Below are 56,254 nucleotides of genomic sequence, written 5' to 3'. Positions count from 1 at the left end.
GGTCGCCGCCGGCACCAGCGGCCATCTCCTGGGCGGTGCGCTGGCGGCGATCCTCGTCGGGCCGTACACGGGTGTGCTCTGTATATCCGTGGTGCTGCTGATGCAGGGCGTGCTGTTCGCCGACGGCGGGCTGACGGCGCTCGGCGTCAACATCAGCGACATGGCCGTGGTCACCACGGTCGTCGCCTACGCCGTCTTCCGGCTGCTGGTGAAGGTGCTACCGCGCCGGCGCTCGTCGGTGACGGCCGCGTCCTTCGTGGCCGCGCTGCTGTCCGTACCGGCCGCCGCCTGCGCCTTCACGCTGATCTACGCCCTCGGCGGGACGACGGACGTGCCGATCGGCAAGGTCTTCACGGCCATGGCCGGCGTCCATGTCCTGATCGGTCTGGGCGAGGCGGCGATCACTGCCTTCACCGTGGGCGCGGTGATCGCCGTACGGCCGGACCTGGTCCACGGCGCCCGCGGGCTGACCAAGCCGCTCCAGCTGCGCACCGCCGACGGCTCCACGGTCTCCGTGCCGGCCGCCGAACCCGCCCCGGCCGCCGCCCGCTCCACGCGCCGGGTCCGCCTCGCGGGCCTCGTCACCGCCCTCGCGCTCGCCGGCTTCGTCAGCTACTACGCCTCGACGAGCCCGGACGGCCTGGAGAAGGTCGCCCACGACAAGGGCATCGACAGCAAGGAGAAGGAGCACGCCGCCAAGGACTCCCCGCTCGCCGACTACCAGGTCGAGGACGTCTCGGACGCCCGGATCTCCGGCGGTCTGGCGGGCGTGATCGGCGTCGGCGCGACGCTGGCCGTGGGCACGGGCGTCTTCGTCGTCCTCCGCCGCCGCTCGCGCGGCACCGAAGCGGGCTGACCGTGGGAGCAGGCCACGCGCACAAGCTCTACCGGCACGGGCACTCCCCCGTGCACGCCCTGCCCCCGCACTGCAAGATCGCGGCGGCCTTCTGCTTCGTCCTCGTCGTCGTCTCGACCCCGCGCGAGGCGATGTGGGCCTTCGGCCTGTACGCGCTGCTGATCGCGGCGGTCGCGGGCGCGGCCCGGATCCCGGCGGGGTTCCTGCTGCGGCGGCTGCTGATCGAGGTGCCGTTCGTGGCCTTCGCCCTGCTGATGCCGTTCGTCGCGCAGGGCCCGCGGGTGGACGTGCTGGGCCTCTCGCTCAGCGGGTCCGGCCTGTGGGGCGCCTGGAACATCCTGGCCAAGGGCACGCTCGGCGTCGCCTGCTCGGTGCTGCTGGCCTCGACCACCGAGCTGCGGTCCCTGCTGCTCGGCCTCCAGCGGCTGCGGATGCCGCCGCTGCTCGTCCAGATCGCCTCCTTCATGATCCGCTACGGGGACGTGATCACCGACGAGATGCGGCGCATGCGCGTCGCCCGCGAGTCCCGCGGCTTCACCGCCCGCGGAGTGCGGCACTGGGGGGTGCTGGCCAAGTCCGCCGGGGCGCTGTTCATCCGCTCGTACGAGCGCGGCGAACGCGTCCACCTGGCGATGGTCAGCCGGGGGTACACGGGCACGATGCCCGTGATCGACGAGGTGACCGCGACCCGTGCGCAGTGGGCGTACGCGGGCGCGCTGCCGCTGGCCGCCCTGGCGGTCTGCCTGACGGGATGGACGCTGACGTGACTGACCCCTCTCCCTCGCTGGAAGTCTCCGGCCTGGCCTTCGCCTATCCCGACGGCCATCAGGCGCTCTTCGGCGTCGACCTGGCCGTCGGCCGCGGCGAGCGCGTGGCAATGCTGGGCCCGAACGGGGCGGGCAAGACCACGCTCGTCCTGCATCTCAACGGCATCCTCGGCGGCGGCGTCGGCACCGTGCGGGTGGCCGGGCTGCCCGTCGAGAAGCGCAACCTCGCGGAGATCCGGCGCCGGGTCGGCATCGTCTTCCAGGATCCGGACGACCAGCTCTTCATGCCGACCGTCCGCGAGGACGTCGCCTTCGGGCCGGCGGCGGCCGGGCTGCGCGGCGCCGAACTGGAGGAGTGCGTGCGCCGGGCCCTGGCCCGCGTCGGCATGGAGGCGTACGCGGACCGGCCCCCGCACCATCTGTCCTTCGGGCAGCGGCGGCGGGTGGCGGTGGCCACGGTGCTCGCCATGGAGCCGGAGATCCTCGTCCTCGACGAGCCCTCCTCCAACCTGGACCCGGCCTCGCGCCGTGAGCTCGCCGACATCCTGCGCTCCCTCGACGTGACCGTACTCATGGTCACCCACGACCTGCCGTACGCCCTGGAGCTGTGCGAACGGTCCGTCGTGCTGAGCGACGGCGTCATCGCGGCGGACGGGCCGACCGGCGAGCTGCTGTGCGACGAGGAGCTGATGCGGGCCCACCGCCTGGAGCTGCCGTTCGGCTTCGACCCGCGCTCGGTGACCCCGGCGCGCTGACGGGGGCGGGGTCAGACGGGCTCCTCCCCGTATTTCTGGCCCAGGTCGCTCGCCTCGAAGGCCGCCTTGTCGTTGATGCCGATGACATAGCCGTCGGGGTCGCGGAAGTAGAACATGCGCTGGCCCGTGTGGTCGTCCTCGGTGTCCTTGACGATCTCGGCGTGCCGGCCGATGTGCTCGCGGACGGCCTCGAAGTCGTCCACGCCCAGGTAGAACATGCCCGCGAAGCCGATGGGCGTGTCCGCGAGCACGGGCAGCCACCGCTTCAGATCGGCGTTGCTGTAGAGCATCGCGCAGAACTCGCCCTGGTGGAGCAGCATGTGGATGTCGTCGCCGGGCCGGGCGGTGCTGGAGTCGGCGTCGAAGCCGAGCTTCTTGTAGAAGGCGATGGACGCGGCGGTGTCCGCGACGCTCAGACAGGGTGCGAACGGCATGCCTCATTTCTCACCCGCGCGGCGCGGCCCCGCATCCGGGGCGCGCCGCGCGGGTGACGCCGCTCAGCCGCGGGCGCTGACGCAGAAGGGCAGGCCGGACGGGTCCAGCAGGACCGTCCAGCGGTCACCGCCCGGCTGGTGGTCGGGCTTGGTCGCGCCGAGCCCGGTCAGGCGCTCCACCGCGGCGGCGACGTCGTCGGTGCCCAGCTCGAAGTGGAAGGCGAGCTCGTCGGCGGGCCAGTCGGGGGCGCGGAAATCGCGTGCCGTGTAGAAGACGTGGCTCGTCGTGCCGTCGCTGATCATCGCCGCCGCGTCGCCGAAGGTCTGGGTGACCTCCCAGCCGAGCGCGGCGGCCCAGAAGGAGGCGAGGGCCTTGCCGTCGTGGCCGCCGAAGCCGGCGCCGAGCAGACGGATGGAGGGTGTGTTCGCGGTAGCCATGGGACGACGCTAGAGGTCGTTTAGGTCGCTGGGCGTCCTATATCCCCCGCGACCGGGGGCCCCGCCGGGGCCGGGTGGGCCGTCGTGCACCATGGGGGGTGGTTTGTCTCGAACGATCGTGGGAGCGGAACGACAGTGGTGGACGTCCAGGGCACGGTGGCGGACGGTTTTGAACCGGTCCGGGACGCCTTCGCGGACAACTTCGCCCGGCGTGGGGAGCGCGGCGCCGCCGTCGTGGTCTACCGCCACGGGCGCAAGGTCGCCGACCTGTGGGGCGGCCTCCGGGACGCCGACGGCGACGGCGACGGCGGGGCACCGTGGGTGCGCGGCACCGCGCAGGTGGTCCGCTCGGCCACGAAGGGCGTCGCGGCGGCGGTCCTGCTGCTGCTGCACCAGCGCGGCCAGGTCGACCTGGACGCGCCCGTGGGCACGTACTGGCCGGAGTTCAAGACGAACGGCAAGGAACGCGTCCTCGTCCGGCACCTGCTCTCGCACCGCGCGGGGCTGCCCGCGCTGGACGTGCCGCTGACTCCCGCGCAGGCCCTCGACGGCGTGAGCGGCCCGCGCGCGGTCGCGGCGCAGGCGCCGCACTGGGAGCCGGGCACCGCCCACGGCTACCACGCCCAGACCTACAGCTGGCTGCTCGGCGAGCTGGTCCGGCGCGTGACCGGCCGGTCCCTCGGGCGCTGGGTCGCCGAGGAGATCGCCGGGCCGCTGGGCCTGGACCTGTGGATCGGCCTACCGGACGCCGAGCGGGAGCGGGTCGGCCGCATCGCCGACGTCGAGGCTCCGGCCGCGCCCGCGTCGGCGGGGCTGCGGGTCCGCCCCAAGCGGACGGTCGCCGACGCGTACCGCGACCCGTCCTCGCTCACCCGGCGCGCCTTCCAGGCCATCGACCCGATGGCGGACGAGAACGACCCCGCGTACCGGGCCGCCGAGCTCCCCGCCTCGGCGGGCATCGCCACGGCGGACGCGCTGGCCCGCTTCTACGCGTCCCTGATCGGCGATCTCGACGGCAGCGCCCGGCGCCTCTTCGCGCCGGCCACCCTGACGGTGGCCCGCACGGAGGAGTCCGCCGGCCCGGACCGCGTCCTCGTCGTCAACACCCGCTTCGGCCTCGGCTACATGCTCCACGGCCCGGCCTCCCCCATGCTGGCCCCCGGCTCCTTCGGCCACCCGGGCCGCGGCGGCTCCCTGGCCTTCGCCGACCCGGAGTCGGGGGTGGCGTTCGGCTACGTCACGAACGGCATGCAGAAGAATGTGACGGCGGACCCACGGGCACAGGCCCTGGTCCGAGCACTGTCGACGGCGCTGGCGGCCTGTCCCTGACGTTGACCGGGCCGAGCGCGGTCAAACACGGTACGGTGGTGGGCGCGACGTCCGACCGCCGGGCAGCGGGTGGACGTGGCGAAGCCCCACCGCCGCGGGCACGGCGGCAGGGCTTCTGGGAAGGATGCCGGCTGCACCCCTCGCCAGCTTTTGTGGCGAGGGTTACAGCCGGTGGGTCACCTCCAGCCACCACCGGAGTGCTGCCACGGCCATGGCACCGAGCATCGGCGCCGACCATCGGTAGATCCGGTAGAGCTGGGCCCGCAGGCGGCTCCGGTCCTTCTTTTTGCGATGGCGCACGTGCTGCGCCTTTCTCCCGGGGTGGGCAGTCGCCCACCGGTCATCCCTCTCGACGGAGGGCTGACCATGGGCGCGGCCACCCGGAGACTCCCGGGGGCCGCGCCCCAAACAGCCCCCCGTACGGGTGACTGACCGTTGCGGGCGCCCCGGAGAGACCGGCACGTCACGTCGTCATCACGCGGGAGCATAGCCGTGATCCACGCCACCCGGTGACGGAACGCGTCAAGTACGCGACCATGAGCCGTTCCTGTCGTCCGGTCAGGCATGACACCCACCGTTCTCGCGTCACGGCGGGGCTCAAGGGGCGCCGTTCCTCCTGGCATTGCCCGGCGAGGGCTGGGGTAGGGAGTGGCGCATGATGCGCTTCGACGGTTACGCCGTCCTCCTCACCGGCGCAGGACGCGGCATCGGCGAGGCCACCGCCCGCCGGCTCGCCGCGGAGGGCGCTCGCGTCCTCGTCACCGATCTGGACGGCCCGCGCGCGGAGAGCGCGGCGGCCGGCATCCGCGAGGCCGGGTTCCGGGCCGAGGCGCTCGCCTGCGACGTCGCCGACCGGGCCGCCGTGGAGGCGGCGGTGGCCTACGCGGTCGAGCGGTTCGGCCGGCTGGATGTGCTCGTCAACAACGCCTTCTCCTGCCACCCCGACCCGCCGCTGGCCGAGGACCTCCCGGACGACGAGTGGGCACGGGACCTCGACATCACCCTGACCGGTGCCCTCCGCTGCGTCCGGGCCGCCATGCCGCACCTCGCCGCGGCGGACGGCCGCGGCGCGATCGTCAACATCGGCTCGGTCAACGGCGAGCAGGACTTCGGGAACCACGCCTACAGCGCGGCCAAGGCCGGCCTCGCGAGCCTCACCCGTACCCTGGCCGGCCAGTGCGCGGCGCGCGGCGTGCGCGTCAACCTCATCGCGCCCGGCACCGTGCACACCCCGAACTGGTCCGGCCGCGAGGCCGCCCTGTCGAAGGCGGCGTCGCTCTACCCCCTGGGCCGGGTCGGCCTGCCGGAGGACATCGCGGCGGCGGTGGCCTTCCTCGCGTCGCAGGACGCGAGCTGGGTCACGGGCGTCACGCTGCCGGTGGACGGCGGGATCCTCATCGGGAACGTGGCACTGCGCGGCGTGCTGAAGCGGGCGTGGCGGGGCGGCGAGGGCTGAGCGGCGGAGGCTGAGCGCCTAGCGTTCCGGCTTCTTGCGCGTGGTGACCGTCTGCGCCATGCCCGGCAGGAAGTCCGTGAACAGCTCGTGCACCTCGTGCACCAGCGGCCGCAGGACGCGGAAGCGGGACAGGGCCACGCCCCGCGTGGTCAGCCGCGCGCCGCGGTCGGCGAGCCGGCGGCTGCGCTCGCGGTCCGGGGAGCGGTCGAAGACCCAGTACAGGACGAGGCCCATCTGGGACAGCCACATCAACTCGGGGAGGATGCCGGCGAGCTCGGCCGGCACCTTGGCCTTCGAGCCCGCCAGCACCTCGCGGTGGACGGCGATGGCCGCCTCCCGCGCGTGCTCGGACTCGGCCGAGAAGGGGCTGAGGGGGCTGTCCGGGTCGGCGGCGTTCTTGAAGAACTGGGCCGCGAACTCGTGGTACGGCTCGGCGAGGTCGAGCCATGCCCGGAGCACGCCGGCCAGGCGCGCCTCCAGGTCCGTCTCCCGGTCCAGCACGGCGCGGACCGCCGCCTGGTGCTCGGCGGCGATCCGGTCGTAGAAGCCCTGGATCAGGTGCTCCTTGCCGGCGAAGTAGTAGTACGCGTTACCGACGGAGACCCCGGCCTCCTTGGCGATGACCCGCATCGTGGTCTTGTCGTAGCCCCGCTCCTGGAAGAGCCGCATCGCGGTCTCCAGGATGAGGGCGCGGGTCTGCTCGCTCTTGGCCGGTCGGGGTTCGTTCTCTGCTGGCACGTTCCGAGCCTAGGCCCTGGCCGGGCGGGGCACGGGGGCACCTGGTGCGCAGCCGCCGTCGTCGCAGCCGGCCGGCCCGGCGTACACCCAGCCCACCGCCGGGTCGTACGCCCACTCGTCCGCCGTGCGGTGGCCGCCGGGGCGCGGCCGCCACCGGGCCCCGCGGTACTTGGCCGCGGCGAGCACCGCGCCGCGCGCGAGGCGCATCCCGGACGGGGTGCTGAGCCGGTGGGCGAGCGGCCGGTGCTCGGCCAGCGCCCACAGGCACACCACCCACGCCCCGGCCCCCCGGTACACCTGCCCGCCGTCCCCGACCACGGTGATCTCGTCCAGCGTCGCCGCGTGGTCGAGTCCGGGGATGCGCCGCCGGGCCTCTTCCGACCCGGCCGGCACCAGATCGAGCGGCACCAGCTGCCGCTGCCGCGCGAGCCAGTCGCGGAGGAAGACGCAGAGCGAGCACTGCGCGTCGTACAGCACGGTGAGCCGTCGGACCGGGACACCCGCGTCGCCCCGGCCCGCGGCGGCGTCCGCCGCCATCGCGCTCAGTGCCCGCCGGCCGGTGCGGCCCATCCCTGCGGCGGCACCGGCGGGACCTGCTCCCGCTCCATCATTCCGCGCCGGCGGAACTTGTTGAGCGCGTAGACGTTGCCGAGGTGCATCACGCCGAGCACCAGCAGCACGACGCCGAGCTTCTGCGAGAGGGCCTCGAACACGCCCCGCGCGTTGGCTATCTCCGCGTCGTCCTGGAGATAGAGGGCCACGAAGCCCAGGTTCACCAGGTAGAAGCCGACCACCAGCAGATGGTTCACGGCGTCCGCCAGCTTCTCGTTCCCGTGCAGCACGTCGGCGAGGAAGACTCGCCCGTTCCGGCTGAGCGTACGGGCCACCCAGACGGTGAGACCCACGCTGATCAGCAGGTAGATGACGTACGCGACGACTGTGAGGTCCACTTCCCCACCCCTTCTTGAACGCGTTCAAAACGCTGTCGGTATGACTGTAGACCTGTTTTTGAACGCGTTCAACCAGTGGCCGTCCCACACCTGAGTCACTGTCATGCCCCTGCCGCTAGCTAGGCTGTTCGAGCTACTGAGGGGGGAATCGATGGACATCAACGTCAAAACGGACTTGGTGCGCCAGGGCGCCGGCGGCACCCGCACGGCAGCCGAAACGGCGGTGGACAACCTCCGCAGGTCGCTCGACTCCAGCGACACGGCCGCCGACAGCGACCACGGCTGGGCCTCGGCCGCCGCCCTGAAGCGCTGCGCGACCGCCTGGGAGGACCACATGGTCGACCTGGCGAAGCAGATGGGCACCATGGCGGACCATCTCCGGACCGCGGGCAACGCCTACGACACCACGGACCGCCAGGGCAGGGACGCGCTCAGCAGACTCCAGCACGGCCTCGCCGACTTCGGGGGGAAGTGACCGTGGTCTCCTACCACGATCTCTACAACTGCCGCGTCGAGCAGTGGAAGAAGGCGGCCGACGACTGGGTCGCCCTCTCCCGGCGCTCCGAGGCCGCCGCCGAGGACATCCGCGCGCAGGGCAAGAAGCCGATCGACGAGAACTGGGCCGACGCCACCGGCAAGCAGGCAGGCGCGCGCCTGGAGGACCTCGCCGACCGCCTGGAGTCCGGCGGCGACATCACCAAGGGCGTGGCCATGGTCCTCGACGGCCTGGCCTACTCGATGGAATGGTCCCAGCGCACGCTGTTCCACGCGGTGGAGCTGGCGAACGGGTACGGCCTGCACATCCAGGACGGCCGCGCACTCGGCGCGTACTCGGGGGCGGCACCCACGGGCCCCAATGTCCCGCAGAACGTGCGGGACGACTACGCGAAGGAGTCGGCGTACCTGGCCGAGGTCAACGGGCTGATAGAGGAGGCCCTGCGGCAGGCCACCCAGGCGGACACGAAGGCCTCGGCCGAACTGGCGAAGCTGGCGGGGACCATCAACGTCTCCAACACCAGCACGGCGCACAACGAGCTGGAGGTCGAGGCCGCGCATGTCGAATTCGACATCATCAGGGGCAGCATCCCGGCCGGGAAGGACCCGCACCTCGTCCGCGCGTGGTGGGGCGGGCTCACGGCCGAGCAGCAGAAGGCGCTGATGCGGTCGGATCCGGTGACCATCCACGACCTCAACGGCCTACCGAACGGTGTCTACGAAGAGCTCCGGGGGCGCGACGGGAAGATCGACCGGGTGGAGATGGTGCGGTTCGCGCTGGACCACTGGGACAAGGACGACGACCTGAAATACGACGACGGCCAGGGAAACTGCACCAATTTCGTGTCGGAAGCCCTGGAAGCCGGCGGCATGGAGGAGAAAATCGATTCCTGGTGGTGGGGCCTTCAGGGCGACAACACATGGGGCCGCGAGAAAGATGGCACCGGATGGACTGCGCTGGACGCGAAGATCTTCCACTCCGACTCGTGGGCACGAGCCGAGGCCCTGCAAAATTTCCTGCTGCGCAACGGCGGTGAGGAGATCCCGAGGTCAGAAGCACGTCCCGGCGACATCATCTTTTACGAGCAGGTGGCTCCCGGAACCAAGACGGCTCAGGGCGAGACCCACCACGCTGCTGTGGTCACCTCGGTAACCCCCGACGGCGACATCAAATTGACCCAGCACACCAGCAACTTCCAGAACGTGAGCCTGGAGAGCCGGGAGCACATCGCCAACACGAACAACGGGGAACAGCGCATCCGCATCGTCCGACCGAAGCCGAATTGGTACTGATGGCTACTTCCCCTGCTTCCGAAACGCTCGCGACCGCCCCGCAGAAACATCCGGTTACGCTCCGCATGGCGATCGCGGCCCTGTCGGTACCTGTCATGACCGTTGCCGGTGTGGTCACTTCCTGGCACGCACAGGACATCCAGAGAGCCTGGCACGGACGGCAAGAACTCGAACACCGGCACCTGCCCTTTCCCGTGACGGAGTACGCGGCCGTGTGGCTAGGGGTGGCCTTCGGAGTGGCAGCCGTGGTCGCCTGCGTGCTCGTCGGCAAGCGGATTCACCGTCGGGACAACGTCCCGCTCTGGCAGAGATGGCCAGGGCTGGTGGCCTTCGTCTGCGTGTGGCCAAACATGCTGACCCTTCCGATCGAGCTGATCATGCTGTACGACGCGTACTCCGTGGCCACGTCGGGCGTGTACCTGGGGGACTTCTGAGAATGTCGATGACCACTCCCCCTACCGCCGCACCCGATGCGGCCACCCCGCAGAAGCGCCCTGTCCCGCCCGGCATGGCGATCGCGGCCCTGTCGCTACCCGTCATGACCGTCGCCGGTGTGGTCGGTTCCCAGCACGCGCGGGACGTCCTGAACGACTGGTCCTGGCAGGAACACCTCGAACACAGCCACATGCCCTTCTCGCTGAAGGAATTCGTAGCCGGGTCGCTATGGGGGACCCTCGGCGTGGCAGCCGTGGTCGTCTGCTTGCTCGTGGGCGTGTGGATCCACCGCCGGGACGGGGTCCCGCCCTGGCGGAGATGGCCGGGCGTGGTGGCCCTCGTTCTGGTGTGGCCCAACATCGCGACGACTCTGATGGAGCTGCTCACGCTGCACGACGCGTACTCATGGGGTGCGTTCATGGCGGACCACTGAGCCGTCCTCGGGGTGGCCGGCGCGTGGGCGGGCGGCGACTGCGGCTGCGCGCCTCCCCGAGGTGCCGGCCCGTTGCTACGCTGCGACGGTGACCCTGCCGACGGTCCAGCAGATCCGCGCACTGCACGAGAAGTACGCGCCGACCCGGGCGGCCTTCGAGCTCGTGCACACCCACTGCGAGATCGTCTCCCGCATCGCGGAGCAGCTTCTCGCCCGCGCCGCCGGCACGCTCGACGCCGACCTCGTGCGCACCGGCGCCCTGCTCCACGACATCGGCGTCTACCGGCTCAACGGCGCCGGTTACATCCGCCACGGCATCCTCGGCCACGAGATCCTCCGCGACGAGGGATTCCCCGAGCGCCTGGGCCGCTTCTGCTCCTGTCATGTGGGCGTCGGCCTGACCCGGCACGACGTTCTCAGCGGCAAGCTGGACGTGCCGGTGGCCGACTATCTGGCGGAGACCGCCGAGGAGCAGCTGGTGATGTACGCCGACAAGTTCCACACCAAGAGCTCGCCGCCGGCGTTCCTGTCCGTGGAGTCCTACGAGGCGTTCCTGGCAATGCGGTTCGGCCCGGAGAAGGTACGCGCGTTCCACGCCTTGCGTGAGCGGTTCGGCGTGCCCGACCTCACCGCTCTCCGGGCGGAATACGGCCACACCCAGGCCGTTTCGGTCACATTGCGGGCCACGCCGCACTGAAAACGGAACGCACCCCGGGTCCACGGCGCCGAGCGTGTGAGCTGCACAACGCACAAGCTCCTTGTTGCAAACGGTCGTTGTCGTCGGCGGTGGCTGCGGCTGGCCGAATCACCCCCGCCCGGGTCGACGTGTCACGCGTGGTCTCCCTAGCTTGCTGGTGGCCGGATCGCATCGTGAGGGTCCGGCAACGGAAGTACACGGCAGTCACCGCAAGGGGAACCATGCGTAAGGTGAATGCACGCCGGTATGCCGTCGCCTCGGCGGCTCTCGGCCTCGCGGCCGGGCTGTTCGCAGCGGGGCCGGCATCCGCGATGACAGCGGCGCCCTCGGCCCAGGGCTCGTCCGGAGACGTGGAGTTCTCCGTCTTCGACAACGGATCCGGAATTCCCAGAAACACCTCGTTCCGGCTGGCCGATCTCGGCCGGCACGGGATTCCGGATTCCGCGGTGAGGGAACTCGGCGCCGGGAAGGCGCCCCGTCCCGCCGCCACCCAGAGCGCGACGCTCAGCGGCCCCGACGACCTGGTGGGGCAGTGGAAGGACCGTGACGGCTGGACCGTCTACATGCGGCGGGGGTACTACGACCCCGTCAAGGACAAGGGCTTCGGGCTCACCAAGATAGAGCAGAAGCACAACCTCACCATGAAGGCCGTCCGGGCCACCACGCAGTACCCGCGCCCGGGAGCCGCGGGGAAGCAGAAGTTCGCCGGGTATCCGGACACCTGGAACTACTTCACCGACGTACTGCACGTGAAGTGCAGCGGCTGGTGGATCTTCCGGACCTGCCGCGTCGACAAGGTCCAGGCCGTGCGCGCGGGAGTAGACTTCAGCGTCAAAATCCCGCAGCTGCCCAAGGGCGTCATCACCGCCTACTGCGAGGGCGTGCAGGGGCGTTGCCCCGACTGGGTGAAGAACGCCATCAACATCTGATCGCCATCCGATCCGCTCCAGGCCAGGAGGGTCCTCCCGATGAGCCGACATCCGGTCCGGCCGTCCCGCGCACTCCCCGCGGCCGAGTGGTGGGCGCCGTTGCTCGTCGACCTGGGTGCGGTTCAGCGCGGGAGTGCCGGGCTCGGGCTGTGCGTCCGGGACGTCGACCTCACGTCCGGCCGCGCACAGGTGACCGTGCAGTGGCCCGGCGTCCCCGCAACCACCCTCCTGCCCGACCCCGAGGCCGGCCGCGACGCGCTCCTGCGGGCGATCGCCGCGGCCGGCCCCGCCCGGCTCGCCGGCGAGGAGCCGGCGGACTCCCCGTCCTCGCCGCTCGCCGGCCACGGCTGGCTGCTCGACGAAATCGGCCGGCGAAGCGACGCCTGGTACGCGTATCTCGCCGAACCGGTCGAGCTGCTCCGGGTGGTGACCGACGGCCGCCGGACCACGGACGTCGCCGTGGGGCGCACCTCGCGCGGGGACGTGGTGGAGGTCCGTGTCCCCCTGGCCGGGCTGGGGGCCGGCGGCATGGACGCCGGCCTCACCTACACCATCGTCGAGCGCGCCGTGACCGTCGCGGCACACGACCTCCGGCCGGCCGGCCCGGTGCGGGGCCGGCCCACCTTCGCCACCGGCCTTCCGGGCGAGGACCCGGACGGGCCCCAGGAGCCCTAGAGTCGCTTCTCCAGCAGCGTCACCGCGTAGGTACCGCCGAGCCCGCCGTCCTTCGACGGCTGCTCGCCGACGACCGTGTAGCCCGCCCCCTCGTAGTACTCCCGCAGGCGGGCGTTGCCGGACAGACAGTCGAGCCGGCACAGGCCACGGCCGGAGGCGGCGATACGGCGTTCCGCCTCGGCGAGCATCAGCCGCCCGGTGCCCGGGGGCGCGACTCGGCGGTCGGTCATGAGCCGGTGGACGTAACCGGCGTCGGGGCCCTGCGGCCCCCAGGCGGCCGGGTCGTCCCACCACAGCTCCCACGCCCCGGCGACGGGGCCGTCCGGCCCCATCGTGGCGATCCACACCTCCCCGTCCCGCAGGCGCGCCCGGAAGTGGTCCTCACCGAGCTCACCCGGCTTCCACTGGTCGATCCCCCCGGCGAGCTGCCGGCGCGCCGCGTCGTCGCGGAGCCGGACGAGTTCGGTGACGTCGCCTTCGCCGGCCCGCCGGAAGGCCAACGCGGCGTGGCGTAGCGCGACATGCGTCCAGCGGACGCCCGCCCGCCCGTGCGCGTCCTCGCGTTCCGCGAGGTGGACGACCTCCAGCCCGCAGCGGCGGGCGAGCGCGACGGTCTCCTCGGCCGCGACGGGGAACATCCGCCGGCCCTCGGGAACGGGCCCGTGCCGCAGCGAGAGCACCACCTGCCCGCCCACGTCCAGCAGCCCGGCCAGGCGTTCCATCGCGGCCGCCCGCTGCCGCTCGTCCAGGTGCATCCAGACGGCGGTCAGGAGAATCAGGTCGAAGCGGCGCCCGTCGAGGCCGGCGAGCCCGGGCAGCGCGTCGTCGACCCACTCGATCTCCTGGCCGCCGTGAATGCGCCGGGCCAGGGCCCGCAGCTCGGCGGTGGGTTCGACGGCCACGACCCGATGCCCCCGCGCGGCCAGCGCCGCCGCGTCACGCCCGCTGCCCGCGCCGATGTCCAGCACGGAAGCGGGTCGCGAGGGAAACAGGTGCAGCACCTCGCGGTGCACCTCGTCGAAGGACACGCTCTCGTACTGCTCGGCGAGCGCGTCGGCGGCTTCGCCGTAACCGGCGTTGGTGGGCGTGGAGTGCAGCCGGTCGACGGCTGTGTCGGTGTTCACGGGGCGGCAGCGTAGGCGCGTGCGCGCCGGCGTACCGCGACGTGGATCACTGGCCGCCGACCGGCACGGCGGCAACCCGCCTCGCTCACCGGTGGGTGCTGGGAATGTGCGGGTAGCACTCGCGACGCGTGATCGTCGTGTCGCCCGTCAGGTTGTCCAGAATGCTGTTGCCCGTGCGCGGCCCCACGATGCCGTCGTCCTCCAGGCCGGACGCGCGCTGGAACTTAAGCAGCCAGCGGTAGGTCTCGTCGCCGTACTGGCCGTCCACGTTGATCCAGGCGTTCTGCTTCGTCCGGACGATCCAGTCCAGGATCCCCTCCTGGACACAGGTGACCCCGTAGTGGTTCCTACTGCCCGGGTGGATGTTCGGGACGTTGGGCGCGGCGCCGGCCGGCACGGCCACCGCCGTCGTCACGGCCAGGGCGGCGCCGATGACGCCCGTCACCGCGGCGAACTTCCTCGGCTTCATCACGTCTCCCCCTACACGCACGCGCGGTCAAGCAGCCCGGCCCAGGTCCGCGGGCCGACCAGCCCGTCGACCTCGTTGCCGCGGTAGCCGCACGCGTACTGGAACTCCTTCACCGACTTGGTCGTCTTCCGGCCGAAGACGCCGTCGGCATCGGTCCTGATCCCGGTGTCGGTCAGCTTCTGCTGGAGGAACCGCACGCACGTCCCCCGGTCCCCCTCCGAGAGGAACGGCCGTGTCTGCGCGCACCCGCGCGCGCTCACGGCGGTGTCCGCGGCCTGCGCCGTGGCGACCGCCCCACCACCCCCCAGCGTCACCGCGCCGACCAGCGCCACCAGCAGTAACCGTGCCCGCTTCATCAGGTCTCCCCTGCGTCCGTCCTGTGCTCTCGGACCGCCACGATAGGAAGCGGGGCGCCCCCGGGGCGTCCCGCACACGGTTGACTTCCCGTCTGCGACTACGGCGGTAGGTGAGGCGGAGCCTCCACCGGGCGCGGCAGCGGGTCCGGCCCCCGGTGACTACTTCGCCGCCCGGCTCCCCGTGCTCACCGGAGCCGTCGCGTGTGCCGCGCTGCGGGCCGCCTCCGCCACCTGGCCGGCGGTCAGGGCGTAGCCCGTCTCCGCGTTGGCCGTCGAGCGGGCGAACACCACGCCGTAGACCTTGCCCGTCGGCGTGAGGAGGGGGCCGCCCGAGTTGCCCGGGCGGACCGTGGAGCGCAGGGAGTAGACCGTGCGCGTCGTCACGCCGTCGCCGTAGATGTCCTGGCCCTTGGCGCGGACCTCGTTGGCGACCGTGGCGGCGCGCAGGTCGAGGCCGCCGTTCTCGGGGTAGCCGGCGACGACGGCCGCGTCGCCGCGCTTGGCGGTCTTGTCGAAGGGGAGGACGGGCGCGTCCAGGCCCGGTACGTCCAGCACGGCCACGTCCGTGCGCGGGTCGAAGAGGACCACGCGCGCCGCGTACGCGCGGCCCACGCCGCCGACCCGGACCGTCGGTTCGGTCACGCCGGCGACGACGTGCGCGTTGGTCATGACGTGCTCGTTGGCGTAGACGAAGCCGCTGCCCTCCTGGCCCCGGCGGCCGTCGCCGACCTCGGCGACGCCCTCGATCTTGACGACGCTGTCGCGGGCCGCCTGCGTGGCGGCGACGGTGACCGCGTCGCCGGAGGGCTTGGCGACCCCGGTCGCCGGTTCGTTCTCGAAGGGGTTGAACACCTGCGGGAAGCCCGCGCCCGCGAGCGCGTCCGTGGTGCGGCTGAACCACGTCGGCGCCTGCTCCGGCATGGCCCGCTGCACGGCGTTCAGCAGGGCGGAGTCCTTGATCTGCTGGGTGAGCGGGGCGGAGTTCGCGGAGACGAGGACGCTGGCGGCGACCCAGCCGACGAGGAGGACGGCCAGCGAGTTGACGGCCGCGCCGCCGGCGCCGTCCAGGCCGCGTACGGGGGCCCAGGTCAGACGGGCGCGCAGCTTCCAGGCCAGGCGGCCGGCGAGGGCGTGGCCGAGGCCGGCGGGTATGAGGACGGCGAGGACCGCGACGACGGCGGCCGTGGTGGTCCCGGCCTCGAACGGCCGGAGGATGAACGGCAGGGCCCACACGCCGAGGACGGCTCCGCCGAGGAAGCCGGCCAGGAGGATCACACTGGCGACGAGGCCCCGGCGGTAGCCGGACACGGCGTAGCCGAGGACGATCAGCATCAGCAGAAGGTCGAGCAGGTTCACAACGCGAGCCCCTATTCGTGCGGCGCGCCCCCGATCGCGTCCACGGTCCGTGGACTGGTTAAAACGTGTGTTTCCGCTCCGCGGTTCCACGGCGTGGGCTTTGCCACATGGCGCGTGCGGCGCCGTGGGGGCGTGCGCCGAAACGCACCCGCCCACCCGTTGCCCGGAAAGGTTCCGGGTGCCGGGTGGGCGGGTGGGAGAAACGGGTGGGAGAAACCGGTCAGACCGCGCTCAGCTCGCGCTCCGGCGCGTCCGGCGCGTCCGGCGCCATCCGCTTCTGCAGGGCCTCGCCCTCCACGTCCACGTTCGGCAAGAACCTCGCGAGCCACCCCGGCAGCCACCACGCCGCGCGGCCCAGCAGGGCCAGGACGGCCGGGACGATGGCCATGCGGACGACGAACGCGTCGAAGAACACGGCGATCGCGAGCCCGAAGCCGATCATCTTGATCATCTGCTCGGAGGAGCCGATGAAGCCCGCGAAGACGCTGATCATGATGACGGCGGCGGCGGTCACCACGCGCGCGCCGTGGCGGAAGCCGGTGACGACGGCCTCGCCGGGGCGCTCGCCGTGGACGTAGGCCTCGCGCATGCGGGTCACGAGGAAGACCTCGTAGTCCATGGCGAGGCCGAAGACGACGCCCACCATGAAGATCGGCATCATGGACATGATCGGGCCGGTCTCCTCGACGCCGAAGAGTCCGCCGAGCCAGCCCCACTGGAAGACGGCGACGACGGCGCCGAGCGCGGCGACGACGGAGAGCAGGAAGCCGAGGGCGGCCTTCAGCGGCACGAGGACGGACCGGAAGACGACCATGAGCAGCAGGAAGGCGAGGCCGACGACCAGGCCCAGGTAGGGCAGGAGGGCGTCGTTGAGCTTCTGCGAGACGTCGATGTTCATCGCCGTGGAGCCGGAGACGAGCACCTTGGCGCCGGTGTCGGCGCGGAAGGAGCCGGCCTTGTCACGGATGGCGTGGACGAGGTCCTCGGTCTCGGAGCCGCTCGGCTTGGACTTGGGGACGACGGTGATGGTGGCGGTGTCGCCGGCCTTGTTGAAGGCGGCGGGGGACACCATGGCGACGTCGTCCATGCCCTTGATGCTGTCGGTGACGGTCTGGGCGGCGGCCTTGGGGGCCTTCGCGCCGGCCGTGTCGAGGACGAGCATCAGCGGGCCGTTGAAGCCGGGGCCGAAGCCCTCGGAGAGCAGGTCGTAGGCCTTGCGCTGGGTGGTGTTCTCCGGCTGGGAGCCGTCGTCGGGCAGGCCGAGGACGAGCGAGCCGGCGGGGACGGCGATCGCGCCGAGGCCGAGGACGCCCGCGAGCAGCACCATGACGGGGCGGCGCAGAACGAAGCGGGCCCAGCGGGTGCCCATGTTGGGCTTGTCCGCGGTGGAGGCGCCGGTGCCCTTGCGGACCTTGCGCGCGAGGACCTTGCGGCCGGCGAAGCCGATGAGGGCCGGGATGAGGGTGAGCGCGATGAGAACGGCGATGGCGACCGTGCCGGCGGCGGCGAGACCCATCTTGGTCAGCATCGGGATGTTGACGACGGCGAGCCCGGCGAGGGCGATGACGACGGTCAGACCGGCGAAGACGACGGCGGAGCCGGCGGTGCCGACGGCGCGGCCGGCCGCCTCCTCGCGCTCGCGGCCCTCGGCGATCTCCGCGCGGTAGCGGGAGACGATGAAGAGGGCGTAGTCGATGCCGACGGCGAGGCCGATCATCATGGCGAGCGTGGAGGTGTTGCCGGACAGGTCCAGCGCGGAGGCCAGTGCGGCGATCGAGGAGACGCCGATGCCGACGCCGATGATCGCGGTGAGCAGCGGCAGTCCGGCCGCGACGAGCGAGCCGAAGGTGATCACGAGAACGACGGCGGACACGATGAGGCCGATGACCTCGGTGTTGCCGCCCTCGGGCATGGACTGCAGGGCGCTGCCGCCCATCTCGACGGTCAGTCCGGCGTCCCGCCCGTGCTGGGCGGCCTGCTTCAGGTCGTCGCGGGACTCCTCGGTGACCTCGCTGGACTTCACCTTGTAGGAGACCGAGGAGTAGGTGATCGTGCCGTCGCCGGAGACGGTCGGCCCGGGCTTGGCCAGGAAGGGGTCGGCGGCCTTGTCGACCTGCGGGCCCTTCAGCTCGGCGACGACCTTCTCGACCGCGGCCTTGTTCTTCGGGTCGGTGATCTTCTGGCCCTCGGGGGCCTTGAAGACGAGGCGGGCGGTGGCGCCGTCGGCCTTCTGGCCGGGGTTGCGGTGCTCCAGCAGGTCGAAGGCGGCCTGCGCCTCGGTGCCGGGGATGGAGAAGCTGTTGTTGGTCGACTTGGAGGCGGTGGCGGCGCCGAAGCCGGCGAGCGCCAGCAGCATCACCCATATCAGGGCGACGTACCAGCGGCGCCGGAAGGCGGTCCGCCCGAGCCGGTAGAGGAAGGTGGCCACGAGGTGCTGTGCTCCCGTCGGGTCGAGGGTCAGGTCATCTGGGTGTGGGAAACCAGCCCGACGACGAGAGCGGCGCGTCAGGTGGTGCGGTGGTGCTCTGCGGTTGTGGTGTGGGGGGTGTGGGGGTCCGTCAGCGGTCGGCGAGGCCGAGGGCGGGGAGGACCACGGCGTCGACGTAACGGGCGAGGTAGTCGGGGCTCACCGGCCGGTCCTCGATGAGGGGCCGGGCGATGAAGGCGCCGATCATCATGTGCGCCACATAGCCGAGGGCGGGGTTGCCGGGGGCGAGTTCGCCCCGGTCGACCCCGCGCCGGATCATGGCGTCGAGCGCGGCCGCCTCGGGCTCGATGAGGAGCTCGCGCAGCGCGCGGTGCAGGTCCGGGTTGGCGTGGATGGCGGACCCCAGGCCCCGCATGAGGGCGGCGTCGCGCTCCATCTCCGCCTCGTCGGCGTTGCACAGCATCGCGTGGAGGTCGCCACGCACCGACCCGGTGTCGATGTCGGCCAGGCTGACCGGCTTCTTGCGGCGCAGCGCGGTCGCGACCAGCTCGGGCTTGCCCTTCCACTGGCGGTAGAGGGTGGCCTTGCTGGACCGCGTGCGGGCGGCGACGGCGTCCATGGTCAGGGCGTCGTAGCCGACCTCGCGCAGAAGGGCGAGGACCGCGTCGAAGAGCTCGGCCTCGCGCTCGGGCGTCAGCCGGGTGCGGCGCACCGAGGGGGTGGGTGAGTCCGCCGGCATTCCGCGTCTCCCTTCGACGACAGTCCTTGCGCGGATGCGTACGAAACGGTTTCGTACCGTACGAGCGTACGACGGCCGAAAGCGAAACGGGACCGTTTCGATGGTGTGATGCGTCACGGACCGAGTTGCCGGTGATTACTCCGCTCGGAACGATGGAGGGGTGACCGATGCCTACCTCCGGTACCCGCATCTCCACGACGATCTCCTCTGCTTCACCGCCGAGGACGATCTCTGGCTGGCCCCTCTCCCGGACGCCTCGGGGGGCGCCGGGCGGGCGTGGCGGCTGACCGTCGACCGGACGAGGGTGGGGCACCCCCGCTTCTCGCCCGACGGCCGGCACATCGCCTTCACCAGCTGGCGCACCCTCGATCCCGAGGTCCACCTCGTCCCGGTCGAGGGCGGCAGCGCCCGCCGGCTCACCTACTGGGGCAGCACCGACACCCGGGTCTGCGGCTGGGCCCCGTCCGACCGGAACGGGGGGCACGACATCCTCGCCGTCTCCTCGCACGGCCAGCCGTTCTCGTACTTCTCGTGGGCCTACCGGCTGCCGGTCGACGGCAGCCCGGGGCTGCGGCTGCCCTGGGGCCCGGTGTCCGACATCGCGATGGGCGACGTCGACGGCGAGCACCGCACGCTGCTGCTGGCCGGCAAGCCGCCGCACGAGCCGGCGTCCTGGAAGCGCTACCGGGGCGGGGCGACGGGCAGGCTGTGGCTGCACGGCACGCGGCTGGTGCCGGAGCTGAAGGGCCATCTGGACTCGGTGATGTTCGCCCGCGGCCGGATCGCCTTCCTCTCCGACCACGAGGGCGTCGGCAACCTCTACTCCTGCCTGCCCGACGGCTCGGACCTGCGCCGGCATACGGACCACGACGACTTCTACGCCCGGCACGCCGCCACCGACGGCCGGCGGGTGGTCTACCAGTGCGCGGGGGCGGTGTGGCTGGTGGAGGACTTCGGTCCGGACGCGGTGCCGCGCCGGCTGGACGTGCGGCTGGGCGGGCCGCGTGCGGGGCGCCGCTCGTACCAGGTGCAGGCGGCGAACAACGTCGACGCGCTGGCCGTGGACACCACCGGCCGCGCGAGCGCGGTCGGGGTGCGCGGCAGCCTGTACTGGCTCACGCACCGCGACGGCCCGGCGCGGGCCATCCACGACACCCCGGGCGTCCGGGTGCGGCTGCCGGAGATGCTCGGCTCGACCGGGCGGGTGGCGTATGTGACGGACGCGGAGGGCGAGGACGCCATCGAGATCGCCCAACTGCCGCGCGTCACCGAGCCGTCGGAGCCGCGCCGGCTGGCCGCCGGGCGGATCGGGCGGGTGCAGGAGCTGGTCGCCTCGCCGGACGGCGAACGGCTCGCCGTCGCCGCGCACGACGGGCGGTTGCTGCTGGTGGACGCCTCGGCCGAGGGCGACGGGGACGTCGGCGAGCTGGTCCGGTCCGACAACGGGCCCGTCGGCGACCTCGCCTTCTCCCCCGACTCGGCCTGGCTGACCTGGTCGCACCCCGGCATCGGCCGCTCGCTGCGGCAGATCAAGATTGCCCGGCTCTCGGACCGGACGGTCGTGGACGTCACCAGCGGCCGCTTCGAGGACGAGAAGCCGGTCTTCACCCGCGACGGCCGCTACCTGGCCTTTCTCTCCTGGCGCGGCTTCGACCCGGTGTACGACGTGCACACCGGCGATCTGTCCTTCCCGCTCGGCTGCCGCCCGTACCTGGTACCGCTGTCGTCGGCGACGCCCTCGCCGTTCGCGCTGTCGGCCGAGGGCCGGCCGGCGGCGGGCGGGCTCGACCTGGACGAGGGCGAGCGCGGGAACGGGGAGGGCGCGGTGCTGGTGGAGGTGGAGGGGCTGGAGAGCCGGGTGACGCAGTTCCCGGTCGCCGCCTCGAAGTACTCCCATCTCTACCCCGTCAGCGGCGGCGGGCTGGTGTGGCTGCGCTGGCCCATCTCCGGCGCGCTCGGCGAGACCTTCGCCAACCCGGCGGAGACCTCGGGCCGGCCCACGCTGGAACACTTCGACCTGCACAAGGCCAAGCGGACCGAACTGACCGGCTCGCTCGACTGGTTCGCGGTCAGCGGCGACGGCACCCGGCTCGTCGTCAACGACGAGGGCGACCTGCGCGCCGTGCCCGCCACGGACACGCCCGACCCCGACAGCACGGTCTACATCGACATGCGGCGCATCATGCACCAGGTCGACCCGCCGTCCGAGTGGCGGCAGGCGTACGCGGAGGCGGGCCGGATCGTCCGCGCCTACTTCTGGGAGCCGGGCATGTGCGGCGTCGACTGGGACGGCGTGCTGGAGCAGTACCGGCCGCTGGTCGAACGCGTCGCCTCCCCCGACGAGTTCGCCGACCTGCTGCGCGAGGTCCTCGGCGAGCTGGGCACCTCGCACGCGTACGTCACCCCGGCGCGCCGCAACGAGGGCCCGCCGCACTACCAGCGGGCGATCGGGCTGCTCGGCGCCAACTTCGTGCACGGCAAGGACGGCTCCTGGGCAGTGCGGCGCATCCTGCCCGGCGAGTCCTCCGACTCCAAGGCCCGCTCCCCGCTGGCCGGTTCGGGGATCCGCGACGGCGCGGTGCTCACGCACGTCGACGGCCGCCCGGTCGATCCCGTCACCGGCCCGTTCCCGCTGCTGGCCGGGGCCGGCGGGACGACCGTCGAGCTGACCTTCCGGCCGCCGGAGGGCGACGGCCCGCCGCGCCGGGTCGCGGTGGTGCCGCTGGTGGACGAGCGGCCGCTGCGCTACCAGGACTGGGTGGCCAAGCGCCGCGCGGTCGTCCGCGAGCTGAGCGACGACAAGTGCGGCTACCTCCACATCCCCGACATGGGCGGCTCCGGCTGGGCCCAGTTCAACCGGGACCTGCGCAAGGAGATGTCGTTCCCCGCGCTCATCGTGGACGTGCGGGGCAACGCGGGCGGCAACATCAGCGAGCTGGTGGTCGAGAAGCTGACCCGCACGATCATCGGCTGGGACCTGACCCGCGACGCCCGGCCCGTCTCCTACGCGAGCAACGCACCGCGCGGCCCGGTCGTCGCCATCGCGGACGAGATGACCTCCTCCGACGGCGACATGATCACGGCGGCGTTCCGGCTCCAGGGCATCGGCCCGGTCGTCGGCCTGCGCACCTGGGGCGGGGTGGTCGGCATGACCGGCCGGCACCGGCTGATCGACGGCACGCACATCACCGTGCCGATGAACGCGGCCTGGTTCGACGACTACGGCTGGAGCGTCGAGAACCACGGCGTCGAGCCGGACCTCGAGGTCGACCGCACCCCGCTGGACTGGGCCGAGGGCCGGCACAAGCAGCTCGACGACGCGGTGCGCGTCGCGCTGGACCTGCTGCGGCAGCAGGGGTCGAAGACCCCGCCGGACTACTCCGGGGTGCCGGACCTGCGCCGGCCGAAACTGCCGCCGCGCGCCTGAGCACACGCGCCGGAGCACGCCGGAGGCCAGGGCAGTCACGAGGGGCGCACCTGTGGCGGGTGCGCCCCTCGTGTCATGCGGTGCGCGTCACAGGACGCGCGGACCGGCCGTCGCGTCAGATGTCGTCGCGCAGGTCGTCCTGGATGTCGTCGAAGGCCTGCTGGCTCTTCTGCTGGCCCTGCTGGGCCTGCTGCTGCCCCTTCTGTTGCTGCTGCTGGCCCTTCTGCTGGCCCTTCTGCTGGGCCTTCTGCTTGGCGTCCTGCATCTTCTGCTTGGCCTGCTGGCCCTTCTGCTGGGCCTGGTCCTTCATTCCCATGCCGGTTTCTCACTTTCCTGGATCATTCGGGAGGATCCCGGAACCACCGTGACATGACCGGACGCAGGCCGCATATCGTACGGTTACCCTCCGCTACCCCCGGGCGTGAGCCTGCTCGTCGGCCGCGCCGCCCGCGCCCACCAGCCCGGTGCGCACACCGGCCAGCCGGGGCTCGACGCGCCGCATCTCGCGCGGCCCGGCCGCCCCGACGACGAACGGGAGCAGGCCCCGGACGCCCTGCATGCCGCGCAGCCACCGCTGGGCGTAGACGTGCGCCGAGCGGCGCTCGATGCCGTCCACGAGCCGGTCGACGGCCGGGCCGAGCGGGTAGGTGCGGTTGGCGGGCCAGGGCAGCCGGCGGCGCAGTTCGCGCAGCGCGTCGTTCTCGTCGGCCCCGCGCACCATGTCGGTGTCGGTCCAGCTCAGATAGGCCACGCCGACGCCCACACCGCGGTGGGCGACCTCGGCGCGCAGACTGTGCGCGTACGCCTCCACGCCCGCCTTCGACGCGCAGTACGCGCTCATCAGCGGCGCCGGCGCGATGGCCGCGAGCGAGGCGATCTGCAACAGGTAGCCGCGGCTCGCGGTGAGCGCGGGCAGGAACGCCCAGCCTGTGACCGCGCTGCCGATGAGGTTGACCTCCACGACGCGGCGCCACGCGTCCGGGTCGGCGTCGGCGAGCGGGCCGCCCGTGGCGACCCCGGCGTTGGCGACGACGACATCGACCCGGCCGTAGCGGCCCGCCACCTCCTCGGCCGCCCGCCGCATCGCCTCGTGGTCGGTGACGTCGGCGTGCCAGTACCCGGCGTCGGCCTCCGGGCGCAGGGACGCGGCGACCCGCCGCAGCTCCCCGGGCTCCAGCCCGACCAGCGCGAGGCGCATCCCGCGCGCGGCCAGCTTGCGCGCCAGCAGCTCCCCGACACCGCGTGCGGCCCCGGTGACGACGGCGACCCGCCCGGCCAGCGGTGCGCGGCCGCTCATCGGGCCGCCTCCGCGGCCGCCGCGGCCCGGCGCACCCGGGGGCCCCTTCGCACCTGGTACTCGGCGAGGTCCACCCGGCGGGTGACCTTGCGGAACTCCGCGGTCGTGCCGGGCCAGACGGTGGTGTTGCGGCCGCCGGCGTCCAGGTACCAGCTGTCGCAGCCGGTGTTCCACACGGTCGACGCCATGCGCTTCTGCAGCTTGCGGTTCCAGTCGCGCACGGCCGAGGGACGGGCGTCGAGGGCGGCCCGGCCGCCGAGGGTGCGCAGCTGGCGGAGGAAGTCGGCCATGTAGTTCAGCTGGGACTCGATGATCAGGATCATCGAGTTGTTCCCGAGGCCGGTGTTGGGGCCGATGACCATGAGGAAGTTGGGGAAGCCGGCGACGCTGGCCCCGCGCAGGGCCGCCATGCCGTCCTTCCACTCCTCGGCGAGCGTACGGCCCTCGGCGCCGGTGACGCGCTGGGCGATGGGCATGTCGGTCACCCGGAAGCCGGTGCCGAAGACGATCGCGTCGGCCTCCGCCTGGGTGCCGTCCGCCGCGACGAGCGTCGAACCGCGCACCTCGGCCAGGCCGGAGGCGACGAGGTCGACATTGGGACGGGTGAGGGCCGGGTAGTAGTCGTCGGACAGCAGGATGCGCTTGCAGCCGATGCGGTAGTCGGGGCGCAGCTTGGCCCGCAGCTCCGGGTCGGCGACGGCCTTGGTCATGTGCCGGGTGGCGTAGCCCTCCAGCAGGCCCAGCTCGTCGGGCCACTTGGTGAACAGGCCGGTCTGCAGCTCCCGGATGCCCCACAGCACGCCGCGCCGCACGGTCCCGGTGCCGGGCAGCCGGTCGTGCAGCCACCGCTCGGCCGCCGTGATCCGCCGGTCCCTGCGCGGCAGCACCCAGGGCGGGGTGCGCTGGAAGAGGGTCAGCCGTTCGACCTCCGGCTGGATGCTCGGCACGATCTGGATCGCGGAGGCGCCGGTGCCGATCACCGCGACGCGTTTGCCGCGCAGGTCGTAGTCGTGGTCCCAGCGGGCGGAGTGGAAGACCGGGCCGGGGAAGTCCGCGAGCCCCGGCACGTCGGGGATCCTCGGGTCGGAGAGCGGCCCGGTGGCGGAGACGACCACGTCGGCGGTGTAGCTCTCGCCGGTGGTGTCGACCTCCCAGTGCAGCTGCCCGGCGTCCCAGCGCAGGGCCGTCACCTCGGAGTGCAGGCGGATGTGCGGCCGCAGCCCGAAGGTGTCGGCGACGTGCTCCAGGTACGCCCGGATGTGCCGCTGCCCGGAGAAGCTGTGCGGCCAGGCGGGATTGGGGGCGAAGGAGAAGGAGTAGAGGTGGGAGGGCACGTCGCAGGCGCAGCCGGGGTAGGTGTTGTCCCGCCAGGTGCCGCCGATCGCGCCGGCCCGTTCCAGGACCACGAAGTCGGTGATCCCCTCCCGGCGCAGCCGCACCGCCGCGCCGAGCCCCCCGAACCCGGAGCCGATCACCGCTACCCGTACGTGCTCGACCATGCCGCCGCCTCCCCGCAGCCGCCCGACCGCGCCAGCGATCGCTGGCACAGTCGGGAGCGTAAGACAGGGCCCAGCACGGCGGTAGGGGTCCGAGGAAAGGAAGTTACCGGCGGTCACTCCCCTCCGGGTTCGGTCATGCCCCGAAGACGGCCGTCACCGGCGCGTGGTCGCTCCACCGCTCGGCGTGGGTGGCGGCGCGCTCGACCCGGGCCTTGAGCGCGCGCCCGGCCAGGCCCGGCGTCGCGACCAGGTAGTCGATGCGCCAGCCGGAGTCGTTGTCGAAGGCCCGGCCCCGGTAGGACCACCACGAGTACGGCCCGTCGACGCCCGGGTGCAGGGCGCGGACCACGTCCGTGTACTCCGCGAAGACCTTGGTCAGCCAGTCGCGCTCCTCCGGGAGGAAGCCGGCGCTCTTGCGGTTGGCCTTCCAGTTCTTGAGGTCGGCCTCGGTGTGCGCGATGTTCCAGTCGCCGCACACCAGCACCTCGCGGCCCTCGGCAGCCGCGCGGGCCTTCAGGCCCACCAGGTACGGGAGGAACTCCGCCATGAAGCGTTCCTTCTCGTCCTGGCGCTCCGTGCCGACCTCACCGGAGGGCAGATAGAGGCTGGCCACCGTGACGCCCGGCAGGTCGACCTCCAGATAGCGGCCGCTGCCGTCGAACTCGGCCGAGCCGAAGCCCACCCGCACCGCGTCCGGCTCCCGCCGCGAGTACACCGACACCCCGGCCCGGCCCTTGGCGGCCGCCGGCGCGTGGAAGGCGTACCAGCCGGCGGGCTCGCGCACCTCGTCCGGCAGCTGGTGCGGCTCGGCGCGCACTTCCTGGAGACAGACGACGTCGGCCTCGGTGGCCGCGAGCCAGTCGACGAAGCCCTTCTTGGCGGCGGCGCGGAGGCCGTTCACATTGACGGTGGTGACGGTGAGCATTCCGGCACGATACCGATTTCCGTACCATTCCCCGAATGGAGATCGTGTCCGTCGCGTACGACCATCCCGACGCGGTGAGGCTGCAGGACGAGGTCCAACTCGAGTACGTCGAGCGGTACGGGGACGGTGATCTCACCCCGCTCGAAGCGTCCCATTTCGCCCCGCCGCGTGGCCTGTATCTCATCGCCTACGACCCCGTCGGCCGCCCCGTCGCCACCGGCGCCTGGCGCGCCCGCGACCACGACGAGGAGGGCTACGCGGACGGCGACGCGGAACTGAAGCGGATGTACGTCGTACCGGCCGCGCGGGGCCGCGGGCTGGCCCGTCTCCTCCTGGCCCGCCTGGAGGAGGACGCACGGGCGGCGGGCCGCGTACGGATGGTCCTGGAGACGGGCCTGAAACAGCCGGAGGCCCTCGCGCTCTACCGCTCCGCGGGGTACGCGCCGGCCACCCCGAAGTTCGGCATCTACCGCCACCACCAGGACAGCCGCTGCTTCGCAAAGCGGCTCCGGCCCTGATCCCGGGGGCTCCGGCCCTGATCCCGGGGGCTCCGCCCCCGTTACTGCTCCCCCGTGCGAACCGCTCCCGTCAGGTCGAGGGTCGCCACCGCGCCTCCCGCCTCCTCGTTGGCGAACGCAAGGTCCGCCCCCAGCACCCTCGCCTGGCCCACCGCTATCGTCAGCCCCAGCCCGAGCCCCACGCCGCCCCCCGAGGCCGTGCGGAAGCGCTGGGGCCCGTGGGCCAGGAGATCGGCCGGGAAGCCCGGCCCCCGGTCGCGGACGCGTATGACACCGCCGTCGACCTCGACCGTCACCGGCGCCGCGCCGTGCCGGAACGCGTTGGTGACGAGGTTGGCCAGGACCCGCTCCACGCGCCGGGCGTCGGTCTCGACGAGGCAGTCGCGCTCGACGCGTATCGCCACCTCACCCGGCGCGGACGCGCCCCGTACCGCGCGCCGCACGAGCGCGCCCAGCTCGCGCACGTCCGTGTCGGCCCGCTCCGTGTCGCCGTCGAGGCGGGCCACCTCCAGCACGTCCTCCATCAGCTCGTGCACCCGCCGGGCCCGCTCCTGGACCATCTCCGCCGGCCGGCCCGGCGGCAGCAGCGCCGCGGCGGCGACCAGGCCGGCGACCGGCGTACGCAGCTCGTGCGCGATATTGGCGGTGACCTCGCGCTCCGCGGTGAGACGGGCCGCGAGCGCGTCGGCCATGCTGTTGACGGCCATGGTCAGCCGGGCGATCTCGTCGCGCCCGCCACGCGGCCGCAGCCGGGCCGTGAGGTCTCCCTCGGCGATGCGCTCGGCGATCCGGGCCGAGGCGTTGAGCCGGCGCCCGGCGACGGTGGCGAGCGCCACGCCGACGACCCCGGCGAAGGCGGTGCCGAGCCCCCCGGCGAGGATCAGCACCTCGTCGAGCCGGCGGAGGTTGCGCAGCTCGCGGACGTAGGGATGACGCAGGGCGACGACGTCCCGGCCCGCCGGGCCGGCGGCCCACAGCATCGGCCGGTCGCCGGAGAGGTCGAGGTAGACGCACCGCTTGCCGTGCTCCACGGCCCGCCGCACCGGCGCCGGCAGCCGGTCGGGGTTGACCATCGTCTTCGGCCGGTGGAGGCCGGCGAGGTGGTCCTCGACGGCCGTGGCCAGCCGCGAGTCGAGCGTGTCGCGGGCCGTCTCCAGCTGGGTCACGGCGGTGCGGTGGTGCACCACCACGCCGATGATGACGGAGACCAGGGCGGCGGTGAGCGTGATGGCCACGCCGATCTTCGTGCGCAGTCCCATGCGTTCCGGCTCCTCGACGGCTAGCGGCCGGCCCGGCGGCCGTGGCCGAAGAAACGATCCTGCCGTATGGCGCCGCCGGCCACGAAGGACGCCGGACGGCGTGGCGGCAGTTGCGTCCGCCTTCCGCGCCGGGGCCCGGCCTTAGCAGGCCGGCGCCGTCTCATGGGGCCATTCGGGCCAAATGTAACCGGCGTGGCTGGTTCGACACCCGCGCCCCTGCCCCGCCGGCGCCGGCGGCTCGTAGGATCACCGCGCTCCCGCCGCCCGTACGCCCCCCGTAGTGCCACGGTGGAGGTCACCATGCACATCGCCCGTCGTACGCTCCTCGGCGCCCTCGCCGGATCCGCCGCGTTCGGCGCGGCGGGCGTGCCCTCGGGGACGGCGGGTGCGGTGGAACGGGCCGGCGACGGTCCGCCCGGCGGCGCGGCCGCCGCCGCGCTGGCCCGGCTGCTGCCCCGGCACCACCGGCAGGTCGCCTTCCGCACGGTCGCCCGCGCCGGCGGCACGGACGCCTTCCGGGTCTCCGGGCAGCCCGGCCGGATCACGGTGGAGGGCACGACACCCGCCGTCCAGCTGGCCGGCTTCCACCGCTACCTGCGGGACGTGGCCCGCGCCCACATCTCCTGGAACGGCGAACAGACCGCCCTCCCCGACCGCCTGCCCGCCGTCCGCACCCCGCTGACCGGCACCGCCAACGCCGTCCACCGCTTCGCGTTCAACGACACCAACGACGCCTACACCGGCCCGTACCGCGGCTGGGACTACTGGGAGCGCGAGATCGACGTCCTCGCGCTGCACGGCTTCAACGAGGTCCTCGTCTACGCGGGCGCCGACACCGTCTACCTCCGCACCTTCCTGGAGCACGGCTACACCGAGGCGGAGCTGCTGCGCTGGATCCCCGGCCCGGCGCACCAGCCGTGGTGGCTGGTGCAGAACCTGTCCGCCTTCGGCGGCCCCGTCTCCCGCCCGCTGCTCGACCGGCGCCTCGCGCTCGCCCAGCGGATCGTGCGGCGGCTGCGCGAGCTGGGCATGACGCCCGTCCTGCCGGGCTGGTTCGGCACGGTGCCGCCCGACTTCGTCCGGCGCAACCAGGGCGCCCGCGTCGTGCCGCAGGGCGACTGGGGCGGCTTCCACCGGCCCGACTGGCTCGACCCGCGCCTCCCGCACTTCGCACGCGTCGCCCGCACCTACTACCGGGTGCAGCGGGAGCTGTTCGGCGCCACCACCATGTACAAGATGGACCTGCTGCACGAGGGCGGCACCGCCGGCGACGTCCCCATCGGCGACGCCGCGCGGGCCGTGGAGAAGGCCCTGCGCACCGCCCATCCGGACGCCGTCTGGGCCATCCTGGGCTGGCAGACCAATCCGCGCCGCGAGATCCTCGACGCGGTCGACCGCTCCCGCATGCTCGTCCTCGACGGCCTCTCCGACCGCAACACGAAGGTCACCGACCGGGAGGCGGACTGGGGCGGCACGCCGTACGCCTTCGGCTCGATCTGGAACTTCGGCGGCCACACGGCGATGGGCGCCAACGCGCCGGACTGGGTGCGGCTGTACGACCAGTGGCGGAGGAAGCCCGGCAGCGCGCTGCGCGGCATCGCGCTGATGCCCGAGGCCGCCGACAACAACCCGGCCGCGCTCGCCCTCTTCTCCGACCTCGCCTGGACGGACCGGCCGATCGACCTCGACACCTGGTTCGCCCGCTGGCCCGGGTACCGGTACGGCGGGGCCGACCCGAACGCGGAGCGCGCGTGGCGCATCCTGCGCCGCACCGCCTACGGCACCACCCGTGCCGACGGCTGGAGCGAGTCCGCCGACGGTCTCTTCGGCGCCCGCCCGGACCTGGCCGTCAACCGGGCGGCGTCCTGGTCGCCGCGCCAGGAGCGGTACGACGTCGCCGAGTTCGCGAAGGCCCTGCCCGCGCTGCTGGCGGTCGCACCGGAACTGCGGCGGAGCTCCGCCTACCGCTACGACCTCCTGGACGTCGCCCGCCAGGCCGTCTCGCACCGGGCCCGGCTGCTGCTGCCGCGCGTCAAGGCCGCGTACGAGGCGGGGGACCGGCGCCGTTTCGGCGACCTCACGCGGCAGTGGCTGGACTGGATGGCCCTGCTCGAGGACGTCGTCGCCACGGACGACCGCCATCTGCTGGGCCGCTGGATCGCGGACGCCCGCGCCTGGGGCGGCACGGCGGCCGAGCGCGACCGCCTCGAGGACGACGCCGTGTCCCTGCTGACGGTCTGGGGCCCGCGCGACTCGGCCAACGCGGGCAAGCTCCACGACTACGCCAACCGCGAGTGGTCGGGCCTGGTGGGCGGCCTCTACCGGCTGCGCTGGAGCACGTACTTCACCGAACTCGACGCGGCACTGACGGAGCGCCGCAAGCCGCGCCCGATCGACTGGTACACCCTGGAGGAGCGCTGGCTCCGCGCCCACGGTGCCCTCGCGACGACCGCAAGGGGCGACGTGGTCCGCCTGGCCCGCACGGTGGCGTCACGACTGTGAACGAGCCTTTGCCCTGACGGGGCCTGGGGGCACGGGCTGGGACCGTGACCATTCCGCCGGACCCTCACCGCCTCGGCCGATCGCCGTCGCGGCGGAAAATGAAAGGGGGCGGGGGGATCAGGATCCCCCGCGCCCCGGTCGTCAGTGCGCCCGCTTCGTGGGCGTGCGGCTGACCGTGCCTTCGCCGCCCGCGAGCTTCCATTCCTTGTTGTACGGGCCCAGCGGGATCCGCTTCTCGAAGATCGGGGTGCCGAAGATCTTCAGATGGGTGCTCAGCGCCCCCGAAAGGTCGATGCCCCCGTACGCCGCCCAGCGGCCGGTCGCCGACGCGTTGCCGTCGCTGGAAGCGGACGCGCTGCCCGCGACCTCCGCGCGCAGGTACGGGGCGACGCTGGCGCTGACGCCCGCCACGCCGTACAGGCCGACGCTGGCCTCCGCGCCGAGCGCGGCCTTGACGTGGCCCTCGGCCGAGGCCGTGGCCCGCACCGGGGTGCTGTTCATGTTCGACTGGGCGATCGAGGACCAGCCCTTGCCGCGCTGGTACGCGCCGCCGACCTTGAAGTCGCCCTTGAGGTCCTGGCGGACGTCGACGCTCACCTTGCCGTCGGCGTCGACCTGGAGGTAGCAGGTCAGGTCGAGGTTGACGACGACCGGCACCGGGCCGACCTGGATGACCGGGTCCGCGTGCAGCTTGGCGAACGGCACCCGCAGCGGGTTGGCCTCCGTGGAGGCGGCCGCCTGGCCCTTGAGCTCCCACTGGGAGGACCAGTCGCCGGACAGCGTCAGGGAGGCGCTGGCGACGCCGGGCCCGCTGCCGTCGTAGGCGAAGTCGACCTCGGGCGCGAGCTGGACGAAGCCCGCGGCCGACGCCTCGGCCGAGACGGGGCCGCCCTTGGGCGTCGGCAGGGACGCGCCGACGTCCAGCCGCAGGCTGCCCAGCGGCAGCTTGGCGCCCTCGGGGCCGACGTGCAGGTCGCCGGTCTTCGCCCAGGAGACGTTGACCTTGGGGGCGATGGGCTCGACCTTGACGGTGGACGGGTCGACGGGGACCTTGCCCTTCGCCGTCGAGTGGCCCAGCAGGGCGTTGATCGTGGCCGGGGCGGTCTTGACCTCGGTGCCCTGGTCGGTCTTGCCGACGACCTCGGTGACCTTGGCCAGGACACCCTCGGGCGCGCCGGGCGCGGGCGCGCTGGCGATGACGTCGCCGACGGCGACATCGGCCTTGCCGGCGGCACCCGGGTCGTCCGGGGACACGGCGGAGGGTGCCTTGGAAGGTGCCTTGGACGGCGCCTTGGAGGGGGACTGCTTCGCGGGGGCGGCAGCCCCCTTCGTTATGACGGCCCGTCCGGTGCTGCGGTCGAAGGAGGCGACCTTCAGGGCGGACTTCTCCGCCTTCCGGTCGTCGCCACCGTCCGGCCGCGCCACCGCACTCGGCACGCCCGCCCCGTCGGGGGCGGCGGCCTTCACGGCGAGTTGCGGAGAGGTGTTGGAGCCGGCGGCGGCCACCGGCTCCGTGCCGCCGTCCGCCCGGGCGTCGGCGGGGCCGGACGCCGCGGAGGAGCAACCGGCGACGAGGAGGGAGGCGGCGGACAGCGCCGGAAGAACGGCAAACCTGATGGATCTGCGCAAGATTGGGTCCTCGGAGGGATGAGGTGGGGGGAGACCGAGGGGTGGTCGATCCCCCGGCCGCGCCGCTGCGCGCGTGACCGCGCGGAGCGATCCGCAAGATCGTGCCATGTGACATTGCGTCCACAGAACCGATTCACCGTCAGAAAGTGAATGATCTGGATCACATCTGGGAGATATGTGTTTGAAACCGATAACATCCGGGCCGTTCTTCTTTGCTGCACAAGGGAGATGAGAGGGGCGCCGGATGGCGGACGAAGGCGGACGGCCACTACGGGTGCCGGTCGGCGAGGACGCGGCGCGCTGGGTCACGCGAAGCCGCTGCCGGCGCGTGCTGCTCGTCGTGCACAACGTGACGTCCGCGACCCGGCTGCTGGACGTAATCCCCTTGCTGGGCGGCGACTTGCGCGTGCAGCTGCTGGCGACGTGCACCGGCTCGTCGCCCTTCCTGGCCGGCGTGCCGGAGCTGCTGGCGGAGGCGGGGCTGCCGGTGCTGCCGTGGGAGCAGGCGAAGGCGACGCCGGTCGACCTCGCGATATCGGCGAGTTACGGCGGTGAACTGCACCTGATTCAGGGGAAGTTGATCGTCCTGTCGCATGGAATTGGATACAATAAGAGACTCGGGCAGCCCGGAGCCCGGAGCCCGGAGCCCGGAGCCCGGAGCCCGGAGCCCGGAGCCCGGAGCCCGTCTTCGGCCTCGCGCCCGACTGGCTGCTGCACGAGGGGCGCCCCCTCGCCACCGCGACGGTCCTCTCCCACCCCGAGCAGCTCCAACGCCTCGCCGCCGCCTGCCCGGAGGCCGCCCCGACCGCCGTGCTCGCCGGGGATCCCTGCTACGACCGCATCCTCGCCGCCCTGCCCCACCGTGACCGCTTCCGCCGGGCCCTGGGCGTCGCGCCCGGCCAGCGTCTGATCGTCCTCAACTCCACCTGGTCGGCGCGCTCCCTCCTCGGTGACGCGGGCGGCGCCACGGGTACCGACGACCCGGCCTCCTGGCTGCTCCCCCGCCTGCTCTCCGAACTCCCCGCCGACGAGTACCGCACCGTCGCCGTCCTGCACCCCAACATCTGGTACGGGCACGGGCCCGGCCAGGTGCGGGCCTGGCTCGACCGGGCCCGGCGGGCCGGGCTCACGCTCGTGCACCCCCTCGACGCCTGGCGGCAGGCGCTGATCGCCGCGGACTGCCTCATCGGCGACCACGGCAGCGTCACCTACTACGCCGCCGCCGTCGGCACGCCCGTACTGCTCGCCGCCTTCCCCCACGACGCCCTCGACCCGCACTCGCCCGTCGCCGCCCTGGGCCGCACCGCGCCGCGGCTGCGCCCCGGCGACGACCCGCGGCGGCGGATCGAGGACGTCATCGCGGCCCACGACCCCCGCGACCACGCCGCCCTGGCCGAGCAGACGAGTTCCTCCCCCGGCCGGTCCGCCGCGCTCCTGCGCCGCCTCTGCTACGACCTCATCGGCATCCCCGAGCCCGCCGACCGCCCCGCCCTGCTGGACCGGCTGCCGCTGCCCGCGTTCGAACCCGTCGAGCGCACCGCGCCCGTGCGCGTCCTGTCCCGGCTGGTCAGCGGCGACCCGCCCGAGGTCGCCGTCACCCGCTACCCGGACGCCGCGCACGAGCCGGAGGGCCCGGACGCCGACGGCGCCCACACGCTCGTGCACGAGGACACCCGGGACACCGGCCGGCTGGACGTCGCCGACGTCATCGTCCGCTACGGCGCGGCCGACGACCCCCGCACGGGCCCGCCCGCCGCGTGGACGGCCGAGGTGCTCGAACGCCACCCGTACTGCGGGCTCGCCGCGTATGTCACCGGGCCGGACCGCTGCACGGTCCGCACCCGCGCCGGCGATCTGCTTGTCCTCTCCGCCGCGCCCGGCCCCGACGGCCGGCCGGACCTGTGCGACCCGGCGGCCTACGCGTCCGCGCTCCACGCGTGGCTGGCCGCCGGCAAGGCACTGCCGGAGACCGGCGACGGCATGACGGTCGTCACCGGGACGTCCCGGCACCGGATCACGGTCACCCCGGCCGCGACGCCATAGCGCCTGCCCGGCGGATCCGCATCCGCGAACACGGCGACCGGCGCCTCGGCCACGACCCGCCGGAGGAGGCCACAGCGCGTCAGTCCCCGGCGAGTTCGGCGAGCTGGGCGTCCACCCGGGCCACGCCCGACCACACCTCCGACTCCTCGTAGAGCGAGCGGGCCTCGCGCAGCCACCGCTCCTCCTCCGCCGCGTCGCCGAGCGCGCGTGCGCAGCGGGCGCACATCTCGGCGGCGTCCGCCTGCAGCAGCCCGGCACCGCCCGCGCGCATGGCGGTGAAGGCGTCGGCGAGGGACGCGCGGGCCGCGCCCGGGTCGCCGGCGCGCAGCCGCATCTCGCCGAGGTTCATGTGGACGCGGCCCTCGTTGTGGGGGTCGGCGCCGGGCAGGGCGCGGATCCGTATCAGAGCCCGGTCGAACTGCGCCTCGGCCGCCGCGTACCGGTCCTGTCCGGCGAGGGCGCGGGCGATGTGCCGTTCCAGCAGGGCGAGGGCGCGCGGCACGTCCTCCGCGCCGTCCTCGTCCGGCTCGATCTCCCGGAGGACGTCCTGGGCGGTGCGGAAGCAGTCCTCGGCCTCGGCGTAGCGCCACTGCCGGAGCCGTACGAGGCCGAGGGTCTCGACGGCGGTGGCCCGGCCCCGGCGGTGACCGGCGCTCTCGTCCGCCGCGGCCGCCTCGGCCAGCGCCTCCTCGGCCTCGGCGTACTGCCCGAGCCCGAGGTGGGCGAAGGCGAGCTGGACCAGCGTCCGGGCCTCGGGCCGGCGGTCGCCCGTCCGGGCGGCCTCGCGGCGGGCGGCGGCGACGCCGCGGCGGTGGGTGTCCACCCACTGCTGGTGGAAGCCGAGCATCAGGTGCAGGGCCCACATCGCCTCGCACAACTGCCAGACGAGGTCGTCGAAGCCGTACTCCCCGGCGGCCCGGACGGCCTCGGCGAGGTTCTCGCGCTCGCGCCGCAGCTCGGCCAGGGCCCGGCGGGCGTGCGCGGGCGTCCAGTCGGCCGGGCGGCTCAGCTCCCGGTAGGCGGGGCCGAGGCGCCAGCGCAGCGGCATGGCGAGGAAGTCGGCGGCGGCCGCGGCGTCCAGCTGCCGTTCGACCGTGCGGCGCACGGCGTCCGCGATCGCGGCGTGGCCGTCCTCGGCGCGGGCGCGCAGGCGGGCGTGGCGGCGTACGGCGTCGTGGACGCGGTAGCGGTCGTCGCCCGCCTCCCGCAGCAGACCGGCGGCGGCGAGTTCGCGCAGGCGGGCGCGGGCCTCGTCGTTCGCGATGCCGGCCGCCGCGGCGGCGTGCGCGACGGTGACGGCCGTGCGGCGCACGCCCAGCAGCCGGTAGAGGCGGGCGGTCGCGGGGGCGAGGGCGCGGTAGGCGAGGTCGGTGGTCCGCTCGACGGGGCCGTCCGTCTCCTGTTCCCGTCGGCTCGCGGCGAGTTCGCCGGCGACCGTCTCCAGCCCGGCGCCGTCCTCGCGGAGGGCGGCGAGGGCCGCCACCTCGGCGAGCGCGAGCGGGACCCCGCCGCAGCGTTCGACGACGGCCTCGGCGCTCGTCCGCCGCCGGGCGACGCGGTCGGCGCCGGCGATCCGGGCGAGCAGCCGGAGCGAGTCCGCGGTGGACAGCGGGCCGACGCGCAGGGGCAGGGCGCCGTGCCTGTGCACGAGTTCGGGGATCGGCCGGCGGCTGGTGACGATGACGAGCGAGTCGGTGCCGCCGGCCAGCAGCGGGGCGATCTGGGGGTAGCCGTGGGCGTTGTCGAGGACGACGACCGTCCGCAGGCCGGCCGTGCGGGAACGGTAGAGCGCCGTCTGCCGCTCCCGTGTGGGCGGGATGTCAGCGCCGGGGACGCCGAGCCAGCCGAGGAACTCGGTGAGCACGGCGGAGGGCCCGGCGGCGTCCTGGGAGGAGTCGCCCGCGAGGTCGATGTACAACTGGGCGTCCGGGAAGCGCTCCTTGAGCGTGTGCGCGCAGTGCGCCGCCGTCTCGCTCTTGCCGATGCCGGCCGGGCCGTGCAGCAGGGCGATCGCCGGTGCGCCGGCGGGGCGGTCCGCCGTGAGCAGTGCGGTGATCTCTGCCAGGATGCTCTCGCGGTCGGTGAAGGCGGCGGTCACCGGCGGCAGCAGCCTCGGGCGGGAGGCCGCGGGCGCCACGGCCTGCGGGGCGTGCGGCCCGAGCCGGCCGGTCTCGCGCAGCCATCCGGCCAGTTCGCGGGCGAAGCCGGGCTCGCGGCGGGCGTGCTCCACGAGCCGTTCGGCCAGGGCGCGCCGCTCGTCCTCGCCGACGGGCGCTGCGGGTTCGCCGACTGCCGCCGGCTCGCCCGCTTCCGCGTCGCGGCCCCGCATCCGCCGGAGGAACCCGGCCAGCGCCTCCGCGCTGCGCCGTCCCATCTCCTGCGCGGCCCCCGACAGCGCGCCCGTGGTCGCGGTGTCGACTGCCGCCAGCACCGCCGAGGTGGTGAACGGATCCACAGGCTGCTCCCCCCTGATGCCGTTTCCGCGTAACGCTAGCGGGAAGATCGCGGCCGAGACAGGTCCGGAACGGCCGCGCCCGGCCGAAAACCGATCCCTTCGCGCCGCCGTCATGCCGCCTCCCCGGGGAGGGCGAACGCCTCGGGCACGGCGCGGGAGAGGTGCTCGTAGCCGATGAGGAGCACCCGGGCGAAGGCGGCGGGGTCGGTGAGGGCGAGGATGTGCGGTCCGTCCACGTGGAACAGCCGGACGTACGGCGAGGCCCTGCCCGCCGCCCGCAGGAACGCCCGCTCCTGGGAGCGGAAGAGCCGGTCGTCCCGGCCGTTGACCAGCAGCAGGGGAGCCCGGCAGCGGGCGGCCACGGCCAGGAAGTCGCGGCGGGTCAGGTCCCGCACGACGTCCGTGACGGACCGCAGGGCCATGCCGCCCGCCATGACCGCCCGATGGCTCTCCGGGGGCAGCCGGTGCCGCAGGACCCAGGCGTTGAAGCGGTCGGCGCGCTCGGGCCCGAGCGCGGCGGTGGCGCGGGCGGCCGTCCGGTAGACCGCCCTGGTGAGCCGGTCGGGGCGGCTGGTCGCGCCGTTGACCAGCAGGGCGGCGACGCGCTCGGGGTGCTCGGCGCCGTAGGCGAGCGCCACGTACCCGCCCAGGGAGGTGCCGGCGAGCAGGGGCCTGCGGCCGGTGGCGGCCGTGGCCTCGGCGACCGCCGCGTCGACCCGCTCGACCGCCTCCTCCAGGCTGAAGCGCCGCTCGCTCAGCGCGCCGTGGCCCGGCAGATCGGGAGCGGTGACCCGGAACCGGGGAGCCAGCCGGGCCACATGCGGGCCCCACATGCGGGCGGAGAGGCGGATGCCGTGCACCAGGACCAGGGGGACGCCGTCATCGGGCCCCGCCCGCCAGACCCCGGCCTCCCCCGCGTCCGGCACGAGCTCGTACGCCTGCTGATGCCGATGCTGAACCATCGCTCCCCCGTCCCCCCACATCCAGCGAATGCAACGCAACGTTGCGTTGCATTCTACGCCCGCCCGCGAGAATCTGGAAGACCGCGCGGGCGACCCGCGCGGGAACGGAGAGGAGAGACGGCGATGGCAACCAAGCGGTCCACCGGCGAGGGCGGGCCGAGGCGCAAGGCGGAGATCTTCGCGGCGACCCTCGACCTGCTGGCCGGCCACGGCTACGACGGGCTGACGATCGAGGGCGTGGCCCAGGCGTCCGGCGTCAACAAGACGACCATCTACCGCTGGTGGCCCTCGAAGTCCGAGCTGCTGCGCGACGCCCTGCTGCACTCGCGGACCCTGCACTTCGAGATCGCCGACACCGGGAACCTCCGCGGCGACCTCGCGGATCTGGCCGCCCGGGTGCAGGCGCTGCTGACCGAGGACCGCAGCCGGACGGTCGTGGAGGCCGCGCTGGTCGGCGCGGTGCGCCATGAGGCGATGCGCGAGATGGTGATCTCGTTCCTCGACGACCGGTTCGGCCGGCACCAGCCGATCTTCGAGCGGGCCGTGCGGCGCGGCGAGCTGCCCGCGGAGTTCGACCCGGCGCCGCTGGTCGACGCGATGGCCGGAGCGCTGTGGATACGGGCGCTGGTGCGGCGCGGGCCGATGGCCGGGGACTTCGCCGGGCATCTCGTGTCGCTGCTGATGGAAGGGGTCGACCAGGCGGCGCGCCGGTCCGCCCCACCCGCCCGGTGACCGCAACTACCGCTCGCGGACGTACGTCCTGACGATCACTCCGTTGCCGAAGGCCCGCAGCCCGTCCAGCGAGAACTCCGTGACCGCGAAGTCCGCGCCGAACATCGGCATGCCCGAGCCGTAGACCAGCGGGTAGGTCTTGATGACCAGCTCGTCGACCTCGTCCAGCAACTCGCCCGCGAGCTGCGAGCCGCCGCACAGCCAGATGCCGAGCTCGCTGTCCTCCGCCTTCAGCGCGCGCACCGCGCCGACCACGTCCTCGCCGATCAGCGTGACGTTCGGATCGGGCGACGCGCCCAGGCTCCGCGTCGCGACGTATTCGCGCAGGTGTGCGTACGGGCTGGTGATGCTGACGTCCAGGGCGAGCTGGTAGCTGCCCCGGCCCTGGACGACCGTGTCGAAGCGGCGGTTCTCCAGGTCCGTCAGACCGAGCGCGGTCCGGCCCTCGGCGGAGATCGTCTCGGGGTACTCCGAGGCAAGGAAGCCGATGAACTCCTCGTCCGCGAAGCGGAACATGGATGTCGCGTCACCCTGCGGGTCGCCGATGAAGCCGTCGATCGAGCAGGCGACGAAGTAGGTGAGCTTGCGCAAGAGGATCCTCGTTTCCGTAGACGGCCGTTGGCGACCGCGGGCAGCCGGTCAACCACTTCATCTATAGTGCTTCAACCGTAGTGGTTGCACACCCTTTTCGTGGAGGACAGACGGATGGCCAGAAACCCGGAACGCAGAACGGCGCTCGTCGACGCCGCCATCGAGGTGCTCGCGCGCGAGGGGGCCCGCGGGCTCACCTTCCGCGCCGTGGACACCCAGGCGGGCGTCCCGGTCGGCACGGCCTCCAACTACTTCGCCAGCCGCGACGACCTCTTCACCCAGGCGGGCGCCCGGATCCACGTCCGCATGACCCCCGACCCCGCCCGCGTCGGCGAGGCGATGCGGCCGGCGCCCTCCCGCGAGCTGGTCACCGATCTCATGCGCTGGCTCGTCCGCCGCATGGCCGCCGAACGCACCGGCTATCTCGCCATGCTGGAACTCCGCCTGGAGGCCACCCGCCGCCCGGCCCTCCAGGCGGAACTCAACCGCGCCGTCCGCGCCGAACTCGAGGCGAGCGTCCACTTCCACCTGGAGGCCGGACTGCCCGGCGACGCGGACACGGTGCTCGTCCTCTATCTCGCCATGACCGGCCTGCTGCTGGAGCACTTCACGCTGCCTGAGGTGCTGTCCGACACCGAGCTCGACCGGCTGGTGGAGACGGTGGTCACCCGCATCGTCCCGGAGCGGTGAGCCGGGCCCCGCGAACCGGGGCGCCCGCAAGGAAGGTTGGCGCGCGACAGGAAAAAGAAAGATCCCGCCCGACCCATAAGGATCGGACGGGATCTCATTGCTGTGGACCTGAGGGGATTTGAACCCCTGACCCCCTCGATGCGAACGAGGTGCGCTACCGGACTGCGCCACAGGCCCTTGCAACGAGTGAAACTCTAGCACCTCCGTCCGGGTGCTCGGAAATCCGGTTCGCCGCTGGTCAGTGCGGGCGTGGCCCAGGTCACTCGTTGGCGGCGCGGGGGCGGTCCTCGTCGGCGTACTGGTCGAAGAGCGGGGTGTGGCCGCGCTCCCGGGAACGCCGGCGGGGGCGGCGGCGATCGGCCGCCGGCTCGGCCGGGCTGGAGCGGGCGGCGCTCCAGGCATCCGCGCCGCCGATACCGGCCGAGCCGCCGCCACGCGGGGCGACCGGGGCGGAGACGTACGTCGGCAGCGGGACGGGCACGGGCTCCCAGCCCTCGCCCGCGCCGCGGTCGCGCTGCTGGTCGACCCACTCGGCGTGATCGGTCTGCTCGACGAGCGCGCGGCGCTCCGCGCTCTGCGCCGAGGGCGGCGGAGTCGGGGCGGGGTGGATGACGGTGTCAGCGGCGGCCGGGTCGTCGGACGCCGCCTGGTGAGGGCGGCCGCGGCCCTCGCGCAGCCGCTGGGCGGCCAGTTCGGCGCGGCGCTGGTCCATGGTGAAGGCGAACCGGCGCCGCTCCTGGAGCCGCAGGTAGACGATGTACGCGCTGAGCAGCACCGCCGGGACGGCCGGGGCCCAGAGGAACTCCAGGCCGCCGACGCCGGCGACGATCGCGCCGACGGTGAAGGCGAGGAAGAGCAGCACGGTGGTGCGCCGGCGGCGGGCGAGGACCTTCGAGCGCCGGGCGCGCTCGGCGGCCGTCTGCGCGGCCGCGGAGGACGCGGGCGCGCCGGAGGGCCGGGCGGCGACCTTATCGGTCACCGCGTCCGGCTCGGACGCGCGGAACTCCGGTTCCGCGACGCCGTCGGGGGCCGCCGCCTCGGCCGTCTCGCCGCCGGAGGCACGCCCGCCCAGGTCCTTCCCGAGGTCCTTCTCGAGATCCCGCGCGTAACGACGCTCCATGCCCGCCCGTCCGGACAGCAACCGGATGGCCGTGCTGAAGCGTTCCGTCGGACGGGCCTCGTTGAGCTCGTCCTGCCTACGGAGCCACATCGGCACCAAGTAGGCGGCCCAGGCTCCGACGATGACTGCGTAGATCAGGCCGCTGCTGCTCACCTTCACACCGTAGAGGGGTACGCGCAGCGGATTCCGCCAATTGGCGCGGTGTGTCGCACGATCCGGCTGATATCTCGAACTTTTTTTGTGATTGTTGGCTCGGGAACTGTCGGATTACCGTCAATTGACAGTTGATTTCGAACGTTTATTTTATTTCGAGGTCCGGCGCACGGCGTGCCAGCGGGCCAGCATGCCCTCGGGCACCTCCTCCGCGGTCAGCGCGTAGACCAGGTGGTCGCGCCACGCACCGTCGATGTGCAGATAGCGGGGGCGCAGCCCCTCCTCGCGGAATCCGAGCTTCTCCACGACACGGCGGCTGGGCGCGTTCTCCGGCCGGATGCACACCTCGACGCGGTGCAGTCCGACCGTGCGGAAGCAGTGGTCGGTCGCGAGGGCCACGGCGGTCGGCATGACGCCCCGGCCGGCGACGGCCTCGTCCACCCAGTAGCCGATGTGGGCGGAGCACATCGAGCCCCAGGTGATCCCCGCGACGGTCAGCTGGCCGGCCAGCCGGCCCTGGTACTCGATCACGAACGGCAGCATCCGGCCGGCGTGCGCCTCGGCGCGCAGATGGCGGACCATCTGCCGGTACGTGGGCCGCTGGGTGACGGGGCCGCCGGGCGGCGGCGGGGGGATGGTGGCCTCCCACGGGCGCAGCCAGTCGCGGTTGCGCCGGTTGACCTCCCGCCAGGCGCGCTGGTCGCGCAGCCTTATGGGGCGCAGGGCGACATCGCCGTCCGCCAGCTCGACCGGCCACGTGGCGTTCAGCGCGCGCCTCCCCCGCTGCCGGCCTCCGGGCTTCCCCCGGCATCCGGTCCCGGATGGTCACCGCCGCGCAGCTGGTCGACGGCGTGCGCCAGCAGCCGCTCCAGGACGGCGAGCCCGTCCCGGACGCCGCCGGTGGAACCCGGCAGGTTCACGATCAGCGTGCGGCCGGCCACCCCCGCGAGCCCCCGGGAGAGCGCGGCGGTGGGCACCTTGGCGAGGCCCTCCGCGCGGATGGCCTCCGCGATGCCGGGGACCTCGCGGTCGATCACGCGGCGCGTGGCCTCGGGGGTCCGGTCGGTGGGCGAGATGCCCGTGCCACCGGTGGTGACGACGACGTCGTACTCCTCCGTGACGGCCCGGCGCAGGGCCGCCTCCACGGGGTCGCCGTCGGGGACCACGCGCGGCCCGTCGACGGCGAAGCCGAGGGCTTCCAGCCCGGCGACGATCAGGGGGCCGCCCTTGTCCGCGTAGACGCCGGCGGCGGCGCGGTTGGAGGCGGTGACGACGAGGACGCGCCCGGCCGGCTTCATGAGCGGCTCCAGGGTCCCGACTTGCCCCCGGTCTTCTCCTCGACCCGGATGCCGGTGATCACCGCGCCCTTGTCGACGGCCTTGATCATGTCGACGACGGTCAGCGCGGCGGCGCTCACGGCCGTCAGGGCCTCCATCTCGACGCCGGTGCGGTCGTTCGTCCGGACGGTCGCGACGATCTCGACGGCGTCGTCGGCGACGGCGAGGTCGACCGTGACGCCCGAGAGCGCCAGCGGGTGGCACAGCGGGATCAGGTCGGGCGTGCGCTTGGCGGCCATGATCCCGGCGATGCGGGCGGTGGCGAGGACGTCGCCCTTGGGGACTCCCTCGCCGCGCAGCAGCTCCACCACGCGCGGGCTGACGAGTACCCGCCCCGCGGCGCGGGCGGTGCGGGTGGTGACGTCCTTGGCGGAGACGTCGACCATGCGGGCCGCGCCCGCGTCGTCGAGGTGGGTGAGACGGCCCTGGGGGGCCTGCGGGTCGTGGGCGGCGCTGCTCATCGTTCTCCCGGTCCGGTCCTGTGGGCAGACACCGTACCGGCCCGCCCCGGCGGCCGGTCGGACAGGACCGGCCGGAGGAGGCCGGATGGCGGCCGGACGGGGGCCGGCCGCACCGGTCAGCCGAGCAGGACGACGTCCACCTCGGTGCCGGCCGGCACGGCGGTGGTGTCCTCGGGGACGACGATCAGCGCGTTGGCGTCGGCCAGGGCCTTGACCAGGTGGGAGCCCGCGCCGCCGACCGTGCGGACCTCGCCGGTCCCCGGGTCGTGGCTGCCGCGCAGGAACTGGCGGCGGCCCTTGGGGGACGAGGCGATGGCGTCGGCGCACACCGCGCGGACCGTCGGCCGGTCCACCGGCTCCAGGCCCATCAGCGCGCGCAGGGCGGGCCGGACGAAGAGCTCGAAGGAGACGTAGGCGCTGACCGGGTTGCCGGGCAGGGCGAAGAGGGGGACGCGGTCGCGGCCGAGGCGGCCGAAGCCCTGGGGCTTGCCCGGCTGCATGGCCAGCCGACGGAAGTCGACACTGCCCTCGGCCCCGCTGAGCCCGGAGAGCGCCTCCTTGACCACGTCGTACGCGCCGACGCTGACGCCGCCGCTGGTGACCAGGACGTCGGCGCGCACCAGCTGGTCCTCCAGGGTGGCGCGCAGCTCGGCGGCGTCGTCCCCGACGGCGCCGACGCGGTAGGCGAGGGCTCCGGCGTCGCGGGCGCAGGCGGTGAGCATGAAGCTGTTGGAGTCGTGGATGAGCCCGGGGCCGAGGGCCTCGCCGGGCGGGACGAGCTCGGCGCCGGTGGAGACGACGACCACGCGCGGGCGCGGGCGGACGGTGACGGAGGGACGGCCGATGGCGGCCAGCAGCCCGATGTGGGCGGGGCCCAGCACGGTGCCGGCGGCCAGGGCCAGCTCGCCGGCGGCGACGTCGCTGCCGCGGGCGCGGACGTGCTCGCGGGCGGAGACGGGGCGGTGGATCCGGACCTCGCCGGTGGCGCCGGTCGCGGTGGCGGTGGCGGTGGCGGTGGCGCTGGCGGCCATGGTGGTGGCCGGGCCGCCGCCCAGCCCGCCGTCGGTCCACTCGACGGGCACGACGGCCTCGGCACCCGGCGGCAGGGGCGCGCCCGTCATGATCCGGACGGCCTGACCGGGGCCGACGGCCGGCAGCTCGCCGCTGCCCGCCGCGGCCTCGCCGACCACCTCGAGCACGGCCGGGAACTTCGGGCCGGCCCCCTCCACATCGGCCACGCGCACCGCGTAGCCGTCCATGGAGCTGTTGTCGAAGGGCGGAAGGGCCGCGGGAACCGTGACGTCCTCGACCAGCACGCAGCCCTGGGCGTCGAGGAGTTGCAGCTCGATGGGGTCCAGCGGGCGGATCTGCCCGAGGATGTCGGACACGTGCTCGTCCACGCTCCACAGCCGGTCGGCGGCAAGGTCCGGGCCGGCACCCGCGGCGGAGGCCGCGGCGCTGCTCAAGGGCGTCAAGGCGCTACATCTCCTCGGTGACGTAACTGCGGAGCCAGGCCCGGAAGTCGGGTCCCAGGTCCTCACGTTCGCATGCCAGTCTGACAATGGCACGCAGATAGTCACCGCGGTCCCCGGTGTCGTACCGGCGGCCCGTGAAGACCACGCCGTGCACCGGGCCGCCGAGGGCGGGCTCGGCCGCGAGCGCCTGGAGGGCGTCGGTCAGCTGGATCTCGCCGCCCCGGCCGGGCTCGGTCTCGCGCAGCACGTCGAAGATCGCCGGGTCGAGGACATAGCGGCCGATCACCGCGTAGTTGCTGGGCGCCTCGGCGGGCTCGGGCTTCTCGACCAGGCCGGTGACCTGGACGACACCCTCGGTCTCGGTGGGCTTGACGGCCGCGCAGCCGTACAGCCCGACCTGGGAGGGGTCGACCTCCATCAGCGCGATCACGCTGCCGCCGTGCAGCCGCTGGATGTCGACCATGCGGGAGAGCAGCGGATCGCGCTCGTCGATCAGGTCGTCGCCGAGCAGCACCGCGAAGGGCTCGTCGCCCACGTGCGGGGCGGCGCACAGCACGGCGTGCCCGAGGCCGCGCGGGTCGCCCTGGCGCACGTAGTGCATGGTGGCCAGGTCACTGGACTCCTGGACCTTGGCCAGCCGGGACTCGTCGCCCTTGCGCCGGAGGGCCTCCTCCAGCTCGTAGTTGCGGTCGAAGTGGTCCTCGAGGGGCCGCTTGTTCCGCCCGGTGATCATCAGGACGTCGGACAGCCCCGCGTGCACCGCCTCCTCCACCACGTATTGGATCGCCGGCTTGTCGACGACCGGCAGCATCTCCTTGGGCGTGGCCTTGGTGGCCGGGAGGAAACGGGTGCCGAGCCCCGCGGCGGGGATGACAGCCTTGGTGATCCGAGGGCGCGCTTGAGTCATGGGCCGAACACTATCCGTTGAGTTTGATCGGAAGATGAGGCTCCGCCGATTATGACCCCATACAAGGAGTTTCTCCGAACAATGATCACATATGACGATGGAAAACCGGAATTGCGGCGATCCCTCCTGGCGATGAGATCGGCGTTGACCTCGGACGAAATCCAGAAGTACGAGGCCGCGCTCGGGCACCGGGCCCTTGATCTCCCCGAGCTGGCGAAGGCCCGGACGGTGGCCGCGTACGTCTCCGTGGGGCGCGAGCCGGGTACGCGCGCGCTCCTTGACGCGCTGCGCGCGCGGGGCGTGCGGGTCCTGCTGCCGGTACTGCTTTCCGACAATGATCTCGACTGGGGCCTCTACCGGGGCCCCGACCACCTCGTACGGGCCTCCCGGGGCCTGCTGGAGCCCGACGGCGAGCGGCTCGGCCCCGAGGCGGTGACCGGCGCGGACGTCGTCCTGCTGCCGGGCCTGGCCGTGGACGCCCGCGGCACGCGCCTGGGCCGCGGCGGCGGCTCCTACGACCGCGTCCTCGCCCGCCTGGGCCGCGCAGGGGCGGACCCGGCGCTCGTGGTCCTCCTCTACGACAACGAGCTGCTCCCGCGGCTCCCGAAGGAACCCCATGACCACCCGGTCCAGGCGGCGATCACCCCGACGGCCGTCCACCGCTTCGGCTGCGCCTAGGCCCACCGCCCGCTCCCGCCGCCGCGACGGCGAGCGGCCACCGCGGCGCAGCCCGGCGGTACCGGACCGGGCCCGGCCCGGACCACAACCACCGGCGCCCCCGCCGGAACGGCACCGCCGGACACCCCGCCGATGGCCGATCACCGTCGCGGCGGAGAAGGAGTGCCCGGCATGCGTCACGCCGCAACAGCACCGGGCCCGGCCCGGACCGCAACCACCGGCACCCCGCCGGTGACCGATCGCCGTCGCGGCGCAGAAGAAGTGCCCGGCATGCGTCATGCCGGGCACTTCTCGGTTGTCGTCGGGGCCGCGCGGAGCGCTACGGCTTCAGGGTCAGCTCATCCCCCGTAGCCTTCTTCACCGCATTCGGGCTGAAAGCCCACGGCAGGAGCTCCCCCTTCGCCCACAGGTCCGTCTGGTCGTAGTAGTGCGCGGCGTACGCGTGGCCCGAGGCGCCCGTGAGGTTGATCCAGCGGGACTTGTCGAGGTCGCCGAGGTTGACGACCATCCGCATCGACGGCACCCAGACCACGTCGTAGCCGCCCGCCGCGTTCCAGCCGGCCGCGTTGACCGCCGCCTCGCCGCCGGCGAGGTTCCAGGGGCCGCGGTTGAGCATCCACTGGACGATGCCGGGGCCCTCCTTGCCGAGGGTCTGGTTCTTCAGCGTCAGCTGGTGCAGCCGGCCCCAGCTCCAGGAGTTGACGTCCTTGCCGAGCTTGGAGGTCAGCTCCCAGCGCGCGTCCTTCATGGCGCGGGCCAGCAGCTCGTCGCGGTTGGCGGCGCCGGGGTTGGCGCGGGTGCCGGTGGTCTTCCACCACTCGCTGTCGGGCTTGTTCAGGATGGAGCGGACCACCTCGGACCAGCGGTCGCCGCCGTCCGGCTGGGCCGCGTCCGCGTCGCGCTCGCCGCACTCCATGACGAGGCGGGTGTTGCCGTTGAGGTCCTCCTGCGGGCCGGAGCTGTCGGCCGGGCGGACCCGCAGGCACTGGCCCTTGACGCGCAGCTCCTTGGGCAGCTTGTTGCCGAAGGCCAGCTTGAGGGTGTTGCGCCAGACCGCGTTGAAGTACGCGGCGGCCGGGGAGTCGGCCTCCTGGGTGTAGTCCCAGTCCTTCAGCAGGTTCTGGGCCTCGCGCAGGTACTTGGTCTCGCGCTCGTTCGGACCCTTGAGGTCGATCTTGAGCAGGTAGGGCGTCAGCAGCTTGCCGATCTCGCTGCTGTTGTCCATCTGCATCTTCTGCATGTCGTCCGTCGAGATCTTGCCGCCGTCCTTGATCTTCGACTGGATCAGCTCGTTGATGCGCTGGCTGCGGGTGCCGTAGCCCCAGTCGTCGGTCAGCAGGTCGGGGTAGTTCTTGTCGGCGACGGCCTGGTTGGCGGTGACGATGTAGCCGCGCTTGGGGTTGTAGTCCCAGGGCAGCTCGGACTGCGGGATCCAGCTCTTCCACTGGTAGGCCGGGTCCCAGCCGGGTGCCGGGTAGCGGCCGTCGCCCTTGCCCCGGACCGGGATCATGCCGGGCGCCTGGTAGCCGATGTTGCCCTTGGTGTCGGCGTAGATCAGGTTCTGCGAGGGCACCTCGAACTGCGCGGCGGCCTTGCGGAAGGACGCGAAGTCGGTCGCCTGGTCCAGCGCGAAGACGGCGTCCATGGTCTTGCCCGGCATCAGGGCCGTCCAGCGCAGGGAGACGGCGTAGCCGTCACCGCGGTCCGGCGCCGGGTCCTTGACCGGGGCCTTCTCGCCGACCTTGACGAGCTCGTCGTTGCGGTCGGAGACGATCGGGCCGTTGTTGGTCTCGCGGATGGTGAACTCGCGGCTGGAGCCGCCCGCGACCTTGATGGTCTCCTTGCGGGTGGTGAAGGGGACCTGCTTGCCGTCGTAGAGGTAGCCGTCGGCGGTGACCTTCTCCAGGTACAGGTCGGAGACGTCGGCGCCCAGGTTGGTCATGCCCCAGGCGATGTCCTGGTTGTGGCCGATGACCACGCCCGGCATGCCGGCGAAGGAGTAGCCGGCCACGTCGAACGGGCACTGCGGGCCGACCTGGTTGCAGTGCAGGCCCATCTGGTACCAGAGCGAGGGCATCTGCGGCGCGAGGTGCGGGTCGTTGGCGAGCAGCGGCTTGCCGGTGGTCGTGTACTGGCCGGAGACGACCCAGGAGTTGGAGCCGATGCCGTTGCCGCTCGGGCCCATCAGCGCGGGCACCTTCTCGATGCTGCTGGAGAGGGCCGAGAGGCCGGTGCGCAGCCCGGTGGCGGCGGAGGCGCCGCCGGCCGTGGCGGCCGCGCCCGTGCCCGGCTTGCGCTCGCTCGGCGTGCCCTTGGGGTCGAAGGTCTTGCCGGTCGCGTCGACGGCGCCGCCCTCGACGATCGGCTTGTTCCGTTCGTACGGGTACGGCGGGTAGAGCTGCTCGATCTGAGCGGGGCTCAGCCGGGTCGAGGCGAGCGAGCGGTCGATCTCGTCCCGCATGTTGCCGCGCAGGTCCCAGGCCATGGCCTTGAGCCAGGCCACGGAGTCGACCGGGGTCCACTTCTCGGGCTTGTAGTCGTTCTCGAAGGCCAGGGCCGCGTACTCGACGGACAGCGACTTGCCCTGGTGGTCGGCGAGGTAGGCGTTGACGCCGTCGGCGTACGCCTGGAGGTACTTCTTGGTGGTCGCCGACAGCTTGGTGTCGTACTCCTGCTGCGCGACGCGGCGCCAGCCCAGGGTGCGCAGGAAGGCGTCGGTCTCGACCTGGCCGTCACCGAACATCTCGGAGAGCCGGCCGGCCGTCACGTGCCGGCGCACGTCCATCTCCCAGAAGCGGTCCTGGGCCTGGACGAAGCCCTGCGCGCGGAAGAGGTCCTCGGGGTTGTCCGCGTAGACCTGCGGGATGCCGTGGTCGTCGCGCGCCACCTTCACGGGACCTGACAGACCCTTGAGCTTCAGGCTGCCGCTCGTCTGCGGGAAGGAGGCCCGTACGGTGCTCACGCTCCAGTACGCGCCGAAGGCGACACCCGCCACCAGCAGCAGCACGAAGCCGATCACGAGCAGGCGGGCGCGTCGCCCCTTCTTCTTGCCGGGGCCGGATTTGTTGGCGGGCATCGCTGTCCTTAGAGGGGCAGGGTGGTCCTGGAGTGCTGAAGCAACCATAGGCGCAGGGCCACCGGGGCCCGGACGCGGCCGTCGATGAAGGGCCGGGCGTCAAGAACCCGTAAAATATTAGATGAGGAAATGAACTAACCGCCGGTATCAGTACCGGCGGGTACGAGAGACCGACGAACCGACCGTGGCACCACCTCGTGAAGGGACCGGCCCCTGACTGTCCAGCACCTCAACGAACTCCTGCTCGTCTGCTCGCTCGTCCTGCTCGTCGCGGTGGCGGCGGTGCGCGTCTCGTCGCGCAGCGGGCTGCCGAGCCTGCTCGTCTATCTCGGCATCGGCGTCGCCATCGGCCAGGACGGCATCGGCGTCTCCTTCAACGACGTCGGTCTCACCCAGGTCATCGGGTACGCGGCCCTGGTCGTGATCCTGGCCGAGGGTGGTCTCGGCACCAAGTGGCAGGAGATCAAACCCGCCCTGCCCAGCGCCGCCGTGCTCTCCACGGTCGGTGTCGCCGTGAGCGTGGGCGTCACCGCGGCGGCGGCGCACTACCTGGCGGGCATCGACTGGCGGCAGTCCCTGATCATCGGCGCGGTGGTGTCCTCGACGGACGCGGCGGCGGTCTTCTCCGTGCTGCGAAACGTTCCGCTGCCCTCCCGGCTCACCGGTGTGCTGGAGGCCGAGTCCGGGTTCAACGACGCCCCCGTCGTCATCCTGGTCGTCGCCTTCTCGGCCGCCGGTCCCGTCGAGCACTGGTACCTGCTGCTCGGCGAGATCGCCCTGGAGCTGGCCATCGGCGCGGCCGTCGGCCTGACCATCGGCGCGCTGGGCGCGCTGACGCTGCGGCACGTGGCGCTGCCGGCCTCCGGTCTCTACCCGATCGCCGTGATGGCCATCGCGACCGTCGCCTACGCGGGCGGCGCGCTCGCCCACGGCTCGGGCTTCCTGGCCGTCTATCTGGCCGCGCTGATCCTCGGCAACGCCAAGCTGCCGCACTGGCCGGCCACCCGGGGCTTCGCGGAGGGGCTGGGCTGGATCGCCCAGATCGGGCTGTTCATCCTGCTGGGCCTGCTGGTCACCCCGCACGAGCTGGGCGGCGACATCCTGCCCGCGCTGGTCGTGGGCCTGGTGCTGACGGTCGTGGCCCGGCCGCTGTCCGTGCTGGTGTCGACGGCGCCGTTCCGCACGCCCTGGCGGGAGAAGACGCTGCTGTCCTGGGCGGGGCTGCGCGGCGCGGTGCCCATCGTGCTGGCCACCATCCCGATGGTCTCGGGCGTGACCGACAGCCGCCGGATCTTCAACATCGTCTTCGTGCTGGTGATCGTCTACACGCTGGTGCAGGGGCCGACCCTGCCCTGGCTCGCCGGCCGGCTGGACCTGGGTGACAACGAGGCGGAGGACCTGGGCATCGAGTCCGCCCCGCTGGAGCGGCTGCGCGGGCATCTGCTGTCGGTCTCCATCCCGGAGGGCTCACGGATGCACGGCGTGGAGGTCTCCGAGCTCCGGCTGCCGGCCGGGGCCGCGGTCACCCTGGTCGTCCGGGACGGCACGAGCTTCGTGCCCGGGCCCTCGACCGTGCTGCGGCACGGCGACGAGCTGCTGGTCGTCGCCACGGACCCGGTGCGGGACGCGGCGGAGCGGCGGCTGCGGGCGGTCGGCGAGGGCGGCAAGCTGGCGGGCTGGCTGGGCACTCCGCACGCGGTGCCGCGCGGGATTGGCGGGCCGGATGTGACCAAGGCGACAGCGTGGGCGAAAGCGACCGGTATGATAAGGAGGAAGTAAGCCGGGTCATCGACCGGCTTGCGATCCATTTTCATCCTGTAATCGAACCAACTCTGCCTGATGCAGGGCTGGCGCGACCGCACGGCGGCCGCGGCCGCACGAGGCGGCCGGAACGGTATCTACCACGGTCCTGCGCGAGAGGACAGCTCTCGGCGCGCTCCGTGCGTACGTACGCGTAGGGGGCGTTGCTACCAGGCGGCGGAAAGGCCCAGGCCGTGGCGGAGACCCACCACGACCCCGCCGGGGCACGACCCGGATACGGCAGCCTGCTGCGTACCCGCGGCGCATGGACGTTCCTGCTCCCCGGCTTCCTTGCCCGGCAGCCCTTCGCGATGCTGACGATCGGCATCCTGCTGCTGGTCAACGACACCACCGGCTCGTACGGCACCGCGGGCACCGTCTCGGCGACCGCGGGTGTGGCCATGGCCCTGTTCGCCCCGCTGAGCGGCAAGCTCGCGGACCGCTTCGGACAGGCCGCCGTGCTCATGCCCGGCGTTGTCGTGCACGCGGCCGCGATCTCGCTGCTGACGACGCTCGCGCTGTCGCACGCGCCCCTGTGGGCGCTGCTCGCGGCGGCCGTGCCGGCCGGTGCGTCGACCCCGCAGATCGGCCCGATGGTCCGGGCCCGCTGGGCGGCCAGGCTGGACGGCTCGCCGCTGATGCCGACGGCGGCCGCCTTCGAGTCGGTCACCGACGAGTTCACGTTCGTGATCGGCCCGGTGCTGGCCACCGCGCTGTGCACCGGGGTCCACCCGGCGGCCGGTCTGGTCGCCGAGGCGGCTCTGACGCTGGTCGGCGGTCTGCTGTTCGCCACGCAGCGGCGCACGCAGCCCGCGGCCGCGGGCGCTGCGGCCGCCGCCGGCGGGGCCAAGGGCGTCTCCGCGCTGTCCGTTCCGGGCGTGCGGGTGCTGGCGGTCACGATGCTCGGCATCGGCACGGTCTTCGGCGGCATGCAGGTCTCGATGACCGCCTTCACCAAGGAGCTCGGCGAGCCCGGCCTCAACGGTCTGATGTACGGAACCTTCGCGGCCGGGAACATGATCGCGGGCATCGTCTGCGGTGCCGTCGCCTGGAAGATCAGCGCGCAGCGCCGGCTGCTGATCGCCTACCCGCTGCTGGTCCTGGCCACCACCCCGCTGTGGGCCGCGGACGCGCTGCCGCTGCTGGGCGCCGCGGGCCTGGCCGTGGGCCTGTGCATCGCGCCCTCGCTGATCACCGGCTACACGCTGGTCGAGAAGCTGGTCCCGGCGGGCGCCCGGACCGAGGCCTTCACCTGGCTGACCGGCGCGGTCGGCCTGGGCCAGGCCGCCGGCGCCACCGTGGGCGGCCGCCTGATCGACGCCCACGGCGCGAGCACCGGCTTCCTGGTGCCGCTGGGCGGTACGGCCCTGGCGCTGGTGGTCCTGCTGGCCCTGCGCAAGGCGCTGACGCCGAAGGGCGAGTCGGTCGTCGCGGCACGTGGGGTCGGTCACCGTGAGCCCGTTCCGGTGGACTGACGGACCGGAATACTGCACTATTGAGCGTCGTTAGCACTCATTGAGTGAGAGTGCCAGGAGGATCACGTGCCGACTTACCAGTACCAGTGCACCGAGTGCGGCGAGGGCCTCGAAGCGGTGCAGAAGTTCACCGATGACGCCCTGACGGTGTGCCCGCAGTGCGACGGACGCCTCAAGAAGGTGTTCTCGGCAGTCGGCATCGTCTTCAAGGGCTCCGGCTTCTACCGGAACGACAGCCGTGGCGCGTCGTCCAGCAGCAGCCCGGCGAAGGCCTCGTCGACGACCTCGTCCTCGGCGTCCCCGGCCTCGTCCTCGACGGCTTCTTCTTCGTCGTCGTCCTCGGCGGGCTCGTCGAGCTCCACGGCTGCCTGACACACTCCCGCAGTTTTTCGAACAACGGCGTCCGCCGTCCCTCCGGTCCCACCGGTGAGACGGCGGGCGCCGTCGTGCGCGGGGCGCGGTTAGGGTGAGCGCATGGTCGACACCAGCATCGCGCAGACGGCGGACACGGCCGGGACGGCCGGCATGGCCGACATAGGCGTCATCGGCGGATCGGGGTTCTACTCCTTCCTGGAGGACGTCACCGAGGTCCGCGTGACCACGCCCTACGGCGACCCCAGCGACTCCCTCTTCATCGGCGAACTGGCCGGCCGCCGGGTCGCGTTCCTCCCCCGGCACGGCCGCGGCCATGTGCTGCCGCCGCACCGCATCAACTACCGCGCCAACCTGTGGGCGCTGCGCGCCGCCGGCGTACGGCAGGTGCTGGGCCCGTGCGCGGTGGGCGGTCTCCGGCCGGAGTACGGGCCGGGCACGCTGCTCGTGCCGGACCAGCTCGTGGACCGTACGAGGACGCGCGTCCAGACCTACTTCGACGGCGTCCCCCGGGGCGACGGCGCGGTGCCGAACGTCGTGCACACCACCTTCGCCGACCCCTACTGCCCGGCCGGGCGCGCGGTGGCCGTGGCGGCGGCGCGCGGACGCGACTGGGAGCCGGTGGACGGCGGGACGATGGTCGTCATCGAGGGCCCGCGCTTCTCGACCCGCGCCGAATCGCACTGGCACTCCGCCCAGGGCTGGTCGGTGATCGGTATGACCGGCCACCCGGAGGCCGTCCTGGCCCGCGAGCTGGAGCTCTGCTACACCTCGCTGTCCTTGGTCACGGACCTGGACGCCGGGGTGGAGACGGGCGAGGGCGTCTCGCACGCCGAGGTGCTGCGGGTCTTCGGCGAGAACATCGGGCGGCTGCGCGAGGTGCTGTTCGACGTGGTCGCCGCGCTGCCGAAGACCGAGGACCGGGACTGTCTGTGCACGCGGGTGCACGACGGGTGGGAGCTGGGTATCGAGCTCCCGTAGGCCGTGAGCCGGGCGGCCGTTTGTGGCGATACGGTATGGAACCGTCCATTCCGCCACACATGCAGAGAGGTTGTCCGGTGAGCGATTCGGCGAGCGGGAAGAAAACAGGGGTCCTCGGCGGCTTCAAGGCGTTCCTGATGCGGGGGAACGTCGTCGATCTCGCGGTCGCGGTCGTCATCGGCGCGGCGTTCACCAACATCGTGAACTCCGTGGTCAAGGGCGTGATCAACCCGATCGTCGGCGCCTTCGGCACCAGTGACCTCGACCGCTACGCCGCGTGCCTCAAGGGCCCCTGCACCCGCAAGGCGACCGGGGAGGTGACGCAGGGCGTCTACATCCAGTGGGGCGCGGTGCTCAGCGCCTCGCTCACCTTCTTGATCACCGCCGCGGTCGTCTACTTCCTGATGCTGCTGCCGATGAAGCGCTGGCAGGAGCGCCAGGCGGCCCGCTCCCGCACGACGACCGAACCGGCCGCACCGGCCGAGACGGAGCTCGAGCTGCTGGCGCAGATCCGCGACACGCTGCTCGAACAGCGCCGCGGGCCGGGCACGGACTCGGTCCCGGCCCAGAGGTAGGGCCCCACTCGGCCGCTCAGATGTGGTGGGGCGGCTTCTCGTCCAGGAAGCGCGCCAGGTCGGCGGCCGAGCCGTCGCCGGCGGAGGGGCGCTCGCCCCAGCCCTGGTCCGTGTCGTCCCGGGAGGGCCGCGCCAGCGGATCGTCGAAGATCAGCGCGGCGGCAGCGGCGGGGTCGCGCGGCGGACGGGCAGGTTCGGGGGCGGTGCTCATGCCTCCAGGGTACGGGCCGCGTGCCCGGGAGCCTTCGGCGCGCGGAGCGCGGGGGCCGCGGTGACAATCGCCCTATGAGCGAGGAGCCGCCGCCCGCCCGGCGCCCGGGCCTGCTGCGCCCGATGACCGCTCGCGGCCGGGCGGAGGAGCACCGCACCGCCACCCCGCTGGAGCTCTTCTTCGACCTGTGCTTCGTGGTGGCAGTGGCCCAGGCGGGCCGCCAGTTGGTGCACGCGCTCGCCGAGGGCCACACGGGGCACGGCGTCGTCGGCTACCTGATGGTCTTCTTCGCCGTCTGGCTGGCGTGGATGAACTTCACCTGGTTCGCCTCCGCCTACGACACCGACGACGTCCTCTACCGCGTGGTGACCCTGGTGCAGATCGCCGGGGTGCTGATCCTGGCCGCGGGCATCCCGCGCGGCTTCGACCGCGGCGACTTCCGGGTGATCTGGTTCGGCTACCTGGTGATGCGGGTGGCCATGACCTCCCAGTGGCTGCGGGCCGCCCACAGCGCGCGCGGCCCCGAGCGGCGCACGGCCCTGCGGTACGCGGCGGGGGTGGCGCTCTGCCAGGTCGGCTGGCTGGGCCTGCTGTTCCTGCCGGGCCACGCCAAGCCGTGGCTCTTCCTCGGCATGGCGCTGCTCGAGGTGAGCGTCCCCCTCTACGCCGAGCGGAGCCGCCCCACCGGCTGGCATCCGCACCACATCGCCGAGCGCTACGGCCTCTTCCTCATCATCGTCCTCGGCGAGACGGTGGCGGCGGCCACGGTCGCCGTGCAGTCGGGCGTCGACGAGCACGAGGCGGTCGGCAGCCTGCTGCCGATCGCCGGCGGCGGCCTGCTGCTCATCTTCGCGGCCTACTGGATCTACTTCGCCGCGCCCATCCACCTCCATCTGGCCTCCAACCGGCAGGCGTTCGTCTGGGGCTACGGCCACTACGTCGTCTTCGGCTCGGCGGCGGCGATCGGCGCGGGCATCGAGGTGGCGATCGAACAGGCCACCGGCAAGGCGCACATCTCCGCCCTGGGGGCGGCCTCGACGGTGACGGTGCCGACGGCGCTGTTCATGCTCTCGGTGTGGCTGGTCCACTCCCGCCACTACAAGCGGGGCCCGGCGCAGCAGCTGACCTTGCCGGTCTCGGCACTGGCGGTGCTGGCCTGCACGTTCGCCGGCGACGCGGCGGTACTCCTCGCCGGGCTCGTCGCGGCGGCGACGGTGGCGGTGGGGGTCTCCCTCGCGGGATCCGCTTCGGAACGTTCCGGGTAGCGCCCGGTTTGAGGAAGGGGCGGGTCCGGGGAGGAGCCCCCCGTGCCACACCACGACGCCCTCACCGACGTTCCCGGCCTCCGCGTGGGCCACGCGCGGCGCGGCCTCACCGGTACGACCGTCGTCCTCACCGAGCCCGGCGGCGCGACCGCCGCCGTGGACGTCCGGGGCGGCGGCCCCGGCACCCGGGAGACCGACGCGCTCGACGCGCGCAACCTCGTGCAGCGCGTGGAGGCGGTCGTCCTCACCGGCGGCAGCGCCTTCGGGCTGGACGCGGCCTCGGGGGTGGCGGCCTGGCTGGAGGACGCGGGCCGCGGCTTCCGGGTCGGCCCCGACCCGGCGCAGGTCGTGCCCGTCGTCCCGGCGGCCGCGCTGTTCGACCTCGGCCGGGGCGGCGACTGGCGGGCCCGCCCGGACGCCGCGCTCGGCAGGGAGGCGGCCGAGGCGGCGGCCCGTACGCCGAGCGGTGCGCCCGTGGCGCAGGGCAACGTCGGCGCGGGCACGGGCGCGGTGGCCGGCGGCCTCAAGGGCGGGATCGGTACGGCGAGCACGGTCCTGCCGTCGGGTATCACCGTCGCCGCCCTCGCCGCCGTCAACGCGGCGGGAGCGGTGGCCTCTGCCGACCGCGATCGCCGCCGAGGAGGAATGCTCCATCGAGGACGCCTTCCAGAAGGCGATCGCGGTCCA

Annotated in this window: 55 protein-coding genes and 1 tRNA gene (1 of these 56 cut by a window edge); 26 read left to right on the top strand and 30 right to left on the bottom strand. The window is 73.1% G+C overall.

The features are described from left to right. The 3 genes in view from AB0K09_RS01235 to AB0K09_RS01225 are tightly spaced (at most 2 nt apart) and all read left to right on the top strand, a layout consistent with a single transcriptional unit that may run on beyond the window. On the top strand, positions 1–856 hold the 3' portion of the coding sequence (locus tag AB0K09_RS01235) for an energy-coupling factor ABC transporter permease (RefSeq protein ID WP_366063105.1). It extends 176 nt beyond the left edge of the window; 856 of the gene's 1,032 nt are visible here — the last part of the coding sequence; its start codon lies beyond the left edge, outside the window; the stop codon is at positions 854–856. Between the two features lie 2 nt (positions 857–858). Then, positions 859–1,623, top strand: a complete 765-nt coding sequence (gene cbiQ / locus AB0K09_RS01230; protein WP_366063104.1) for a cobalt ECF transporter T component CbiQ — start codon at positions 859–861, stop codon at positions 1,621–1,623. Continuing rightward, positions 1,608–2,378 (top strand): ABC transporter ATP-binding protein, encoded by a 771-nt coding sequence (locus AB0K09_RS01225; RefSeq protein ID WP_366063103.1) that lies wholly within the window; start codon positions 1,608–1,610, stop codon positions 2,376–2,378. The genes cbiQ and AB0K09_RS01225 overlap by 16 nt, the downstream gene beginning before the upstream one ends. An 11-nt stretch (positions 2,379–2,389) precedes the next feature. On the opposite strand, the gene AB0K09_RS01220 is transcribed toward AB0K09_RS01225, so the two are convergent. Continuing rightward, positions 2,390–2,812, bottom strand: coding sequence for a VOC family protein (locus tag AB0K09_RS01220; RefSeq protein WP_366063102.1), 423 nt, complete (start codon positions 2,810–2,812; stop codon positions 2,390–2,392). A gap of 63 nt (positions 2,813–2,875) precedes the next feature. Further along, on the bottom strand, positions 2,876–3,250 hold the full coding sequence (locus tag AB0K09_RS01215; protein WP_366063101.1) for a VOC family protein: 375 nt from the start codon (positions 3,248–3,250) through the stop codon (positions 2,876–2,878). A gap of 135 nt (positions 3,251–3,385) precedes the next feature. Here AB0K09_RS01215 and AB0K09_RS01210 point away from each other — a divergent pair, with 135 nt between their 5' ends. Further along, entirely contained in the window at positions 3,386–4,579 is a 1,194-nt protein-coding gene (locus tag AB0K09_RS01210; protein WP_366063100.1) for a serine hydrolase domain-containing protein, read from the top strand. A 162-nt stretch (positions 4,580–4,741) separates the two neighbouring features. On the opposite strand, the gene AB0K09_RS01205 is transcribed toward AB0K09_RS01210, so the two are convergent. Further along, positions 4,742–4,879, bottom strand: coding sequence for a hypothetical protein (locus AB0K09_RS01205; RefSeq protein WP_366063099.1), 138 nt, complete (start codon positions 4,877–4,879; stop codon positions 4,742–4,744). A gap of 355 nt (positions 4,880–5,234) precedes the next feature. Here AB0K09_RS01205 and AB0K09_RS01200 point away from each other — a divergent pair, with 355 nt between their 5' ends. Next, on the top strand, positions 5,235–6,035 hold the full coding sequence (locus tag AB0K09_RS01200; protein WP_366063098.1) for an SDR family NAD(P)-dependent oxidoreductase: 801 nt from the start codon (positions 5,235–5,237) through the stop codon (positions 6,033–6,035). 18 nt (positions 6,036–6,053) lie between these two features. Here the strand turns inward: AB0K09_RS01200 and AB0K09_RS01195 are convergent, their stop codons facing one another. From AB0K09_RS01195 to AB0K09_RS01185, 3 genes are read right to left on the bottom strand one after another with little or no spacing between them, the layout of a single operon-like run. Continuing rightward, positions 6,054–6,773: a TetR family transcriptional regulator gene (locus tag AB0K09_RS01195; protein ID WP_366063096.1), complete on the bottom strand. Its 720-nt coding sequence runs from the start codon at positions 6,771–6,773 to the stop codon at positions 6,054–6,056. Between the two features lie 9 nt (positions 6,774–6,782). Further along, the gene (locus tag AB0K09_RS01190) at positions 6,783–7,310 is read right to left on the bottom strand and encodes a DCC1-like thiol-disulfide oxidoreductase family protein (protein WP_366063114.1); all 528 of its coding nucleotides are present in this window, start codon (positions 7,308–7,310) and stop codon (positions 6,783–6,785) included. Between the two features lie 5 nt (positions 7,311–7,315). After that, the gene (locus tag AB0K09_RS01185) at positions 7,316–7,723 is read right to left on the bottom strand and encodes a hypothetical protein (RefSeq protein ID WP_366063095.1); all 408 of its coding nucleotides are present in this window, start codon (positions 7,721–7,723) and stop codon (positions 7,316–7,318) included. Positions 7,724–7,874: 151 nt separating this feature from the next. Between AB0K09_RS01185 and AB0K09_RS01180 the strand changes: the two genes are divergently transcribed. The 7 genes from AB0K09_RS01180 to AB0K09_RS01150 all read left to right on the top strand — a co-directional run bounded on the left by AB0K09_RS01180 (position 7,875) and on the right by AB0K09_RS01150 (position 12,680). Beyond that, positions 7,875–8,198 (top strand): type VII secretion target, encoded by a 324-nt coding sequence (locus tag AB0K09_RS01180; RefSeq protein ID WP_366063093.1) that lies wholly within the window; start codon positions 7,875–7,877, stop codon positions 8,196–8,198. A gap of 2 nt (positions 8,199–8,200) precedes the next feature. Continuing rightward, complete coding sequence (locus AB0K09_RS01175) at positions 8,201–9,511, top strand: amidase domain-containing protein (protein ID WP_366063091.1); 1,311 nt, start codon at positions 8,201–8,203, stop codon at positions 9,509–9,511. Positions 9,512–9,576: 65 nt separating this feature from the next. Then, a complete protein-coding gene (locus tag AB0K09_RS01170) occupies positions 9,577–9,945 on the top strand; it encodes a hypothetical protein (RefSeq protein ID WP_366063089.1) in 369 nt (122 codons plus the stop codon). A gap of 8 nt (positions 9,946–9,953) precedes the next feature. Further along, complete coding sequence (locus AB0K09_RS01165; protein ID WP_366063088.1) at positions 9,954–10,379, top strand: hypothetical protein; 426 nt, start codon at positions 9,954–9,956, stop codon at positions 10,377–10,379. A gap of 88 nt (positions 10,380–10,467) precedes the next feature. Beyond that, positions 10,468–11,076: an HDIG domain-containing metalloprotein gene (locus AB0K09_RS01160; RefSeq protein ID WP_366063087.1), complete on the top strand. Its 609-nt coding sequence runs from the start codon at positions 10,468–10,470 to the stop codon at positions 11,074–11,076. A 230-nt stretch (positions 11,077–11,306) separates the two neighbouring features. Further along, complete coding sequence (locus AB0K09_RS01155; protein WP_366063086.1) at positions 11,307–12,005, top strand: hypothetical protein; 699 nt, start codon at positions 11,307–11,309, stop codon at positions 12,003–12,005. A gap of 39 nt (positions 12,006–12,044) precedes the next feature. Next, positions 12,045–12,680, top strand: coding sequence for a hypothetical protein (locus AB0K09_RS01150; RefSeq protein ID WP_366063085.1), 636 nt, complete (start codon positions 12,045–12,047; stop codon positions 12,678–12,680). Here the strand turns inward: AB0K09_RS01150 and AB0K09_RS01145 are convergent. The 6 genes from AB0K09_RS01145 to AB0K09_RS01120 all read right to left on the bottom strand — a co-directional run bounded on the left by AB0K09_RS01145 (position 12,677) and on the right by AB0K09_RS01120 (position 19,125). Continuing rightward, positions 12,677–13,804: a class I SAM-dependent methyltransferase gene (locus tag AB0K09_RS01145; protein WP_366063084.1), complete on the bottom strand. Its 1,128-nt coding sequence runs from the start codon at positions 13,802–13,804 to the stop codon at positions 12,677–12,679. The two genes, AB0K09_RS01150 and AB0K09_RS01145, sit on opposite strands and share 4 nt — an antisense overlap. 85 nt (positions 13,805–13,889) lie before the next feature. Then, on the bottom strand, positions 13,890–14,273 hold the full coding sequence (locus tag AB0K09_RS01140; RefSeq protein ID WP_366063083.1) for a peptidoglycan-binding domain-containing protein: 384 nt from the start codon (positions 14,271–14,273) through the stop codon (positions 13,890–13,892). 11 nt (positions 14,274–14,284) lie between these two features. Next, positions 14,285–14,629: a peptidoglycan-binding protein gene (locus AB0K09_RS01135; protein ID WP_366063082.1), complete on the bottom strand. Its 345-nt coding sequence runs from the start codon at positions 14,627–14,629 to the stop codon at positions 14,285–14,287. Positions 14,630–14,788: 159 nt separating this feature from the next. Continuing rightward, a complete protein-coding gene (locus AB0K09_RS01130) occupies positions 14,789–15,985 on the bottom strand; it encodes a MarP family serine protease (RefSeq protein ID WP_366063081.1) in 1,197 nt (398 codons plus the stop codon). A 220-nt stretch (positions 15,986–16,205) separates the two neighbouring features. Further along, entirely contained in the window at positions 16,206–18,413 is a 2,208-nt protein-coding gene (locus AB0K09_RS01125; RefSeq protein ID WP_366063080.1) for an MMPL family transporter, read from the bottom strand. Between the two features lie 130 nt (positions 18,414–18,543). Further along, complete coding sequence (locus tag AB0K09_RS01120) at positions 18,544–19,125, bottom strand: TetR/AcrR family transcriptional regulator (RefSeq protein WP_366063113.1); 582 nt, start codon at positions 19,123–19,125, stop codon at positions 18,544–18,546. Between the two features lie 187 nt (positions 19,126–19,312). Here AB0K09_RS01120 and AB0K09_RS01115 point away from each other — a divergent pair, with 187 nt between their 5' ends. Beyond that, on the top strand, positions 19,313–22,579 hold the full coding sequence (locus AB0K09_RS01115) for a S41 family peptidase (protein ID WP_366063079.1): 3,267 nt from the start codon (positions 19,313–19,315) through the stop codon (positions 22,577–22,579). A gap of 115 nt (positions 22,580–22,694) precedes the next feature. On the opposite strand, the gene AB0K09_RS01110 is transcribed toward AB0K09_RS01115, so the two are convergent. The 4 genes from AB0K09_RS01110 to AB0K09_RS01095 form a co-directional block, all read right to left on the bottom strand. Continuing rightward, positions 22,695–22,895 carry a hypothetical protein gene (locus tag AB0K09_RS01110; RefSeq protein WP_366063078.1) on the bottom strand — a complete coding sequence of 67 codons (201 nt, stop codon included), beginning with the start codon at positions 22,893–22,895 and terminating at the stop codon, positions 22,695–22,697. Between the two features lie 93 nt (positions 22,896–22,988). Then, positions 22,989–23,876, bottom strand: coding sequence for an SDR family oxidoreductase (locus tag AB0K09_RS01105; protein WP_366063077.1), 888 nt, complete (start codon positions 23,874–23,876; stop codon positions 22,989–22,991). Further along, positions 23,873–25,375: an NAD(P)/FAD-dependent oxidoreductase gene (locus tag AB0K09_RS01100; protein ID WP_366063112.1), complete on the bottom strand. Its 1,503-nt coding sequence runs from the start codon at positions 25,373–25,375 to the stop codon at positions 23,873–23,875. Before AB0K09_RS01100 ends, AB0K09_RS01105 begins: the two co-directional genes overlap by 4 nt. Before the next feature lie 133 nt (positions 25,376–25,508). Then, positions 25,509–26,300, bottom strand: coding sequence for an exodeoxyribonuclease III (locus tag AB0K09_RS01095; protein ID WP_366063076.1), 792 nt, complete (start codon positions 26,298–26,300; stop codon positions 25,509–25,511). Between the two features lie 35 nt (positions 26,301–26,335). Between AB0K09_RS01095 and AB0K09_RS01090 the strand changes: the two genes are divergently transcribed. Further along, positions 26,336–26,818, top strand: a complete 483-nt coding sequence (locus AB0K09_RS01090; protein WP_366063075.1) for a GNAT family N-acetyltransferase — start codon at positions 26,336–26,338, stop codon at positions 26,816–26,818. A gap of 41 nt (positions 26,819–26,859) precedes the next feature. On the opposite strand, the gene AB0K09_RS01085 is transcribed toward AB0K09_RS01090, so the two are convergent. Then, positions 26,860–28,077, bottom strand: coding sequence for a HAMP domain-containing sensor histidine kinase (locus tag AB0K09_RS01085; RefSeq protein ID WP_366063073.1), 1,218 nt, complete (start codon positions 28,075–28,077; stop codon positions 26,860–26,862). A 300-nt stretch (positions 28,078–28,377) separates the two neighbouring features. On the opposite strand from AB0K09_RS01085, the gene AB0K09_RS01080 reads away from it, so the two are divergent. Further along, a complete protein-coding gene (locus AB0K09_RS01080; protein WP_366063072.1) occupies positions 28,378–30,579 on the top strand; it encodes an alpha-N-acetylglucosaminidase in 2,202 nt (733 codons plus the stop codon). A gap of 141 nt (positions 30,580–30,720) precedes the next feature. Here the strand turns inward: AB0K09_RS01080 and AB0K09_RS01075 are convergent, their stop codons facing one another. Then, positions 30,721–32,208 carry a hypothetical protein gene (locus AB0K09_RS01075; protein WP_366063071.1) on the bottom strand — a complete coding sequence of 496 codons (1,488 nt, stop codon included), beginning with the start codon at positions 32,206–32,208 and terminating at the stop codon, positions 30,721–30,723. Between the two features lie 810 nt (positions 32,209–33,018). Between AB0K09_RS01075 and AB0K09_RS01070 the strand changes: the two genes are divergently transcribed. Then, a complete protein-coding gene (locus tag AB0K09_RS01070; RefSeq protein ID WP_366063070.1) occupies positions 33,019–34,251 on the top strand; it encodes a hypothetical protein in 1,233 nt (410 codons plus the stop codon). 79 nt (positions 34,252–34,330) lie between these two features. On the opposite strand, the gene AB0K09_RS01065 is transcribed toward AB0K09_RS01070, so the two are convergent. Both AB0K09_RS01065 and AB0K09_RS01060 read right to left on the bottom strand, forming a co-directional pair. Then, positions 34,331–36,706, bottom strand: coding sequence for a tetratricopeptide repeat protein (locus AB0K09_RS01065; protein ID WP_366063069.1), 2,376 nt, complete (start codon positions 36,704–36,706; stop codon positions 34,331–34,333). 110 nt (positions 36,707–36,816) lie between these two features. Continuing rightward, positions 36,817–37,668: an alpha/beta hydrolase gene (locus tag AB0K09_RS01060; RefSeq protein WP_366063068.1), complete on the bottom strand. Its 852-nt coding sequence runs from the start codon at positions 37,666–37,668 to the stop codon at positions 36,817–36,819. 123 nt (positions 37,669–37,791) lie between these two features. Here AB0K09_RS01060 and AB0K09_RS01055 point away from each other — a divergent pair, with 123 nt between their 5' ends. Further along, positions 37,792–38,400: a TetR/AcrR family transcriptional regulator gene (locus tag AB0K09_RS01055; protein WP_366063067.1), complete on the top strand. Its 609-nt coding sequence runs from the start codon at positions 37,792–37,794 to the stop codon at positions 38,398–38,400. 6 nt (positions 38,401–38,406) lie between these two features. Here AB0K09_RS01055 and AB0K09_RS01050 read toward each other — a convergent pair whose 3' ends face one another. After that, positions 38,407–38,991: a dihydrofolate reductase family protein gene (locus tag AB0K09_RS01050; protein WP_366063066.1), complete on the bottom strand. Its 585-nt coding sequence runs from the start codon at positions 38,989–38,991 to the stop codon at positions 38,407–38,409. 114 nt (positions 38,992–39,105) lie between these two features. On the opposite strand from AB0K09_RS01050, the gene AB0K09_RS01045 reads away from it, so the two are divergent. Further along, positions 39,106–39,681: a TetR family transcriptional regulator gene (locus AB0K09_RS01045; protein ID WP_366063065.1), complete on the top strand. Its 576-nt coding sequence runs from the start codon at positions 39,106–39,108 to the stop codon at positions 39,679–39,681. Between the two features lie 103 nt (positions 39,682–39,784). Here the strand turns inward: AB0K09_RS01045 and AB0K09_RS01040 are convergent. The 7 genes from AB0K09_RS01040 to galU form a co-directional block, all read right to left on the bottom strand. Beyond that, a tRNA-Ala gene (locus AB0K09_RS01040) sits at positions 39,785–39,858 on the bottom strand. An 82-nt stretch (positions 39,859–39,940) separates the two neighbouring features. Next, positions 39,941–40,954, bottom strand: coding sequence for a hypothetical protein (locus AB0K09_RS01035; protein WP_366063064.1), 1,014 nt, complete (start codon positions 40,952–40,954; stop codon positions 39,941–39,943). A 150-nt stretch (positions 40,955–41,104) separates the two neighbouring features. Further along, positions 41,105–41,722 carry a GNAT family protein gene (locus AB0K09_RS01030; RefSeq protein ID WP_366063111.1) on the bottom strand — a complete coding sequence of 206 codons (618 nt, stop codon included), beginning with the start codon at positions 41,720–41,722 and terminating at the stop codon, positions 41,105–41,107. Beyond that, entirely contained in the window at positions 41,719–42,252 is a 534-nt protein-coding gene (locus AB0K09_RS01025) for a MogA/MoaB family molybdenum cofactor biosynthesis protein (RefSeq protein WP_366063063.1), read from the bottom strand. The genes AB0K09_RS01030 and AB0K09_RS01025 overlap by 4 nt, the downstream gene beginning before the upstream one ends. After that, positions 42,249–42,752 carry a cyclic pyranopterin monophosphate synthase MoaC gene (moaC, locus tag AB0K09_RS01020; RefSeq protein WP_366063062.1) on the bottom strand — a complete coding sequence of 168 codons (504 nt, stop codon included), beginning with the start codon at positions 42,750–42,752 and terminating at the stop codon, positions 42,249–42,251. The genes AB0K09_RS01025 and moaC overlap by 4 nt, the downstream gene beginning before the upstream one ends. Before the next feature lie 116 nt (positions 42,753–42,868). After that, on the bottom strand, positions 42,869–44,218 hold the full coding sequence (gene glp / locus AB0K09_RS01015) for a gephyrin-like molybdotransferase Glp (RefSeq protein ID WP_366063061.1): 1,350 nt from the start codon (positions 44,216–44,218) through the stop codon (positions 42,869–42,871). Positions 44,219–44,231: 13 nt separating this feature from the next. Beyond that, positions 44,232–45,134 carry a UTP--glucose-1-phosphate uridylyltransferase GalU gene (gene galU, locus AB0K09_RS01010; protein WP_366063060.1) on the bottom strand — a complete coding sequence of 301 codons (903 nt, stop codon included), beginning with the start codon at positions 45,132–45,134 and terminating at the stop codon, positions 44,232–44,234. A gap of 81 nt (positions 45,135–45,215) precedes the next feature. Between galU and AB0K09_RS01005 the strand changes: the two genes are divergently transcribed. Next, on the top strand, positions 45,216–45,812 hold the full coding sequence (locus tag AB0K09_RS01005) for a 5-formyltetrahydrofolate cyclo-ligase (protein ID WP_366063059.1): 597 nt from the start codon (positions 45,216–45,218) through the stop codon (positions 45,810–45,812). Between the two features lie 319 nt (positions 45,813–46,131). On the opposite strand, the gene AB0K09_RS01000 is transcribed toward AB0K09_RS01005, so the two are convergent. Beyond that, a complete protein-coding gene (locus AB0K09_RS01000) occupies positions 46,132–48,888 on the bottom strand; it encodes a penicillin acylase family protein (protein WP_366063058.1) in 2,757 nt (918 codons plus the stop codon). Positions 48,889–49,101: 213 nt separating this feature from the next. Between AB0K09_RS01000 and AB0K09_RS00995 the strand changes: the two genes are divergently transcribed. The 5 genes from AB0K09_RS00995 (at position 49,102) to mscL (ending at position 54,091) form a co-directional block, all read left to right on the top strand. Then, complete coding sequence (locus AB0K09_RS00995) at positions 49,102–50,667, top strand: potassium/proton antiporter (protein ID WP_366063110.1); 1,566 nt, start codon at positions 49,102–49,104, stop codon at positions 50,665–50,667. A gap of 215 nt (positions 50,668–50,882) precedes the next feature. Then, the gene (locus AB0K09_RS00990) at positions 50,883–52,163 is read left to right on the top strand and encodes an MFS transporter (RefSeq protein WP_366063057.1); all 1,281 of its coding nucleotides are present in this window, start codon (positions 50,883–50,885) and stop codon (positions 52,161–52,163) included. 66 nt (positions 52,164–52,229) lie between these two features. After that, positions 52,230–52,535: an FmdB family zinc ribbon protein gene (locus AB0K09_RS00985; RefSeq protein WP_366063056.1), complete on the top strand. Its 306-nt coding sequence runs from the start codon at positions 52,230–52,232 to the stop codon at positions 52,533–52,535. Between the two features lie 153 nt (positions 52,536–52,688). Continuing rightward, positions 52,689–53,516 (top strand): S-methyl-5'-thioadenosine phosphorylase, encoded by an 828-nt coding sequence (locus AB0K09_RS00980; protein WP_366063109.1) that lies wholly within the window; start codon positions 52,689–52,691, stop codon positions 53,514–53,516. 77 nt (positions 53,517–53,593) lie between these two features. Next, entirely contained in the window at positions 53,594–54,091 is a 498-nt protein-coding gene (gene mscL / locus AB0K09_RS00975; protein ID WP_366063055.1) for a large conductance mechanosensitive channel protein MscL, read from the top strand. A gap of 16 nt (positions 54,092–54,107) precedes the next feature. Here the strand turns inward: mscL and AB0K09_RS00970 are convergent, their stop codons facing one another. Further along, positions 54,108–54,302: a hypothetical protein gene (locus tag AB0K09_RS00970; RefSeq protein WP_366063054.1), complete on the bottom strand. Its 195-nt coding sequence runs from the start codon at positions 54,300–54,302 to the stop codon at positions 54,108–54,110. A gap of 74 nt (positions 54,303–54,376) precedes the next feature. On the opposite strand from AB0K09_RS00970, the gene AB0K09_RS00965 reads away from it, so the two are divergent. Both AB0K09_RS00965 and AB0K09_RS00960 read left to right on the top strand, forming a co-directional pair. Next, positions 54,377–55,567, top strand: coding sequence for a low temperature requirement protein A (locus tag AB0K09_RS00965; protein WP_366063053.1), 1,191 nt, complete (start codon positions 54,377–54,379; stop codon positions 55,565–55,567). 42 nt (positions 55,568–55,609) lie between these two features. Then, a partial coding sequence (locus AB0K09_RS00960) for a P1 family peptidase (protein ID WP_366063052.1) occupies positions 55,610–56,254 on the top strand: 645 nt, incomplete at its 3' end.

The sequence above is a fragment of the Streptomyces sp. NPDC049577 genome (assembly GCF_040675635.1).
In the GTDB taxonomy this organism is placed as follows: Bacteria; Actinomycetota; Actinomycetes; order Streptomycetales; family Streptomycetaceae; genus Streptomyces.
The sequence above is the reverse complement of the archived record's forward strand: the minus strand, read 5'-3'. Positions and strand labels throughout refer to the sequence as shown.

Coding starts and splice junctions, on each gene's coding strand:
- AB0K09_RS01110 (WP_366063078.1), bottom strand. CDS start 22,895: ATGGGAATGAAGGACCAGGCCCAGCAGAAGGGCCAGCAGGCCAAGCAG.
- AB0K09_RS01080 (WP_366063072.1), top strand. CDS start 28,378: ATGCACATCGCCCGTCGTACGCTCCTCGGCGCCCTCGCCGGATCCGCC.
- AB0K09_RS01055 (WP_366063067.1), top strand. CDS start 37,792: ATGGCAACCAAGCGGTCCACCGGCGAGGGCGGGCCGAGGCGCAAGGCG.
- AB0K09_RS00980 (WP_366063109.1), top strand. CDS start 52,689: ATGGCCGACATAGGCGTCATCGGCGGATCGGGGTTCTACTCCTTCCTG.
- AB0K09_RS01150 (WP_366063085.1), top strand. CDS start 12,045: ATGAGCCGACATCCGGTCCGGCCGTCCCGCGCACTCCCCGCGGCCGAG.
- galU (WP_366063060.1), bottom strand. CDS start 45,134: ATGACTCAAGCGCGCCCTCGGATCACCAAGGCTGTCATCCCCGCCGCG.
- AB0K09_RS01025 (WP_366063063.1), bottom strand. CDS start 42,252: ATGAAGCCGGCCGGGCGCGTCCTCGTCGTCACCGCCTCCAACCGCGCC.
- AB0K09_RS01105 (WP_366063077.1), bottom strand. CDS start 23,876: ATGAGCGGCCGCGCACCGCTGGCCGGGCGGGTCGCCGTCGTCACCGGG.
- moaC (WP_366063062.1), bottom strand. CDS start 42,752: ATGAGCAGCGCCGCCCACGACCCGCAGGCCCCCCAGGGCCGTCTCACC.
- AB0K09_RS01215 (WP_366063101.1), bottom strand. CDS start 3,250: ATGGCTACCGCGAACACACCCTCCATCCGTCTGCTCGGCGCCGGCTTC.
- AB0K09_RS01100 (WP_366063112.1), bottom strand. CDS start 25,375: ATGGTCGAGCACGTACGGGTAGCGGTGATCGGCTCCGGGTTCGGGGGG.
- AB0K09_RS01200 (WP_366063098.1), top strand. CDS start 5,235: ATGATGCGCTTCGACGGTTACGCCGTCCTCCTCACCGGCGCAGGACGC.
- AB0K09_RS01085 (WP_366063073.1), bottom strand. CDS start 28,077: ATGGGACTGCGCACGAAGATCGGCGTGGCCATCACGCTCACCGCCGCC.
- AB0K09_RS01190 (WP_366063114.1), bottom strand. CDS start 7,310: ATGGCGGCGGACGCCGCCGCGGGCCGGGGCGACGCGGGTGTCCCGGTC.
- AB0K09_RS01140 (WP_366063083.1), bottom strand. CDS start 14,273: ATGAAGCCGAGGAAGTTCGCCGCGGTGACGGGCGTCATCGGCGCCGCC.
- AB0K09_RS01000 (WP_366063058.1), bottom strand. CDS start 48,888: ATGCCCGCCAACAAATCCGGCCCCGGCAAGAAGAAGGGGCGACGCGCC.
- AB0K09_RS01180 (WP_366063093.1), top strand. CDS start 7,875: ATGGACATCAACGTCAAAACGGACTTGGTGCGCCAGGGCGCCGGCGGC.
- AB0K09_RS01095 (WP_366063076.1), bottom strand. CDS start 26,300: ATGCTCACCGTCACCACCGTCAATGTGAACGGCCTCCGCGCCGCCGCC.
- AB0K09_RS01220 (WP_366063102.1), bottom strand. CDS start 2,812: ATGCCGTTCGCACCCTGTCTGAGCGTCGCGGACACCGCCGCGTCCATC.
- AB0K09_RS01060 (WP_366063068.1), bottom strand. CDS start 37,668: ATGGTTCAGCATCGGCATCAGCAGGCGTACGAGCTCGTGCCGGACGCG.
- AB0K09_RS01165 (WP_366063088.1), top strand. CDS start 9,954: ATGACCACTCCCCCTACCGCCGCACCCGATGCGGCCACCCCGCAGAAG.
- AB0K09_RS01135 (WP_366063082.1), bottom strand. CDS start 14,629: ATGAAGCGGGCACGGTTACTGCTGGTGGCGCTGGTCGGCGCGGTGACG.
- AB0K09_RS00970 (WP_366063054.1), bottom strand. CDS start 54,302: ATGAGCACCGCCCCCGAACCTGCCCGTCCGCCGCGCGACCCCGCCGCT.
- AB0K09_RS01045 (WP_366063065.1), top strand. CDS start 39,106: ATGGCCAGAAACCCGGAACGCAGAACGGCGCTCGTCGACGCCGCCATC.
- AB0K09_RS01005 (WP_366063059.1), top strand. CDS start 45,216: ATGATCACATATGACGATGGAAAACCGGAATTGCGGCGATCCCTCCTG.
- AB0K09_RS01225 (WP_366063103.1), top strand. CDS start 1,608: ATGGACGCTGACGTGACTGACCCCTCTCCCTCGCTGGAAGTCTCCGGC.
- AB0K09_RS01090 (WP_366063075.1), top strand. CDS start 26,336: ATGGAGATCGTGTCCGTCGCGTACGACCATCCCGACGCGGTGAGGCTG.
- AB0K09_RS01170 (WP_366063089.1), top strand. CDS start 9,577: ATGGCGATCGCGGCCCTGTCGGTACCTGTCATGACCGTTGCCGGTGTG.
- AB0K09_RS00965 (WP_366063053.1), top strand. CDS start 54,377: ATGAGCGAGGAGCCGCCGCCCGCCCGGCGCCCGGGCCTGCTGCGCCCG.